The 56546-nt window shown below is 44.9% G+C and carries 59 protein-coding genes, 2 tRNA genes and 1 rRNA gene (1 of these 62 running past the window's edge); 39 read left to right on the top strand and 23 right to left on the bottom strand.

The annotated features are described in order from the left end of the window. Both MHN30_RS22220 and MHN30_RS22215 read left to right on the top strand, forming a co-directional pair. Window positions 1–160 carry the 3' end of a M20/M25/M40 family metallo-hydrolase gene (locus MHN30_RS22220; protein WP_130163265.1) on the top strand. It extends 1235 nt beyond the left edge of the window, so 160 of the gene's 1395 nt are visible here — the last part of the coding sequence; its start codon lies off the left edge, out of view; it ends in the stop codon at window positions 158–160. 89 nt (window positions 161–249) lie between these two features. Further along, window positions 250–1020 carry a tetratricopeptide repeat protein gene (locus MHN30_RS22215; protein WP_130163264.1) on the top strand — a complete coding sequence of 257 codons (771 nt, stop codon included), beginning with the start codon at window positions 250–252 and terminating at the stop codon, window positions 1018–1020. Here the strand turns inward: MHN30_RS22215 and MHN30_RS22210 are convergent. Further along, window positions 1017–3629 carry an EAL domain-containing protein gene (locus MHN30_RS22210; protein ID WP_130163263.1) on the bottom strand — a complete coding sequence of 871 codons (2613 nt, stop codon included), beginning with the start codon at window positions 3627–3629 and terminating at the stop codon, window positions 1017–1019. The genes MHN30_RS22215 and MHN30_RS22210 overlap by 4 nt on opposite strands. Before the next feature lie 316 nt (window positions 3630–3945). Between MHN30_RS22210 and ubiD the strand changes: the two genes are divergently transcribed. The 3 genes from ubiD (at window position 3946) to MHN30_RS22195 (ending at window position 6772) form a co-directional block, all read left to right on the top strand. Then, window positions 3946–5418, top strand: a complete 1473-nt coding sequence (ubiD, locus tag MHN30_RS22205) for a 4-hydroxy-3-polyprenylbenzoate decarboxylase (RefSeq protein ID WP_069022841.1) — start codon at window positions 3946–3948, stop codon at window positions 5416–5418. Between the two features lie 77 nt (window positions 5419–5495). After that, window positions 5496–6209, top strand: coding sequence for an NAD(P)H-flavin reductase (gene fre / locus MHN30_RS22200; protein ID WP_010378155.1), 714 nt, complete (start codon window positions 5496–5498; stop codon window positions 6207–6209). A 155-nt stretch (window positions 6210–6364) separates the two neighbouring features. Further along, window positions 6365–6772 (top strand): CBS domain-containing protein, encoded by a 408-nt coding sequence (locus MHN30_RS22195; RefSeq protein ID WP_039491023.1) that lies wholly within the window; start codon window positions 6365–6367, stop codon window positions 6770–6772. Between the two features lie 20 nt (window positions 6773–6792). Here the strand turns inward: MHN30_RS22195 and add are convergent, their stop codons facing one another. The 7 genes from add to cyaY form a co-directional block, all read right to left on the bottom strand. After that, window positions 6793–7788, bottom strand: coding sequence for an adenosine deaminase (gene add / locus MHN30_RS22190; protein ID WP_039491021.1), 996 nt, complete (start codon window positions 7786–7788; stop codon window positions 6793–6795). A 132-nt stretch (window positions 7789–7920) separates the two neighbouring features. Then, window positions 7921–9024 carry a heme biosynthesis HemY N-terminal domain-containing protein gene (locus MHN30_RS22185; protein ID WP_039491018.1) on the bottom strand — a complete coding sequence of 368 codons (1104 nt, stop codon included), beginning with the start codon at window positions 9022–9024 and terminating at the stop codon, window positions 7921–7923. Then, window positions 9021–10838 carry a uroporphyrinogen-III C-methyltransferase gene (locus tag MHN30_RS22180; protein ID WP_239361169.1) on the bottom strand — a complete coding sequence of 606 codons (1818 nt, stop codon included), beginning with the start codon at window positions 10836–10838 and terminating at the stop codon, window positions 9021–9023. The genes MHN30_RS22185 and MHN30_RS22180 overlap by 4 nt, the downstream gene beginning before the upstream one ends. Beyond that, the gene (gene hemC, locus MHN30_RS22175; protein ID WP_045989735.1) at window positions 10839–11777 is read right to left on the bottom strand and encodes a hydroxymethylbilane synthase; all 939 of its coding nucleotides are present in this window, start codon (window positions 11775–11777) and stop codon (window positions 10839–10841) included. 103 nt (window positions 11778–11880) lie between these two features. Next, window positions 11881–12780 (bottom strand): DUF2914 domain-containing protein, encoded by a 900-nt coding sequence (locus MHN30_RS22170; protein WP_239361168.1) that lies wholly within the window; start codon window positions 12778–12780, stop codon window positions 11881–11883. Between the two features lie 45 nt (window positions 12781–12825). Continuing rightward, window positions 12826–13482 (bottom strand): alpha/beta hydrolase, encoded by a 657-nt coding sequence (locus tag MHN30_RS22165; protein ID WP_239361166.1) that lies wholly within the window; start codon window positions 13480–13482, stop codon window positions 12826–12828. After that, window positions 13482–13802, bottom strand: a complete 321-nt coding sequence (gene cyaY / locus MHN30_RS22160) for an iron donor protein CyaY (protein ID WP_010378141.1) — start codon at window positions 13800–13802, stop codon at window positions 13482–13484. Before cyaY ends, MHN30_RS22165 begins: the two co-directional genes overlap by 1 nt. 155 nt (window positions 13803–13957) lie before the next feature. Between cyaY and MHN30_RS22155 the strand changes: the two genes are divergently transcribed. The 7 genes from MHN30_RS22155 (at window position 13958) to MHN30_RS22125 (ending at window position 20190) form a co-directional block, all read left to right on the top strand. Beyond that, window positions 13958–14134 (top strand): lipoprotein, encoded by a 177-nt coding sequence (locus MHN30_RS22155; protein WP_010604229.1) that lies wholly within the window; start codon window positions 13958–13960, stop codon window positions 14132–14134. 1 nt (window position 14135) lies between these two features. Further along, window positions 14136–15389, top strand: coding sequence for a diaminopimelate decarboxylase (lysA, locus tag MHN30_RS22150; RefSeq protein WP_239361164.1), 1254 nt, complete (start codon window positions 14136–14138; stop codon window positions 15387–15389). 127 nt (window positions 15390–15516) lie between these two features. Further along, on the top strand, window positions 15517–16347 hold the full coding sequence (dapF, locus tag MHN30_RS22145) for a diaminopimelate epimerase (RefSeq protein ID WP_039491011.1): 831 nt from the start codon (window positions 15517–15519) through the stop codon (window positions 16345–16347). After that, window positions 16344–16970 (top strand): DUF484 family protein, encoded by a 627-nt coding sequence (locus MHN30_RS22140; protein ID WP_130163258.1) that lies wholly within the window; start codon window positions 16344–16346, stop codon window positions 16968–16970. Before dapF ends, MHN30_RS22140 begins: the two co-directional genes overlap by 4 nt. Beyond that, a complete protein-coding gene (locus MHN30_RS22135) occupies window positions 16967–17890 on the top strand; it encodes a tyrosine recombinase XerC (RefSeq protein WP_130163257.1) in 924 nt (307 codons plus the stop codon). The genes MHN30_RS22140 and MHN30_RS22135 overlap by 4 nt, the downstream gene beginning before the upstream one ends. A 2-nt stretch (window positions 17891–17892) precedes the next feature. Then, on the top strand, window positions 17893–18594 hold the full coding sequence (locus MHN30_RS22130) for an HAD-IA family hydrolase (RefSeq protein ID WP_130163256.1): 702 nt from the start codon (window positions 17893–17895) through the stop codon (window positions 18592–18594). Window positions 18595–18678: 84 nt separating this feature from the next. Further along, entirely contained in the window at window positions 18679–20190 is a 1512-nt protein-coding gene (locus tag MHN30_RS22125) for a peptide MFS transporter (protein ID WP_130163255.1), read from the top strand. Between the two features lie 29 nt (window positions 20191–20219). Here the strand turns inward: MHN30_RS22125 and MHN30_RS22120 are convergent, their stop codons facing one another. Then, entirely contained in the window at window positions 20220–21560 is a 1341-nt protein-coding gene (locus MHN30_RS22120) for a hypothetical protein (protein WP_239361162.1), read from the bottom strand. A 115-nt stretch (window positions 21561–21675) separates the two neighbouring features. On the opposite strand from MHN30_RS22120, the gene MHN30_RS22115 reads away from it, so the two are divergent. Beyond that, a complete protein-coding gene (locus tag MHN30_RS22115; protein ID WP_239361160.1) occupies window positions 21676–22545 on the top strand; it encodes an SDR family oxidoreductase in 870 nt (289 codons plus the stop codon). Between the two features lie 3 nt (window positions 22546–22548). Here MHN30_RS22115 and MHN30_RS22110 read toward each other — a convergent pair whose 3' ends face one another. Then, complete coding sequence (locus tag MHN30_RS22110; RefSeq protein WP_069018884.1) at window positions 22549–22854, bottom strand: DUF6482 family protein; 306 nt, start codon at window positions 22852–22854, stop codon at window positions 22549–22551. Window positions 22855–22935: 81 nt separating this feature from the next. Between MHN30_RS22110 and MHN30_RS22105 the strand changes: the two genes are divergently transcribed. Beyond that, a complete protein-coding gene (locus tag MHN30_RS22105) occupies window positions 22936–23628 on the top strand; it encodes a pseudouridine synthase (protein ID WP_193522576.1) in 693 nt (230 codons plus the stop codon). 23 nt (window positions 23629–23651) lie between these two features. Here the strand turns inward: MHN30_RS22105 and MHN30_RS22100 are convergent, their stop codons facing one another. Further along, on the bottom strand, window positions 23652–24038 hold the full coding sequence (locus MHN30_RS22100; RefSeq protein WP_039491002.1) for an MAPEG family protein: 387 nt from the start codon (window positions 24036–24038) through the stop codon (window positions 23652–23654). 304 nt (window positions 24039–24342) lie between these two features. Here MHN30_RS22100 and MHN30_RS22095 point away from each other — a divergent pair, with 304 nt between their 5' ends. Then, window positions 24343–25212, top strand: a complete 870-nt coding sequence (locus MHN30_RS22095; RefSeq protein ID WP_130163252.1) for a DMT family transporter — start codon at window positions 24343–24345, stop codon at window positions 25210–25212. Here the strand turns inward: MHN30_RS22095 and MHN30_RS22090 are convergent. Together MHN30_RS22090 and MHN30_RS22085 are read right to left on the bottom strand one after the other, a co-directional pair. Next, the gene (locus MHN30_RS22090; RefSeq protein ID WP_010604216.1) at window positions 25199–25513 is read right to left on the bottom strand and encodes a multidrug efflux SMR transporter; all 315 of its coding nucleotides are present in this window, start codon (window positions 25511–25513) and stop codon (window positions 25199–25201) included. The genes MHN30_RS22095 and MHN30_RS22090 overlap by 14 nt on opposite strands. 1 nt (window position 25514) lies before the next feature. Further along, window positions 25515–27041 (bottom strand): bifunctional GNAT family N-acetyltransferase/carbon-nitrogen hydrolase family protein, encoded by a 1527-nt coding sequence (locus tag MHN30_RS22085; protein ID WP_010378119.1) that lies wholly within the window; start codon window positions 27039–27041, stop codon window positions 25515–25517. Between the two features lie 157 nt (window positions 27042–27198). Between MHN30_RS22085 and MHN30_RS22080 the strand changes: the two genes are divergently transcribed. Beyond that, complete coding sequence (locus MHN30_RS22080) at window positions 27199–28269, top strand: diguanylate cyclase (RefSeq protein WP_039490999.1); 1071 nt, start codon at window positions 27199–27201, stop codon at window positions 28267–28269. Between the two features lie 28 nt (window positions 28270–28297). On the opposite strand, the gene MHN30_RS22075 is transcribed toward MHN30_RS22080, so the two are convergent. Then, window positions 28298–30583 carry a penicillin acylase family protein gene (locus MHN30_RS22075; RefSeq protein WP_239361158.1) on the bottom strand — a complete coding sequence of 762 codons (2286 nt, stop codon included), beginning with the start codon at window positions 30581–30583 and terminating at the stop codon, window positions 28298–28300. Between the two features lie 195 nt (window positions 30584–30778). Here MHN30_RS22075 and MHN30_RS22070 point away from each other — a divergent pair, with 195 nt between their 5' ends. The 6 genes from MHN30_RS22070 (at window position 30779) to folX (ending at window position 37474) form a co-directional block, all read left to right on the top strand. Further along, a complete protein-coding gene (locus MHN30_RS22070; protein ID WP_239361156.1) occupies window positions 30779–34135 on the top strand; it encodes an ATP-binding protein in 3357 nt (1118 codons plus the stop codon). 95 nt (window positions 34136–34230) lie between these two features. Then, window positions 34231–34857 (top strand): DUF480 domain-containing protein, encoded by a 627-nt coding sequence (locus MHN30_RS22065; protein ID WP_069018888.1) that lies wholly within the window; start codon window positions 34231–34233, stop codon window positions 34855–34857. A gap of 60 nt (window positions 34858–34917) precedes the next feature. Beyond that, window positions 34918–35754, top strand: coding sequence for an ammonia-dependent NAD(+) synthetase (gene nadE / locus MHN30_RS22060; protein WP_039490991.1), 837 nt, complete (start codon window positions 34918–34920; stop codon window positions 35752–35754). Between the two features lie 72 nt (window positions 35755–35826). After that, window positions 35827–36543, top strand: coding sequence for a dihydromonapterin reductase (gene folM, locus MHN30_RS22055; protein ID WP_130163249.1), 717 nt, complete (start codon window positions 35827–35829; stop codon window positions 36541–36543). A 6-nt stretch (window positions 36544–36549) separates the two neighbouring features. Further along, window positions 36550–37104: a GTP cyclohydrolase I FolE gene (folE, locus tag MHN30_RS22050; RefSeq protein WP_130163248.1), complete on the top strand. Its 555-nt coding sequence runs from the start codon at window positions 36550–36552 to the stop codon at window positions 37102–37104. 7 nt (window positions 37105–37111) lie between these two features. Beyond that, a complete protein-coding gene (folX, locus tag MHN30_RS22045; RefSeq protein ID WP_010378103.1) occupies window positions 37112–37474 on the top strand; it encodes a dihydroneopterin triphosphate 2'-epimerase in 363 nt (120 codons plus the stop codon). A 44-nt stretch (window positions 37475–37518) separates the two neighbouring features. Here the strand turns inward: folX and MHN30_RS22040 are convergent, their stop codons facing one another. Next, window positions 37519–37947 carry a YqaA family protein gene (locus MHN30_RS22040; protein WP_010378101.1) on the bottom strand — a complete coding sequence of 143 codons (429 nt, stop codon included), beginning with the start codon at window positions 37945–37947 and terminating at the stop codon, window positions 37519–37521. Between the two features lie 106 nt (window positions 37948–38053). Here MHN30_RS22040 and MHN30_RS22035 point away from each other — a divergent pair, with 106 nt between their 5' ends. The 3 genes from MHN30_RS22035 (at window position 38054) to MHN30_RS22025 (ending at window position 39591) form a co-directional block, all read left to right on the top strand. Next, entirely contained in the window at window positions 38054–38566 is a 513-nt protein-coding gene (locus MHN30_RS22035; RefSeq protein ID WP_239361154.1) for a thioredoxin-like domain-containing protein, read from the top strand. 12 nt (window positions 38567–38578) lie between these two features. Next, a complete protein-coding gene (locus MHN30_RS22030) occupies window positions 38579–39043 on the top strand; it encodes a DUF2721 domain-containing protein (protein ID WP_010604205.1) in 465 nt (154 codons plus the stop codon). Between the two features lie 101 nt (window positions 39044–39144). Beyond that, window positions 39145–39591 carry a cytochrome c gene (locus tag MHN30_RS22025; RefSeq protein ID WP_010378096.1) on the top strand — a complete coding sequence of 149 codons (447 nt, stop codon included), beginning with the start codon at window positions 39145–39147 and terminating at the stop codon, window positions 39589–39591. 352 nt (window positions 39592–39943) lie between these two features. Here MHN30_RS22025 and MHN30_RS22020 read toward each other — a convergent pair whose 3' ends face one another. Continuing rightward, window positions 39944–40129: a hypothetical protein gene (locus tag MHN30_RS22020; protein ID WP_010604204.1), complete on the bottom strand. Its 186-nt coding sequence runs from the start codon at window positions 40127–40129 to the stop codon at window positions 39944–39946. 288 nt (window positions 40130–40417) lie between these two features. Between MHN30_RS22020 and MHN30_RS22015 the strand changes: the two genes are divergently transcribed. Next, complete coding sequence (locus tag MHN30_RS22015) at window positions 40418–41203, top strand: DUF2884 family protein (RefSeq protein ID WP_099031410.1); 786 nt, start codon at window positions 40418–40420, stop codon at window positions 41201–41203. Between the two features lie 38 nt (window positions 41204–41241). Here the strand turns inward: MHN30_RS22015 and MHN30_RS22010 are convergent, their stop codons facing one another. Continuing rightward, on the bottom strand, window positions 41242–42801 hold the full coding sequence (locus tag MHN30_RS22010; RefSeq protein WP_239361153.1) for a PLP-dependent aminotransferase family protein: 1560 nt from the start codon (window positions 42799–42801) through the stop codon (window positions 41242–41244). Between MHN30_RS22010 and MHN30_RS22005 the strand changes: the two genes are divergently transcribed. Further along, on the top strand, window positions 42800–43714 hold the full coding sequence (locus tag MHN30_RS22005) for a DMT family transporter (protein WP_039490974.1): 915 nt from the start codon (window positions 42800–42802) through the stop codon (window positions 43712–43714). The two genes, MHN30_RS22010 and MHN30_RS22005, sit on opposite strands and share 2 nt — an antisense overlap. A gap of 41 nt (window positions 43715–43755) precedes the next feature. Here the strand turns inward: MHN30_RS22005 and MHN30_RS22000 are convergent, their stop codons facing one another. Beyond that, window positions 43756–44598 carry a YegS/Rv2252/BmrU family lipid kinase gene (locus MHN30_RS22000; protein ID WP_239361152.1) on the bottom strand — a complete coding sequence of 281 codons (843 nt, stop codon included), beginning with the start codon at window positions 44596–44598 and terminating at the stop codon, window positions 43756–43758. Window positions 44599–44883: 285 nt separating this feature from the next. Here MHN30_RS22000 and MHN30_RS21995 point away from each other — a divergent pair, with 285 nt between their 5' ends. From MHN30_RS21995 to MHN30_RS21980, 4 genes are all read left to right on the top strand, one after another. After that, on the top strand, window positions 44884–45030 hold the full coding sequence (locus tag MHN30_RS21995; RefSeq protein ID WP_017219379.1) for a hypothetical protein: 147 nt from the start codon (window positions 44884–44886) through the stop codon (window positions 45028–45030). 224 nt (window positions 45031–45254) lie between these two features. Continuing rightward, a tRNA-Ser gene (locus MHN30_RS21990) sits at window positions 45255–45345 on the top strand. Window positions 45346–45363: 18 nt separating this feature from the next. After that, a tRNA-Ser gene (locus MHN30_RS21985) sits at window positions 45364–45456 on the top strand. A gap of 127 nt (window positions 45457–45583) precedes the next feature. After that, window positions 45584–46333: an MBL fold metallo-hydrolase gene (locus MHN30_RS21980; RefSeq protein WP_239361151.1), complete on the top strand. Its 750-nt coding sequence runs from the start codon at window positions 45584–45586 to the stop codon at window positions 46331–46333. On the opposite strand, the gene MHN30_RS21975 is transcribed toward MHN30_RS21980, so the two are convergent. Together MHN30_RS21975 and MHN30_RS21970 are read right to left on the bottom strand one after the other, a co-directional pair. Then, the gene (locus tag MHN30_RS21975) at window positions 46330–47442 is read right to left on the bottom strand and encodes an aminotransferase class V-fold PLP-dependent enzyme (RefSeq protein WP_239361150.1); all 1113 of its coding nucleotides are present in this window, start codon (window positions 47440–47442) and stop codon (window positions 46330–46332) included. The genes MHN30_RS21980 and MHN30_RS21975 overlap by 4 nt on opposite strands. Further along, entirely contained in the window at window positions 47429–48616 is a 1188-nt protein-coding gene (locus MHN30_RS21970) for a monodechloroaminopyrrolnitrin synthase PrnB family protein (protein WP_239361149.1), read from the bottom strand. Before MHN30_RS21970 ends, MHN30_RS21975 begins: the two co-directional genes overlap by 14 nt. A gap of 116 nt (window positions 48617–48732) precedes the next feature. Between MHN30_RS21970 and MHN30_RS21965 the strand changes: the two genes are divergently transcribed. The 3 genes from MHN30_RS21965 (at window position 48733) to MHN30_RS21955 (ending at window position 51661) form a co-directional block, all read left to right on the top strand. Continuing rightward, the gene (locus MHN30_RS21965) at window positions 48733–49200 is read left to right on the top strand and encodes an Lrp/AsnC family transcriptional regulator (protein ID WP_026001098.1); all 468 of its coding nucleotides are present in this window, start codon (window positions 48733–48735) and stop codon (window positions 49198–49200) included. Between the two features lie 63 nt (window positions 49201–49263). After that, window positions 49264–50538, top strand: a complete 1275-nt coding sequence (locus tag MHN30_RS21960; protein ID WP_239361147.1) for an alpha/beta fold hydrolase — start codon at window positions 49264–49266, stop codon at window positions 50536–50538. Next, window positions 50531–51661, top strand: a complete 1131-nt coding sequence (locus MHN30_RS21955; protein WP_130163238.1) for a GNAT family N-acetyltransferase — start codon at window positions 50531–50533, stop codon at window positions 51659–51661. The genes MHN30_RS21960 and MHN30_RS21955 overlap by 8 nt, the downstream gene beginning before the upstream one ends. Here the strand turns inward: MHN30_RS21955 and MHN30_RS21950 are convergent. After that, the gene (locus MHN30_RS21950) at window positions 51641–52231 is read right to left on the bottom strand and encodes a DUF938 domain-containing protein (protein ID WP_211858952.1); all 591 of its coding nucleotides are present in this window, start codon (window positions 52229–52231) and stop codon (window positions 51641–51643) included. The genes MHN30_RS21955 and MHN30_RS21950 overlap by 21 nt on opposite strands. Window positions 52232–52397: 166 nt before the next feature. On the opposite strand from MHN30_RS21950, the gene MHN30_RS21945 reads away from it, so the two are divergent. The 5 genes from MHN30_RS21945 to MHN30_RS21925 all read left to right on the top strand — a co-directional run bounded on the left by MHN30_RS21945 (window position 52398) and on the right by MHN30_RS21925 (window position 55652). After that, on the top strand, window positions 52398–52580 hold the full coding sequence (locus MHN30_RS21945; protein WP_010378070.1) for a hypothetical protein: 183 nt from the start codon (window positions 52398–52400) through the stop codon (window positions 52578–52580). Window positions 52581–52859: 279 nt separating this feature from the next. Continuing rightward, entirely contained in the window at window positions 52860–53270 is a 411-nt protein-coding gene (locus tag MHN30_RS21940) for a hypothetical protein (RefSeq protein WP_010604192.1), read from the top strand. 8 nt (window positions 53271–53278) lie between these two features. Beyond that, entirely contained in the window at window positions 53279–54655 is a 1377-nt protein-coding gene (locus MHN30_RS21935) for a class II fumarate hydratase (protein WP_239361145.1), read from the top strand. A gap of 107 nt (window positions 54656–54762) precedes the next feature. Further along, entirely contained in the window at window positions 54763–55263 is a 501-nt protein-coding gene (locus MHN30_RS21930) for a hypothetical protein (protein ID WP_239361143.1), read from the top strand. Between the two features lie 8 nt (window positions 55264–55271). Then, window positions 55272–55652, top strand: a complete 381-nt coding sequence (locus tag MHN30_RS21925; RefSeq protein ID WP_130163234.1) for a hypothetical protein — start codon at window positions 55272–55274, stop codon at window positions 55650–55652. Window positions 55653–55669: 17 nt separating this feature from the next. On the opposite strand, the gene MHN30_RS21920 is transcribed toward MHN30_RS21925, so the two are convergent. Both MHN30_RS21920 and rrf read right to left on the bottom strand, forming a co-directional pair. Next, window positions 55670–55855 (bottom strand): hypothetical protein, encoded by a 186-nt coding sequence (locus MHN30_RS21920; protein ID WP_010378060.1) that lies wholly within the window; start codon window positions 55853–55855, stop codon window positions 55670–55672. Between the two features lie 588 nt (window positions 55856–56443). Then, window positions 56444–56546 (bottom strand): 5S ribosomal RNA (gene rrf / locus MHN30_RS21915); the annotation flags it as partial.

Genomic DNA, 56546 nt, shown 5'->3' with positions numbered 1-56546 from the left:
CGCTTTACACCAAGATGGCACAGATTATTTTGATTATCACCACACAGCTGATGACACGCTTGATAAAGTCGATCCGGCAAAATTAAAGCAAAATACCGCGGCATACGCTGTATTTGCCTTAATGGCAGCCGACGCCAAAACGAAAATGGCAGGGAAATAAAATCTTACACTTATGGGGACAAGTACACTTGTCCCCTACACTCAAGTTGCCTACCTTAGACATACCCACACCTAACTAACTAATAGAATATGGAAATCAAAAGCGTATTTTTTTCCTTTTACGACACAATATTCAACTTTATCAGTAAATATAAACTTACCGTGTCGGCACTGATTGTGGTCACTATTGCACTTTACTTTTATAACCAATATCAACAACAAATCGCTAGTTATCAAACATACTTAGCATCCCCACAAATCGATGACCTGATTATTTTTGATGCTGGTAAAAACATAGGGCAAGCTTATGATCCGGCTTTTCAGGTCTTACAAATTACTGAGCTGACAGATGACAACATTGAAGTAAAGGAAAGCGCCTACACTTACCGTACGATGCGTAACATCACCCGAGATATCCGTGTCAGCATGCTAATGACCGATCACTATTTTAAACCACAAAGGCTGACGCTAGAAAAAGATAACCTATTAGACTTACTTGACGATGACACCATAGTCTCAGTCTACAGACCCGTCGGGATCCATGTGCTTGGCGGCGTTGTTAGACAACGATTTAAAAAGCCGAAGCCGCTATACAATGGACCCAAAATTTCAGCACAGAATCAAGAAGCAATTCACGCTTACAGCCAAGGAAACTTTGAAGAAGCAAAAACGGGATTTGCAGCAGCGGCTAAAACCGGCAACCCTTGGGCACAATATAACTATGGGACAATGCTTCGCGATGGTGAAGGCGGTGCAAAAGACATTAAAAAAGCGATCCACTGGCTTAAACTTGCTGCCGAGCAAGGTAATCATAAAGCACAAACGGCGCTGGCTAAGTTATGCCAAGACCACCCTTGTTAACTGTGACTTTGCTTGTGATACTGCATAGTCAAAACGTTTGCTTCAAACTCTTGTTGTGCCACAGGCTTAGAATGAAAATAGCCTTGTGTCATATCACACAGTAAATTCTTTAAAAACATGCATTGTGCAGGGGTTTCAACCCCTTCCGCAATGACCCTTAAGTTCAATTTATGCGCCATCAAGATAATCGCACTGACGAGCGCTTTATCTTCTTCATCTTCAGGTAAATCTCGAATAAAGGTTCTATCAATTTTCAATTTAGAAAGCGGGAAGCGCTTGAGGTAACTCAACGACGAATATCCAGTACCAAAGTCGTCAATCGCCAGTTCTACGCCCATTTCTCTTAATGCTTTTAGTTGTGACAATATTTTGTCTGAGTTTTCAACTAGTACCGACTCTGTGATTTCCAATGTCAGATATTTTGCTTCCAGTTTGGTATCTCTAAGTACCTTCCTTACTAGCTCGACCATATCTTGGCGTTTAAACTGGATACTAGAAACGTTAACTGCAATAAATAAGGGTCTACCGTAGTTGTCTTGCCAGGCTTTAACTTGAGAACAAGCGTGATACAGCACCCACTCTCCAATGGGTAAGATAAGGCCTAGTTCTTCGCAAACGGGAATAAACTGCTCGGGTGAAACATGGCCCAGCAACTCACTTTTCCATCTTAACAACACCTCGCAGCCAACGAGGTCGCCGCTGCCAAGCTGTGAAAAAATGGGCTGGTACACCAGTGATAATTCTCGATTAGAAAGTGCTTTATGCAAAGCACTTTCTAACACACTACGCGCTTTGGCATGTTGATGCATCGCTGAAGTATAGAATTGAAAACAGTCGCGACCATGTTCCTTGGCTTTATACATTGCACTGTCGGCATTACGGAGCAAAATTTTTCGATCGGTGCCGTCATCTGGGTAAAGCGTGATCCCCATACTACCGGATACATAAGCTTCGTGCCCTTCCAAATGAAAAGGGTTGGCTAACGCACGTAAAATCTTCGTCGCAACCAGCTCTAAATCACTGATAGAACTTATATCTTGTAGCAATAAAGCAAATTCATCCCCACCTAACCTTGCAACGGTATCAGAGCTGCGCACGCACTCATTAATACGGTTTGCTGCTTCTTTGAGTAATAGATCACCAATATGGTGCCCAAGCGTATCATTCACTGCTTTAAAGCGGTCAAGATCGATAAAACAAATAGCAAAGCGCTCTTCTAGTTGAGCTGCTCGTTTTAACGCTAAATCAAATTTAACGTGATAATGATGGCGATTTGCAAGGCCCGTCAAACTATCAAAGTTGGCTTGCTGCCACATCAACTGTTCATTACGTTTTCTCGAGGTAATATCGCTGAATAGGGCTACATACATATCAATTTCCCGAGCTTCATTAAATACTGCGGATACCTGCAGCCAACTCGGATAAATTTCACCATTTTTGCGCTTGTTCCAAATCTCTCCTTCCCAATGACCTTTATTAACCAAGTCATCATATAACGCGTTGAAAAAGCGCTCATCGTGACGTCCAGAATTCAGGATTGCAGGCGTTTCCCCAATCACTTCATCCATGCCAAAGCCTGTAATTTCGCTAAATGCGCGATTTACCATTTGGATTTGATTATGTTTGTCGGAGACCAACACACCTTCCGTGGTTGTCGAAAATACCGTACTTGCTAAGCGCTGTTCTCTTTCATTCTCAAGTTCTTCCGTAATATCCTGAATAACATAGATAAAACCAAGCTTTGCTTGTGTTTCACTGACCACAGGGGCACAAGAAACCCGAACATTGCGATAGCCAAAACGCGCATCAAGTTGGCACTCAAGCGTTCCTTCCGTTAGCAGCTTTTCACTATCAAGCACATCAAATAAGGTATAAATAGATTTTGATTTTAACGATTCTAAACTATCAAAATCCTTTAACACTGAGCCATTAGCGGCTTCAATGTGATGAGTTTCATCCGTAAACACCAGATATGCTTTAATACCATCAAAAATGGCACTAAGTTTCGCACCTTGGTCTTGTGCTCGCTGATTGGAGCGCCTTAGCCTGACCAAAACGGTCATCAACACCGCCATCGATAGAATAAGCACAGCAATTACCGCAGTTAACAAAATGACCTGTACCATATTGGCTTGCTTGATTTTTTCAGTCTGCAGCATGACCTGTTGTTCAAGATTGGCTTGGTAATGCCAAAGATCTTGCTGTAGCTTACGCTGCTCACTCATATCTTGAATGATAGAAAGTAACCTAGGTTTGCCATCGCTATCTTCAAATGGTGTCGAGTGAACACTTACTGTTTTCACACTACCGTCTGCAGTTTGATGTTGGAAGATAAAATAGTTACGGCCTTCATTTAAAGCCGCTTGACGCTCATTGGCAACCTGCTCGGCAGTAAATAAGTTGATATCTTGAATGACTTTTGATTCTAGTACCGCCTCGCTATAACCATAGAATGCGGCAGCAGCCTTATTGGCATCCAAAATTTTTCCAGACGTGGGCTCGATGATCAACATCACCGCGCTATGATTAGAAAAAGTATAATATGGTAACTCGTTAGCTGGTGCTGAAATACAAAACAGCAACAGCAGCCCCCCGAGCAATTTTGACATCAACTTCAAACTCAGACCCCTCAGGATATCGTTTTATGCAACCGCGGCGACTATAGCGCAAAGGGTATGTGAGCTACATCGAAAGTCGATTTTTGCTTGTTTCATATCAAAACAACTCAACACACACATCATTTTATAACAATTTATACACTTGCTCCGGCGTACTGACAAGCCGATAAGTTCTGAAAGTGTAGTCTATTTCGAAATACTGTAGACGCAAAAGTGAGTCACTAAACCTTTTCACCATCCCATCCGTACAGCTAGGAAAAATATGCCTAGTTGATATACTAGGCCAAACTCAACTCATAGTGCGCCGATGAAATACCAAGACTTACGAGATTTTATAGCCCAGCTTGAAAAACAAGGAGAACTTGTTCGCGTCAAGCAGCCCATTTCCACCAAACTAGAAATGACTGAAATTGCAGATCGAACGCTGCGAGCAGGTGGACCCGCTATCCTATTTGAAAACCCTGTAGGTTATGACATTCCGGTACTGGCTAACCTATTTGGCACACCAAAGCGCGTTGCAATGGGGATGGGACAAAGCGATGTCAGTGAGCTAAGAGAAGTCGGCAAGTTACTTGCTTTTTTAAAAGAACCCGATCCACCGAAGGGAATTAAAGAAGCCATCGGCCAGCTACCGGTATTCAAACAAGTGTTGAATATGCCAGCCAAGGAAGTGAAAAAAGCGCCATGCCAAGAAGTCGTATTGAGCGGTGATGAGGTCGATCTCACGACACTACCTATTCAACATTGCTGGCCTGGTGATGCCGCACCTTTAATCACATGGGGGTTAACGGTAACCAAAGGTCCTTATAAAAAGCGTCAGAACCTAGGGATTTATCGTCAGCAGCTATTGGGTAAAAACAAAATTATTATGCGCTGGCTATCACATCGCGGCGGCGCGCTTGACTTTCAAGAGTGGTGCAAAGAGCATCCGGGCGAACCGTATCCGGTATCGGTTGCACTTGGCGCTGATCCGGCGACGATTTTAGGTGCCGTAACTCCGGTTCCCGATACTTTGAGCGAATACGCATTTGCAGGTCTACTGCGTGGTAGTAAGACGCAGGTCGTTAAATCTATTTCTAACGAACTGCAAGTACCAGCGAGTGCCGAAATCGTCTTAGAAGGATATATTCAACCGGGCGAGCTCGCACCAGAAGGTCCATATGGCGATCACACAGGCTACTACAATGAAGTTGACGACTTCCCTGTAATGACTGTCACCCATATGACGCATCGCAAAGATCCAATTTATCACAGCACTTATACGGGCCGCCCGCCTGATGAGCCTGCTATTCTTGGTGTTGCCCTTAACGAAGTATTCGTACCTATTTTACAAAAGCAATTTCCGGAAATCGTCGATTTTTACCTTCCACCAGAAGGCTGCTCATACCGCATGGCGGTCGTCACCATGAAAAAGCAGTATCCGGGGCATGCTAAACGCGTGATGATGGGCGTATGGTCTTTCCTTAGACAATTTATGTACACCAAGTTTGTCATTGTTTGCGATGATGATGTAAATGCTCGCGACTGGAATGATGTGATTTGGGCGATAACAACACGTATGGACCCCGCAAGAGACACCACCTTAGTTGAAAGCACACCTATCGATTATCTCGATTTTGCTTCCCCTGTATCTGGTCTTGGTTCTAAAATGGGTATGGACGCAACTAACAAGTGGCCGGGTGAGACCGACCGTGAATGGGGCGAGCCTATCGTTATGGATCCCGAGGTTAAACAACGCGTTGACGAAATTTGGGATACCCTAGGGATCACCATCAAATGACATATATCATCTAACATTGTGCACTCAGCTATGCTAGAGTGCACAGACTTTAGCCACGTGCTTAATAAAGGTAACACATGCAAGTATTAGCAGCAGAGGTTGTCTCAATTACACCTCTTACGGAATTTGTTCACAAAGTTATATTAAAACCTGAAGAAGCGGTGCAATTCGAAGCCGGCCAGTATCTGCAATTGGTACTTGGTGAAAAAGACAAACGTGCTTTCTCGATTGCCAGCAGCCCTTCAAAAACAGAGCAGTTAGAGCTACATATCGGTGCTTCTGGCGCTGACTCTTATGCCATGCAGTCACTAGATCACCTACGTAACGCTTTTGATACAAAGCAAACCGTTGCATTAGAAGTTGGTCTTGGCGTATCTCAGATCCGTGTTGATCAAGCGCGTCCACTAGTACTCCTTGCCGGCGGTACTGGATTTTCTTATGTCAAATCTATGGCCGATCACTTGGCTGAAACGGGTTACGACCAACCAGTATTATTTTACTGGGGTGTAAAAGAAGAAGCTGCGCTATATGCAAAAGCGGAGATGGAAGCTTGGGCCGCCTCAAATAAACACTTTCAGTTTATTCCTGTGGTAGAAAATGCCAGTGAAGCATGGAAAGGCCATCGTGGTTTCGTTCATCAGGCTGTGATGAAAGATATCGTTTCTTTAGAGCCGTACAGCATTTATATGGCAGGCCGCTTTGACATGATTGGCATCGTGCGTGATGACTTTATCAATCATGGTGCTGAGCGCGACTTTATGTACGCCGACGCTTTTGCGTTTATTAAGTAACTTAAGACAAGTTATTTAATAGCAATTTATCCAATGTGTGGCAGGTCTTTAGTCACACATTGAAAAAACAGAACGAACCAATCAAAACAATCCATTTTACCAAAGCAGCCTCAATCGCTACTCTCATATTACACACAAACACCGCGAGAAGTATGATGAGTAAACTCTATGTTCGTGACATCATGTCACCTGATTTCCCACTGTTAACCGCCGAGACCGAGCTAACCGACGCGATTAGTTTGCTACAAAAGCATCATTTAATTGGTGCGCCAGTGATAGATGCACAGCGCCATCTTGTTGGATTTATTTCAGAGCAGCAGCTACTCAAGCCTTTGCTTAATTCCAGCTACTTTTGTGATGGTAAAGTACAGCTGAGAGACTTACTGGCTACGCCTGCCCTCAGCATTGAAGCTGCAACAACCGTTGTCGACCTTGCACAACGTATGCAGCAAAATAGTCCTAAGGTTTATCCCGTACTCAATGAAGGCAAAGTGATTGGAATTGTGACGCGCAGCCAAGTCGTTGCGGCGTTAAAAGAGAGTTATCTTAGCTGTGCGGGGTGATCCCACACAGCAATTTCAGCCTACGCTTTCTTTGCAAGCAACGCTTTTTTATCAGCTTCGCTTAAAAAGGCAATCTCAACCGCATTGCGCTGCGCTTTATGGATATCACTCAAATCTAAACCTGCCGCCGCAGCTGCATGGCTATACTCGTTGTCCAACTCGATACCTTGAACCGCAGGGTCATCGGTATTGATGGTTGCCAATACACCATGATCTAAAAATGCTTTCAATGGATGCGTGGTTAAACTTTCGACAGTACTTGTTTGGATATTACTGGTTAGGCAAGACTCGATCCCGATACGATTATCACGTAAATAGTCCATCAGAGCTGGGTCATGGATTGCTTTAACTCCGTGACCGATACGTGTTGCACCAAGTTCTTTAATGGCTTGCCAGATACTTACCGCGCCCTCCGCTTCACCAGCATGTACCGTCACCCCAAGGTAAGCATCGCGAACCTGTTTATAATGTTCAATAAACAGCTCGCCTGGGAAGCCCAGCTCGTCACCCGCGAGGTCAATCGCAACCAACTGCTCTTTAAAGGCAAGTAGCGCGTCTAGCTCATATTGACACTTTTCCACACCAAATGTGCGTGACATAATCCCGATCAGGTTAACCTTAATGTCTTGGCCTTTAACTGCACTTTGTACACCGTCGACTACGGCTTCAACAACGCCCTGCGGGTGTAGATTATGGGTTTTTGCCATGTAGTAAGGACTAAACCTTAGCTCTGTGTAATCAATACCTTGTGCAACTGCGTCGGCAACATTTTCAATCGCAATACGGCGACAAGCATCGTAGTCACCAAGTACCTTTACGCCCCAATCTAGTTTTTCAAGAAACGCCATTAGATTGGGTGCATTGTCCAACACTTGAACATGTGGGCGTAGACCTTCGAGATCCGTTGCCGGTAAATCCATATTAAACTGCTGGCCAAGTTCTAAAATCGTTGTAGCACGAACGTTACCATCTAAGTGGCGATGTAAATCTAATAGTGGGAGTGTGTTATTGATCATAAGAGACTCGATTTGCAGTTAAAATTTTTGGGATCATACGCACCTAAACTGAGATAGCAAGGACATATGTCAGAATTGAGTATAGCTAACTTTAATGCAAAAAAGCCTGCACATTGCTGCGCAGGCTTTTCGTTACGATTTTGCGATTAAATACGCTTTCTCGTAAGTATGCATTTTTTCGTAGGCGAGCTGAGCTTGCTTACTCCAGCGCGCTTCCCAAGGGTTTGCGCTTAAGGAATCAAAGATCTTCGCAGCAAGCTCATAATCCCCCTCAGCATTGCAAAGGCAAGCCAATGAGAACAGCAACTCCTTGTCATCTGGATGTTTTTTCAATTGCTGCTGCAGTGCTAATTTGAGTTCATTACTACTTTGCGTGCTGTGTTGCAGATAGTCCGCTAACTGGTGATATTGACCTTGTTTAAGCAGCTTCTTGAGCTCGCCCAACACTTCCGCTATGCGTCCCTGTTGCAGCTTCACTTTATTAAGGGCTGGTATTGCATGTGCTTTTACTGCCTTAGGTAGCATATTGAACAAAGTGTCTGCTTGCTCTGGGGCTATTACAAACATGCGCTCGAACACACTCTGCCACTGCGTATCACTCCAGTTGAGCTTTTTGTGCCACTTCGCGATTTGTGCAGCGGCCAGCTCGGGTTGCTTAGCCTGCAGGCAAGCTAAAATGTAACCGCTAAGCACCGCTGAAGTTGGTTTAGCCGCAGACATTTTATCATCAAGTAAAGCCAACGCCTGTTCACTATTATTTGCCTCTAGCCATAGTGCCGCGAGCTGCCCTTGGTTGTCATCCGATATAGCTTCTAGCTCAGTATTTGCTTTGACAACATCTCCTTGCTTTAACGCCGCTTTGGCTGCGATGGCACGCACATAGTCTTGGCGTTCATCCGGCTGCGGCGTTTTCGTCAACAAGGTTGCTGCTTGTTCCACTTCGCCGTTAATAAATAGCCACAAACTTTCGTTCCATGCTTGTTGCGCTTTTAGTTTACGCTTTCTGGAAAAATGACCTTTCGTATTGACAAGGCGATGCCACGACCAACGCACTACCTTACCCAACAACACTAAAGCGGTGATGACAAGCAACAACAAGATAGTGAAAGACACTATGCTGCCTTCAATCGTGGTTTGATTGAACGAGATCAACACATAGCCTTTCTCATCAATGAGCAAATGACTGGCGGCTAGCGCGATAAAGATAAGCGCGAAGGTGATGATTTTTGCCATCATTTTAGCCACCCTTTTACTGCTGCAGGGGTGGCAAGCTCAATCGACTCTTGGCGCTGAACTTCACTGCGGCTCAGCTTGTTTAAAGCCTGCTGCATCGCGCTCACAGGCGCGTGTTGCGTATCAAAATAACGCGCCAATGTGTCGGCTGCACTATCAAGCGCACTGAAGTAAATGCTCGCCTGTTGATCTATTAATGCGGTTTGTGCTTGGGTTAAATAAGCACGCAGCTGCGTGCGTATAAGCAGCTGCTCGTTTTTATCGAGCAGTGGGTCTATCACCACTTCATCATGATGACGTATGGTAATAAAGTCATCAACCAACCCCCGCCAAGAGCGCTTTAAGTTCGCTTGCCAATCATCAACCTGTTGCGATAGCGCAGCATCTTCACTCGCTGCCTTTTGCGGAATCTGCTTGGTTTTGATCGTTAGCGTATCAACTTGAGACAATAAACCATGAAGCTCAAAGTAAAGTGACTCCGTTTGTGGCTTAGGCAAGGCCTTCAAAGCGGCAATATCTGTAGCAATCGCCTGCTTAACGGCAGCCGTGTTGGACTCAGACTCTAAGCTCTCTTGCAAGCGCTGCAGAATAGCGATTGCGCCAAGATAATCTTGCTCTGCCTCGACCTTAAATGCAGCAAGGCGCTGTAAATACAATGCCTCAGAGGCCACGGCACCGCTTACTTGCTGCTGCGCCTTGGCAAGCGTCTGCGTTAGCTGGGTTTCCACATGTTGCTGCTGCTCAGCCAATCGCTTTGCGACATTGTCTTGCAACGAATCAAGCACATTTTCTACTCGCTGAAGTTGCGATTTAGCGCCACTCAGCTGTGTGTTTAGTAGCTGATTTTCAGCGTTAATCGCTTGGTTAGCTAACAACGCTTGTTGCAACTGTTGTTGCTGTTGCAAATAAACATAGCCAGCACCAGCGCCACTACCTAGTGCCACTAATAATGCAAGGAGCGCAACCTTACTCACACCAGCCTTAGCGTGATGTGGCGTTACGGTTTGCTCTGCTGCTTTTACAGCTTGCTGGGTATTTGTATTCTTTGTTTGCGATTCAGACTGAGTCATTTTGCGCCCTTGCTGCTTGGTATAGTCGATGATACTCCCTGCGATGGCACGATTATCAGGGCCATGACATACCACAATTTGAGACTGTTCGATGTTATAGGATTGCTGTACATGCTCAGCAATACGTTGGCTCACAACAAAGAAAGTGCGCTGAGCCAACCAATCTTTACTTGCTGACGACTGCGTATTAAAAATCGCATCCGCTGCACTATTACTGGTAATGACTATACCTTCAATCTGCTGGCTTCGCCAGTGGTCTAACCAGCCATCTGCATTGTCTTTTACGGCAACGCGTTCATAAACCACCAAGCTGTCAAGGATAGCACCTCGCGCTTTTAAAGTTTGCGCAATAACGGGACGCCCGCCTTTCCCTTTGACCAACAATACACGCTTGCCCTCAACAGAGGACAGCTGCGGGAGTGCAAGCAAGCCTTCGGAATCAGGTTGTTTAGGATATTTAGCCTTGATATTTAGGGTCTGCTGGATAGCATCGGCCGTGCCTTCGCCAACAGCAAAAGCTGCGCAATGTCCGGCTAATGGTACTTCTAATTGGTGAAAGTATCGCACCGCATCTGGCGAGACAAAAATAGCTAACTCGGCTTCGCTTATCATTGCTTTGGCGGTGTCACTCACTGCCACTTCGTTAAGCTGCAATACTGGGCAAATCACTGAGCTAATTTGCTGCTGTGTCAGTAACTCAGATAAAGGCTCTGATTTGCCAACGGGTCGAGTTAGCACAACTTTCATTTAAGCGTCCCTATAAACCTCAGCAAGAATTTTATCTGCACCTTGCGCAAGTAAGGATTCTGCCAATTGAATTCCAAGTTGCTCAGCCTCTGCAACCGTACCAGAGCATTCGCCGCGCAAGATTTCGCTGCCATCGACAGCACCTACTAAGCCGCGCAAGTGCACCTGATCGCCCGAGACTTCTGCATAAGCACCGATTGGAACCTGACATCCCCCTTCCAAACGGCGGTTCATTGCGCGCTCGGCAAGTACACGAATACGTGTATCAGTGTGTTCCAGTGGTGCGAGGAATGCTTTGGTTTGAGCATCATCGCTACGACATTCGATACCGACAGCGCCTTGGCCATTGGCCGGTAATGAATCTTCAGGTTCAATATAACTTGCGATTCTATCCACCATTTCTAAACGGATAAGTCCCGCCGCGGCCAAAATAATGGCATCAAACTCACCCGCATCTAGCTTGGCTAGGCGAGTATTCACATTACCGCGTAAGTCTTTAATGATTAAGTCCGGACGAGCCGCTCGAATTTGACATTGGCGACGCAGGCTTGAAGTGCCAACCACAGCGCCCTCAGGCAACTCTGCCAGTGAGGTATAAGTATTTGACACAAACGCGTCTCTTGGATCTTCACGTTCGCAAATAGTATGCAGCTCAAGCCCTTCAGGGAAATCAACAGGTACATCTTTCATTGAATGCACTGCAATATCTGCGCGCCCTTCTAACATGGCCTGCTCAAGCTCTTTGACGAACAACCCTTTACCGCCAATTTTTGCCAGTGGCGTATCTAAGATCTTGTCGCCTTTCGTCGACATCGGCACGAGCTCTACTTTTAGATTCGCATGGTGTTTTTCAAGCTCTGCCTTCACAAATTCGGCTTGCCATAGCGCTAAAGCACTTTTGCGCGTTGCAATACGTAATATGGAAACTTGTTCTGTCATGATTTGCCTTTCATTTATTGCAGCGTTATTGCCGCTGCAAATAGTTAACTATGTGGTGATGGCAGTCGGTCACATGCTGCCATACACAATACTGCGAGTAAGATTATTGCTGACTGTTATCCACAATGCGGAACGTCTTTTGGGCAAGCAGTTGTCCAGACTGCGTCACCACCTCAACACGCCAATCTCCGGTTTGACTCGGCATGACGTTCTTACTTGAATAAGTACGATAGCGCGCGGCTTGGATCGGCAGCTCCACTTCTGCCATCAACTCGTCTTGATGGAACCACAGGTGCGACACCACTTGATCTTTAAGCGCGTGTACTTCAGTGAAAAAGTAAAGCTTGTCACTAAACTGAGTGGTCGCAATCACGTCTTTCAACACGTTCGTTGGTTCGCGGTCGTCAATCATAGTAGTGAGTACAGCGCGGCTGATAAATTGCGTGTCGATTTTTGCCCCTAGCGCGACACTGGCTATGCGCGCTTCAGCATCAAATTGATTTTTAGCTTCAGCCCTTGTTTCTGTTTCTGTTTCTGTTTCTGTTTCTGTTTCTGTTTCTGTTTCTGTTTCTGTTTCTGTTTCTGTTTCTGTTTCTTCAGAAGCTTGTTGCTGTTCCTGGTCTAACGCAATGACTTGAGCGACCTCCATTGAGGTCGTCGCGGCACCAGTAGGGGTGAGTTCGGGCGTCGTTAACACGCTATCGGGTGAGGTATCCGCACTTAGCAGCCCGACTTCACGCTCTTCGTTAGAGTCTACTGATGCAGGAGAGTCATTCAGTGATGTATCGGTTTTTGCAATGGTGGCATGTATAGGTACTGCCACTTGGACATCGTCTTCGTCTGCGTTAACGTTATCCACGACACCATAAACACCCGCGGTTGCAATGCCAGCAAATGCTGCCGTTGCCATAAAAATGCGTTTCCAGTGCCATTGATAGGTCACCGCTGAGGGCTCTGAGGGTTGCTTACTCACCGACGTTTTTATGACAATCTTTTGTGACATTGCTTTGCTCCTGTATCTGTCACCAGTACCTTATACCACTTAATATTAATCGCTCAGTCTCGTAATTAACCAAGCGCGAATGGCTTTTAACTCTTCAAGACATACCTGATGCTCCATTGGGTAGTCTTGCCAGCTCACTTCATAGCCTTGCTGTTGTAACGTGTTAAATGCGTGCTCGCCTGCAAACATAGGCACGACAGGATCAGCTCTGCCATGCGCCATAAAAATAGTAAGCTCGCTTTGCTGTGCTTCTGCGCTGAGCTTTTCAGGCACACACATATAAGTTGATAGTGCCATGACACCAGCCAATTTAACAGTTAAACGCGGTGCAAGATGGAGCGCAATCACGCCCCCTTGAGAAAAGCCAGCTAAGATAATGCGGTTAGCTGGAATACCTTTATCTAACTGTGCCTGAATTAACGCTTCAACCTGAGCTGATGAGTCTCGCACACCTTGCTCATCCGCTCTTTTATCCAGATCAAATGATTTAATGTCATACCATGCACGCATCACCATACCACCATTTATAGTGACCGGCTGTTCTGGTGCATGTGGAAAAATAAAGTGTGCACCCAATTCGTCAGGCAGATTTAACTCAGATGCAATGGGTAAAAAGCCGTTACCTGAATCGCCTAAGCCATGGAGCCAAATAATACTCGCTTTATGCTGTCCTTTGGCAGGATAATCTACAAACTCCAACATTAATCGTGCTGCCACTCTATTGCGATATTTGCCTGTTTAGTCGCCGCGTCGCTCATAAATTGCCAAAACTCAGCACCAGAACGATTATCAATCCACTGATCGCCACGCAACTCAAAGTGATGACCATTAAACTTAGTCGCCACCCAGACTTGGTGCAATGGTGCTTGTTTGTTGATAACAATTTTGCTCTTGTCAGGGAAAATAATTTCTAGAATTCCCGATGCTGATTCGTAATCTAAATCAGCGTCACAATCATCGATCTGCTCTTCAATAGTCAACATTAGCGCATCGGCTAACTCATGATATTCACTTTCTGTCATCGTGATTTCCTCTTACTGACGCACTGCGGCATGGTGCCTAAGCTTAACTCGCTATTTGAGCAATTTGATGAAGACGAAATTTCAATAGCGAAAAGCTGCTTTTTTTATCAATTCTGTTACTCTGCGATTATAAAGGCACTGACACGAATTATCTAATGAAAGCGACACCTTATAAATTTAGCGTAACGGCACTTGTTTTTACTACTTTAATCGGATTATCGGGTTGCGGTCAAAGCGGTCCGCTTTATTTGCCTGAACAACAGGCTAAAAAATCAAACCAACCGAAAGCAGCACAAGCAAACCAGCCTGAAGCAGAACAACAGGAGCGTTAAAATGGATTATTTCAATTATCAAGATGGCGAACTATTCGCTGAAGATGTCGCCATAACCACAATCGCCGAGCAATATGGCACTCCTTGCTATGTCTACTCGAAGAAGACTTTAGCGCGGCATTATCACGCTTTTACGGATGCCGCAGCCGGTCATCCCCACTTAGTGTGCTACGCAGTAAAGGCGAATTCAAATATCGCCGTATTGAACGTCTTGGCTCAGCTTGGTTCTGGTTTTGATATCGTGTCGAAAGGTGAACTTGCGCGAGTGCTAAAAGCAGGGGGAGATCCTCAAAAAGTGGTTTTTTCTGGTGTTGCGAAAACGGAAGATGAAATCGAGTTTGCACTTGAGACTGGGATTAAATGCTTTAATGTTGAGTCGATTGCAGAGCTGCACCGTATCAGTGAAGTGGCAACCACACTGGATAAGATTGCGCCAATTTCATTGCGCGTAAACCCAGATATTGATGCAAAAACTCACCCCTATATTTCAACCGGGTTAAAAGAGAACAAATTTGGTATTGATATCAAAGCCGCATTTGATGTTTACCAGCTCGCTTACGCCCTACCAGGTTTAAAAGTGGTTGGGATCGACTTCCACATCGGCTCTCAGTTGGTTGAGGTTAATCCATTTTTAGCGGCGTTAGATAAAGTGCTGGCTCTAATTTCTCAACTCGAAAAGGCGGGAATTTACTTGCATCACCTCGATATCGGTGGCGGTCTTGGCGTGCCTTATGACGGTGAAAAACCGCCGCATCCGAGTGCTTACGCTGCAGAGATTAAAGCGCGATTGGCGCAGTTCAATGATCTAGAACTTATTTTTGAGCCTGGTCGAGCGATTGCTGCCAATGCTGGTGTGTTGGTGACTAAAGTCGAATTTATTAAGCCAACCGAGCATAAGCATTTTGCCATTGTTGATGCTGGCATGAACGACATGTTACGACCATCGCTTTATCAGGCTTGGCAAAATATCGTACCAGTCACACCGCGAGACGACGTTGACGCGATAAATTACGACGTGGTTGGTCCAGTATGTGAAACGGGTGACTTTCTAGGTAAAGACCGAGTACTTAAAATTAAGGCTGGCGACTTATTAGTACAGCGCAGTGCAGGCGCGTATGGCTTTACCATGAGTTCAAATTACAACTCACGCCCCCGCTGTGCAGAGATCATGGTTGATAACAATCAACACCATCTAATCCGCCAAAGAGAGCCTCTAGAATCTCTGTGGCAATTTGAGCAACTACTGCCACAATAACCCGACTTGGATACGTCCTAGGGATACAAAGCAAGGCTTAATGCCAAGCAGCTTCCCTAGTCGAGGTATCCATGGCAAAGTATTAGTAAAGTGAGGCCATGGTTTTATACCAAAAGATAACCACTCTATGTTTATAAACTTTTCAAAAATGCATGGTTTAGGCAACGACTTTGTGGTGATAGATAATGTCACCCAAAATGTGTTTTTGTCTCGAGACCAAATTAAGAAGTTAGCAGATCGCCACTTTGGAATTGGCTTTGATCAGCTGTTGATGGTTGAAGCGCCTTATTCCCCGGACTTAGATTTTCATTATCGTATTTTCAATGCCGATGGTAACGAAGTTGAGCAATGTGGTAACGGTGCTCGCTGTTTTGCTCGCTTTGTCCGCATGAAGGGCTTAACGAACAAACACAAGGTTTGCGTCTCTACAAAGGGCGGCAATATCACCCTGTATACCGAAAAAGACGGCCAAGTTACCGTGAATATGGGCAAACCGAACTTTAACCCACAAGCCATTCCGTTTCGTGCAAACAAACAAGAAAACACCTATATTTTAAGAGCCGACGAACATACGGTGTTTTGTAGCGCGGTTTCTATGGGCAATCCTCATGGCGTGATTATTGTCGATAGTGTAGAAACCGCTGAGGTAGCTACACTCGGGCCACTCCTTGAACACCATGAACGTTTCCCACAAAAGGCCAATATTGGCTTTATGGAAGTAGTTTCTCGTGAATATGTTAAGCTACGTGTTTGGGAGCGCGGCGCTGGCGAAACGCTTGCCTGTGGCACAGGAGCATGTGCCGCTGTTGTTGCTGGCATAATGCAAGGTAAGTTAGAAGAAACTGTTAGGGTCGACCTACCAGGTGGCAGTCTTCAAGTGCGTTGGGGCGGTCAAGGTCAAGTAGTGAAAATGACCGGACCGGCGGAGCATGTTTTTGATGGGCAAATCGCAATATGACCATAAAAGAAGCAAATTCGACTGAACAATTAGTCATAGAGTACCTGCGCAAGCATCCTGATTTTTTGCTCAGGCACCCTTATGTGCTATTGGATTTGCAGCTACACCACCAGCAGCAAGGGCTTCCAAACCTTGCTTTGCACCAACAGCGGATGCTCCGCGATGAAGTCAACTCACTACAGCAGCAGATCAAAGACATGGTCCATTATGCAAAAGCCAACGAGCTGGTTTTCAAGCAATTGAGTGAATGCCAATTGGCTATCATGCGTTGTACTGAGTTGAGTGCAATCAATCATACGTTAGCACAGCGCTTTGAGGACCACCCGGACATCCAAGCATGTAAACTCATCAACATCGATGATACGCTTTTGGAACTAGTGTCAGCTAAACTGAGCAGTAACAACTGCTACTTAGGACGACTCAGTCCGTCACAAGCTGAACTCTTGTTTGCCGATATTGAAGTAGGATCGGTAGCACTTTACCGCGTTGATGCGTCAGACAAAGGTCGCTTTATTCTGGCCTTTGCCAGCCGCTCACCAGAACACTTTTCGCCACAACACGACAATATGTTGATCACGGCTTTTATTCAAACATTATCGCTTAAGCTCGAAGCGCTGGCATGAGCCTAACACCACTATCGGAAGATTGGACGCAACCAGTAACCGCCTTTATGGCACACTTGCGCCACGAAAAGCACTACTCAGAACATACACTCACCCAATACAACACTCAGCTTATTCAAGCAGCGCAGTATTTTTGTGATCACGCCTCTTCTTGGCTAGAAGTCAGTGGCGAGCAAATTCGCCGCTACAGCATGAAGCTTCGCGGTCAAAATTACAGCCCAAGAACTATCAACCTTAAGCTCAGTTGTATTCGGAGCTTATATAAATTTCTCAAGCTCAAGTCACAATCGCAACAGGCTGTCGTCAATCCCGCACAAGGGATCCGAGGGCCTAAGTTTCAAAAGCCACTCCCAAAGAACCTTGATGTTGACCAAATGGGGCAACTTCTGGAAATTCAGGCAGATGATGCGCTTGCCATTCGTGATAAAGCCATGATGGAATTAATGTACTCTAGTGGTTTGCGATTAAGCGAGTTGGTTGGCGCAAACCTATTGGATGTCAAAGACGGTGAAATACGCGTGCTTGGTAAAGGCGGTAAGGAGCGCGTTGTGCCTGTCGGCGGTAAAGCGCTAAACGCACTAGCTGATTGGCTCAAAATAAGGCCGCAATTTACAACGTTGGAAGAACCAGCGCTTTTTGTGAGCAAATTAAAGCGCCGGATCAGCCCTCGCCATGTCCGCGCAAGAATGAAAGAATGGGGTCTGAAACAAGGGGTTAGTACACCTATTCATCCCCATAAACTGAGGCACTCGTTCGCCAGCCACATGCTAGAATCCAGCGGTGACTTGCGCGCGGTACAAGAGATGCTTGGACATGCCAGCTTATCAGCCACTCAGGTCTACACCCATTTAGATTTTCAACATTTAGCAAAAGTGTATGATAGCGCTCACCCAAGAGCGAAAAAGCAAAAAGACGAGTAACAATGCGATTCAATAAGCCCATTTCAGACATTGCCGCCATCAGTTTTGATTTAGACGATACGCTATACGATAACAGGCCTGTTATCATTGCGGCTGTTAACGCCATGACAGCGCACCTGAATACTATTCCCGGGTGGCAAGCGAAAGGGGGATCATTCTGGTCTCAATGTCGAAACGAAACACTCAAACAAAACAGTGCGCTTGCAGAAGATGTGACAAAGTGGCGTCAAGTGGCACTTGAGTGGGGCTTCACAGCACTGGGGTTTGATAGTGCAACAAGTAAACAGCACGCGCTACAGGCCTATCAAGCCTTTGCCGATACCCGCAGTAATATCACGGTCAGCGACGCCGTCATCAACCTGCTTGCTCAGTTACGCAGTCAATATCACATCATTGCTATCACTAATGGTAATGTCGAGATAGATAAATTTAATCTTCGCGATAGTTTTGACTTAGTGCTTCGCGCTGGAATTGATGGCCGCGCCAAACCTCACCCTGAGCTTTACCAGCTTGCCTGCCAGCATTTTAACCTTGCACCACATCAACTTCTGCATGTTGGCGATAGCTTAGATACCGATGTACAAGGAGCACACCGTGCCGGCTGCCCTAGTGTTTGGCTTCGCAATCAATTTGCGCCATACCAGTACAAAGGATTGGCTAATGTGGAAATCGATGACATACAAATGTTAAAAAAGATGATGTAATGTTTCCTTTTATGCGGTTGCATTCGGTGCTTGAATAACGTACTAATATTGACTTCCAAAAAACGATAATAATGGAAGTGAAATATGTCATCACAGGACACAACAAGTGATACAGGCTTTTTTGGTCATCCAAAAGGCCTACAGACTCTGTTTCTCACCGAGATGTGGGAACGAATGAGTTATTATGGCATGCGTGCCATGTTAGTACTTTTCATGACGGCCACCTTACAGCAAGAAGGTCTTGGCTTCACCGTTGCCTCCGCTGCCGCAATATATGGCCTCTATACTGGCTCGGTTTATTTCTTAGGTCTACCGGGAGGTTGGATAGCAGACCGTTTATTGGGTGGCCAACGCGCGGTTTGGTACGGCGGTATTATCATCATGTGCGGCCACATCATTCTTGCCATCCCAAGTCAATTTTCCTTTTTTGTTGGCCTTATCTTTGTTGCCAGTGGCACAGGTTTATTAAAACCCAATATTAGCGCTATGGTTGGCCAGCTTTATAACGATGAAGATAACCGCCGCGATAGTGGTTACGCGATTTACTATATGGGGATCAACCTAGGGTCTGTGATCGGCTATGCGGTATGTGGCTACTTTATGGAAAACGTTGGTTGGCATTGGGCCTTTGGTGCAGCCGCGGTGGGCATGGCAATCGGTTTAGTCAATTATCGCCTAACAGACAATCACATCGCTACCGTTGGCAATGCGCCAACTAACCCAATGACGGGGAGTCAAAGTGCTAAAGCTTGGGGTGCGATTGTTTTAGTCATTGCGGCTGTTGCAGCAATAACGGCAGCGGCGTTTGCAGGTGTTTTTGTGATAAACCCCGTAGAGCTCGCAAAATATGTCGCGATAGCTTTTACTGTCACTTTCTTTTTGTATTACGGTTATATCTACTTTGGCGGTAACCTTGATGCCGATGAAAAGCGCCGGATGTGGGCACTCTTTTTGGTTTGCGTTGCGTCCACTTGTTTTTGGTCTGGTTTTGAACAAGCGGGCTCTTCACTTAATTTATTTGCCCGCGATTACACCGACAGATTAATCGGCAGTTTTAGTATTCCAACCGCTTGGTTCCAATCGGCCAACGCTTTTTTCATTATCGTGTTATCCCCTTTCTTTGCTGCGCTTTGGATTAACTTGGCTAAGCGCATGATCACGCCAACCTATAGCGTGAAATGTGCGATTGGTCTTATCATCATGGCGAGCGGATTTATTGTGATGTTTTTCGCTTCCCAATTTGCAGCTCAAGGCCTACAAGTAGCACCAATGTGGTTGATCACCACTTACTTTCTGCACACCGTGGGTGAACTTTGTTTAAGCCCAGTGGCGTTGAGCGCAGTAAGTAAGTTATCTCCCAAACGTTTTGCTGGGCAAATGATGGGGGTTTTCGTACTCACTTACTCAATTGGTAATATCTTCTCGGGTCTGCTCGCTGGTAGCTTTGATCCTAATAATATCGAAGACTTACCAAATCTATACCTACAAATTGCGCTATTTACTATCGGTATTGGTGTATTTGTCGGTGTACTTGGTCTAAAAACCAAGCATTGGGAAAAGCAATCTGAAAAGCCGCTCACAGAGCAAACGGCTTAAATGAATTGAAGATGTAGGAGTGATGGCTTCTACATCTTCTCAAACTCAGCAGAAACAAGCTGGCCGTCATAAGATTTGAAGTGGCCAACCCAATCAGAGTTTACTACTTCTATCATGCCATATAGATTTTCAATCGAGCCTATTTGAGATGCGCGACTTTCAGGGTCAAGATAATTCACCCCATAGAATTGCCAAGGAGTAAGTACATTCGATATCACGCTCAATCCAGATAAATTAGCATTGCTTAACGACCAACTCTCTAGCAGCTTAACTCCTATCACTCGGCCAAATTGGCTTTGTTCAATTAACTGATTACACCCGGTGTAAAATAGCGTTTGTTTATCTATGCCACGCCATTGCATTAAGCCGCCCTGATGCTTTGTAATAAAAGCTTTGATGTCTTCTTGACCACTCCAGCATGCAGGAGCAATTGGTTTCGCAATCTCTGTTTTGCCTATGGTTAGGGCAGATAATTTGGTCTTCGGATCGGTAGTATATCTTCCCTCGACAAAAAACTTAATGTCAGGAAACTTTTCCTTAAGTGCAGAAACTGTCATCTCATCCAAGTCCCGGTTTGTAATTTGAGTTTGCTGGTGACTTAGTGGTGTAGCAAGAGCAACATCATAAATATCAATTAGATTTGCAAGACTGATAGGAAGAAGATTGAATGCATATTGGTACCCGACGAGCTTATCATGTTCAAATAAAAACGCGTTATTGCGACCAATAAATGCAAACTTTTGATAAGCATTAATAGGCCATTGCATCGTAAAACGGCCTATTTTTTCTTCCGCTTGTGAAAAAGAGTCTCCGAGCTTAATACCAAATACTTGGTCCGTAGTAACAGAAGTATCAAGTACCTCTGTTAGCTTTGGCTTGAGTCGACTTTTGTGCGGATCAATCGTTGTGTTATAAGTAATTGAATGGGTCGTTGGTTTGGATGAAAAAACAGCACCAGATATCAGCTCAGTGTTTTTTGCTGTAAGTACTTCAGTATAATGACAAGATAAAACGGGCTGAGCTACAACTTTCCCGGATACAACAGCTCTTTTCGACCACCCATCAGCCGTTCTTTTGAATGAAGCATTTTTAATAATTATACCTTTCTCAAACGCTTTAGCTTCTTCAGATAACGCGTCAAATAGTGACAATCTAACATCGTCAAACAGCGCTGTGACAACATCCGATAACTCACCATTACTCGCCTCTTGTCCCCCCAACAAACGCATTGACTTTGAGCTTTGCTTGTATATTTCAATGGGCGCTTTACTTTCATCAATGACACAATCACTATTTTTCGCAAATATTTGGGTCGCACTCACTTGCACACTCACCGCAAACAAACCAGCTAGCAAAATATTTTTTTTCATTTTATTGTCCCTTTTTTAGCCTTATCTCAACCTTAGCGTAATCCGATACAAATCTGTAGTTTTTCTTCCGACTTTGCTACTGTACTGACTCTTTTAAAAAAGGATGCTGTTTTCTATGTCTAAAGTCATGATCACTGGTGCAACGGGCTTGCTTGGCCGCGCACTTTGCCAAGAGCTAAGTAGTACCCACGAGATTTTAGGATGTGGCTTTAGCCGAGCAGCCGCGCCACTTCACAAACTTGACTTGGCTGACCACAGTTCGGTTTTAGATTTCTTAGATAATCACGGGCCAGAGATACTTATTCACGCAGCAGCAGAGCGCAGGCCAGAACAATGTGAGCGAGACCAAGCGGCAACGCTTGCGCTCAATGTTGCGGCAACCGAGTTCTTAGCCCAAACCTGCCGCGAAAGAGATATTCGATTTTTCTTTATTAGTACTGACTATGTGTTTGACGGCACCTCAGCACCTTATGTTGAAACAGATAGCACTAATCCTGTGAACTTCTACGGCCAAACCAAGCAAGCTGCGGAGCGTGCCATACTGGCAGACAGCGCATTACACACCATAGTGCGAGTGCCCGTTTTATACGGCGAGGTAAAAACGCTGGAAGAATCTGCGGTAACCATTATTGCAAAACAGCTGTTAGCCAACCCCGCTTCAAGTCACGATAATTGGGCCATTCGCTACCCCACCCATGTTAATGATATTGCGCTAACGCTCAAAGATGTTATCGCACAGCCTAGCCTTGGTGGGATTATTCATATCAGTGGCAATCAAGCATTCACTAAGTATGAAATGGCGCAGGTCATGGCGCAGGCTTTGCAACTACCGACGCAAGATCTCGTGCCGCTGAGCCAACCGAGTGACGATGCCACAAGACCACAAAATTGCGCTCTAAAAGACACTAGATTGATTAACATGGGGATCGCTCACAACCGCGATTTTGCAACCGCGGTGAGTGAAGTGCTCACAAAACACAGATAACGCTTAAAACAGGTTATTACGACCGAAGGGCACTTCTAATGTATTGTCATTGACTGACACTGGGTGCCCGACCATCTCGTCATAAGCGCTTTGATGCCTAATCACCATTTCCATGTAGCTAATATCAAGCAGGCGTTTTTGAATTTGCAGCGGGTTATGTGCTTTTAAAAACTCGCCATTTTCTTCCGTGACATAATATTCCACGTTATTAATAAGCACACTGACTTGATAAAGCGCTAAATCAATGGAATGCACTATTACCTTTTGCAGCGGCTGATGTTGTTTTAACTTTGAAAACGCAATGGCCATTGATATTCTCCATGCATAGATCCAAACAGTCTGTTGCCTTACAATACGCGCTGTTATCTCTTTTTGATCATGTGAATGTCTATGTCCTATCCGATGCGTTTGGCCAAATATCTCAGCCACTGCGGTGTTTGCTCTAGGCGACAAGCGTCTCGCTTAATTGATAGCGCAAGAGTGACCGTAAATGGCCGCTTGGCCAATCACATAGATCACATCAATTTGACCGATTGCATTATGGTCGATGGTGAACCGGTCACGCCGCCAAAAGCGAGAAGACTCTTTGTTTACCATAAACCCGTGGGTATAGACTGCAAAGTGAATCCAGATGACCCTGCGAGTATCTACCATGTGCTACCAGAGTCATGTCGTGTTTATCCAATAGGTCGGTTAGACAAAGACAGTCGAGGCTTACTACTACTCACCAATGATGGGGCACTGTGTCAGCAATTAATCCACCCTGACCATCATCAAGAGAAAGAATATGAGGTGCAAGTTGACAAGCCTCTGGACCCAGATTTTTGCCTTAAAATGGCAGCCGGCGTGCCAGTGAAGGGCCAAATAACCCTCCCCTGTACCGTTGAGCAAATCGCACATGACCGCTTTAGAATAGTGTTACGCCAAGGCCTCAATCGCCAGATCAGAAGAATGGCACATTACTGTGGTTATCGGGTTATCGACTTATACCGAGTGCGTATCGCAAACTTAGCATTGACACAGCTAGAGGTTAACTCCGCTGAAGTGAAAGAGATTTCAGCAGAGTTAATTCAGTTGACCTAAGTGTAGAGTCACGCAAAGGACGACTATAAACCACACACCACAATAATGGCGATAGCACAGCCGAGTCCTAGCGCCCAGACAATGGAGCGCAGCACGTCAATATTCGCCCAATACAGCACACAATATAATGCTCTAGCGACAATATGGCCTATCGCTAGCCATTCGACTAGAGGAGTGTAGGTTTGGGTGCCAAACGCAACGGCCAAGGCGACAGCAAACACGGCTAATGACTCAAAACAGTTTTGATGTGCGGCCAGCGCTCTTGCCCCCAGCCCAGTTAGTTTCTTTTGCTGTTCACGCGGGTGCTTGTTGTCGTAGCCCCCTTCTTTATTCATCGCCACTGCCACAGGGATTTTGGCAAAATAAGGTAGTAAGATGGCAAGAATTGCACAGATGATTAGTATACCCACAAGATACTCCTTCAACCTTTTGATTATTCAACTCAGTAGAGCAGAATAGCGTTAAAAAGAAAAGCCATAGTTGAATACGTAATCCCCTAACCTATGGCCCAATCTTGTAGCATCGACCTTAATCATATCGTGATACTGAAAATTGAACATGTGGCAAATTGTCGCAGTGCGCCAACCACAAGAATGCTTCCGTAGCACATTGAATACACATTGAATTATTTTCACTATCACGATAATTCATTTATTCAGACTCGCTCCTATCCGGTATGCTGATACACATTCGAGCATTGTAGAGTCACCTCTCATGTGGATTTTGTTCACCTTACTAGCTGCTTTTTCTCAGGCTTGGCGAAATGCTTTTCAAAGCAAATTGAGTGAAAGCGCCTCCACAGCCAGCGTCACCCTCGCAAGATTTATTTTAGCCAGCCCACTTGCGGGGCTATATCTTTGGAGCCTTTATCAGATCGCTCCTGCAGAATCGCTCGTCATTAACGATGACTTTTTAGCCTTTGTGCTGGGTGCCAGTGTCATGCAAATCATCGCGACGGGGTTAATGGTGGTGCTATTTAAGCAAAATAATTACGCCATAGGCGCTGGACTTGCGAAGAGTGAGGCACTCGTGGCGGCAATTTTGGGCGTACTCTTTTTTGGCTCAAGCTTAACTTTACTCGGTTGGTTTGGTGTCTTTATCGGTGCTATCGCGGTGTTGTTATTGAGCGGTTTTAGCCTGCGTGCTTTCAATGGTAAAACTGCACTAGTGGGACTTGCCTGTGGAACAAGCTTCGCGCTTACTTCTCTTTGGGTGCGTGAAGCCAGTATCGCATCGGGCCTACCTTTCCCCCACAGTGCAGCCTGGGTGTTATTATTAGTGCTGATTTGCCAAACTGTAATGTTGAGTATGTATTTGACGATACGCGAACTACACTCTTGGCGCGTGCTGTGGCAACGCCGCAAACTGACGCTGGCCATTAGTGTTAGCAGTTGCATCGGTTCTATAGGTTGGTTTAGCGCAATGAGCCTTGAGCATGTAGCCTACGTGAAAACCCTTGGCCAAATCGAAGTGTTTTTCACTTTGCTTATCTCATTCTTATGGCTCAAAGCACCGGTAAAGAAGCGCGATTCAATGGGACTCTTACTCATCGCAGTCGCGGCTATTTTGGTTATGCTAACTTAAGTACCACAACCCCACTGATGATAAGTAACACACCCAAGTAGCGCATAAAACTACTTGGGTCACCGTAGAAAAAGATACCCACTAAGAATGTACCTGCCGCGCCAATACCCGTCCACACCGCATACGAGGTACCCAGTGGAATTTGCTTTTGCGCCAGCCATAACATCCAGCCACTCAAGGCCATAAAACCAACGGCTATCACTATGCCTAGCCAACGAGTATCGGCTTGTTGCGCCATTTTCAGACCAACGGGCCAACCTATTTCAAACAGGCCAGCCATAATTAAATAAACCCACGCCATACTATTTTTGTTTCAACTCCACAGAATACAGGTCTTTTCTTCGGTCTCGTAAATTACGCACCGTTCCTTCACTATGCAATATTTTGAGTTTATCTAAGTCTAAGTCACTAAATAACAGCATTTCCGTATTTGGTGTTGCTTCGTTTAGCGCGGCATCATGAGGGAAAGCAAAGTCCGATGGCGTCAACACCGCTGACTGCGCGTACTGCACATCTAGGCTTTCTACCTGTGGTAGGTTACCAACGCTTCCTGCGATAACCACGTAGCATTCGTTTTCAACCGCACGGGCCTGCGCACAGTGTCTTACCCTTAAATAGCTATTTTTTGTGTCAGTCCAAAATGGTACAAACAAAATATCCAGCCCTTTTTCAGCCATGATCCGCGATAACTCTGGAAACTCCACGTCGTAGCATACTTGGATCCCTACTCGGCCCGCGTCCGTATCGAACACTTCAATTTTATCACCGCCTTTGATAACCCAATCATAGTCTTCGTGAGGGGTGATATGAATTTTACGTTGTTCATCCACTTTGCCAGAGCGATGACACAAGTAACTGACGTTATAGAGCTTGTCGCCCTCAAGTAGCGGCATAGAGCCCGTGATAATATTGGCATTGTACTCAATCGCCATTTGCGACATAGCAGCTCTAAACTGCTCGGTATACGTCGCCAATGCACGAATTGCTTCGGTCTGATTTCTATAGCTTCCGAGCCCCATTAGTGGCGCGTTAAAAAACTCAGGGAAAAGGATAAAGTCACTTTGGTAATCCGAGACCGTGTCCACAAAATACTCAACCTGCTTCATTAGCTCCTCTACCGATTCCACCCTGCGCATTTGCCACTGCACGGCCCCCACTCTGACGATGGTTTTCTTGCTTTCGATCACGGTATCGGTTGGCTCGAAGAGAATGTTATTCCACTCAAGTAGGGTCGCATAGCCTTCGGAGTCCTGATCTTCCGGCAGATATTGCTTAAGCAATCGCTTTACTTGGAAGTCGTTGGCAAGTTGGAAGCTTAGAATGGGGTCGTGTAATTCTTTATGGTCGACTTTGTTTATATACTCCATTGGCGACATACTGCCACGGAATTGCTTATAAAGCGGAATACGACCACCCGCCAAAATCGCGCGTAAGTTGTACTGACGACAAAGCTCTTTACGAGCATCATACAGCCGTCGACCAAGACGTAGACCACGATGGCTTTTGGCTATCACTACATCCAGCCCGTACAGAGCATCTGCATTACTATCACTAAAAATTCGGCTATGCGCGTCAACAATGTCTTCATAGGTATGCGGGTTAGAAAAGGTTTGATAGTCAACTTGAACACTAAGCGCGATACCGACGAGACGCTCACCGTCTTTGACACCGATCTGCCCCTCAGGAAACTGGTCAATCAACCTAAATATCGTATGACTAGGCCACGCACCACCGAGATCAGGATAGGCTTCATCCATTAATGATTTAACCTGATCGTAGTCAGACTTTTCTAGGTTACATAGCGTGATCCGCGCTTTTTCTACAGACATATCAACTCCAAAGCTTTTATTATCTACCTATCTCTCACTCTACTACAGCCAACCTTGCTGGATGCTGAGCGAATAACCTGAGCTTAGGTCAAATAGACGGCAAATCACAATAGAGCTTCTATACTTATTTTATTGTGAATACCACAAGAGCTTACGTTTGACTAAATACCACCCTTATAGCAAACCAGACCAAGTAGAAGCATTAAAATTTGCATTATTACGACGTGTGGCCGCGTATTGCATGTGGCTACACGCAGGCCTCATTGGTGTCTTTTGGCATTTAGAGGTGAACATACTTGCTTTGGTAAACGTGGGTAGTGTGCTGATGTGGTACGCTGGCATTAAACTCATTGATGCGAGTAAACCCTCGATTGCACTGCGGGTTTTCTGCCTTGAAGTCGCCATCCATGCGACGCTGGTGTGTGCCTATCTCGGCATGTCACTCGGGTTTCAGTACTATCTCTGGACAGTGTCTTGCCTCATGCTGCTAGATTACCAACTCAGGTTACGTAATGCCGTGATTTATTCCGTTGTGTTGATCACGCTATTCGCAGTCTTAGAATTATTGTTTGGTGATGTTGCCTATCAATATCGCTATCAACAGTTAATTCCCTATGTCCATTTTGCCAATGTGCTCATATGTGGTATTCCAATGATCTACACAATCAGCCACATACGTAAAATGACAGTGCAACAAAGAGACAAATTAGAAGAACTCGCTGCACACGACCCGCTCACACAAATGTTCAACCGTCGCTATGCGCGCGAGTTAATCACCCATGCTAAAGAAAACTGTATCTCTACTCACTCTCCTTTATGTTTGGTGATGGCGGATATCGACCACTTTAAAAAAATCAATGACACCTTTGGCCATGACAAAGGAGATCAAATTTTAAAAAGTGTGGCCGAAACAATCAAAGCACATATTCACCCTGCAGACATTGCAGTTCGTTGGGGTGGTGAAGAGTTTTTAATCGTGCTCGCGCCTTGCTCTAGTGGAGAAGCAATGCAGCGCATGGAAAAACTACGACGAGCCGTCGAGACCACCAGTTTTGAAAACGACATTCTTAAGGTCACCATGAGTTTTGGCGTTGCAAATTGGGATCCTAGCCAAACTTTTGAGGTCGTCATTCAACACGCGGATGCCGCACTTTACGACAGCAAACATTCAGGTCGGAACCGTGTTACCGCAGCACCGATTTTGCGTGTATCGGAGGGCGTAAGTTAACCCCCTCCGATACGTTCAGTGCAAAGCATTACTTAGGTGAAATGACTATCTGGTGAGTTAATTCACCAGGTAGCAAGGGGGTATTCTCCCCTTCGGCATAATCTGCAAATCCAGACCGATAAAACGGCGATAACGGATGTCCACTTTGGCCACCAGCAACCGTTAAAATTGCATTTTGTAAATGACCAGGTTGTGCGATAAAGCGTTGCGATGCGCCGAATGATTTACCCTGCACCGCAGGCATAAAGGTATCACCAAAAGCTTGTGCGGTTGGCATATCTAACAAACCGCTCAGCATTGGCATTTGTTTTGAGAAAGGATGCTGCACCTTGAGTGCATTAACATCCCCCCAGCGCCAAGCGGCCATATTACTGCCATATTTTTCGCTAAGTTGCTGCTTGGCAAGCTTGTAAGCAGCCAACTCTAACTCAAGCCAAGAACCATGCTCGCCCAACCAACTATTTGGCTGCTCGGTTAAGAGCTGCCAGAGTGAGGGCTCAAGATAACGCTTAACCGGCTTCATCGACAATTTTTGTGTGTTTAAGTGCTGCTCCAAGGGTGCGAAAAGAGTGTCGATCAGTGCGTTGCGGTAGGCTTTTACTAAGGTGTAACCGACTGAATCTGCACAAGCACAAGCCTGCCAGTCATTAAGGAGCGAAATATCATTTTCAAAAGATGCGGAATGTTGGTTTTGCAATAGGGATACTAAGTGCTCGTGCCACGGCGCTAAAAACTTGGCGCGATTGTCCAATTGCAGCTGATAGAAATCCGCTTCCGTAAATTGTTGCTGACCTAACAGTCCATCGCGGATCTGCACGGCACGTGCACCTAACGCATAGCCGCCATCACCAAACCTTTGATTATCTGCAACTGAAACCACGCGAGAGTTAGCCGTCCACAATTTACCGTTTTCAGGGTTTTGCACAACCGGGCGAACTTGTTCGTTGTTCTGCCACGCTTGCTCATATTGCTCTATATTCAACGCCGTGTCATGAGCCGTTTTGCGTGCAGGAATAGCCCCCATCGGCGTCCAAGCAGCTGCCCCTTTACTGTCTACCACCATCAAGTTTTGTACAGGGATCCCTACCTTTTTGGCATGTTCTGTTGCTTGCTGAACTTCGGTTAATCGTTCAAGTTGCACAAGCTCTAAGTTTACGGCATAGGGTTGATGAGCAACCCAACTCAGCGCTAGCTTCTTATCTCCAAGTTGTTTAACGGGACCAAATGTACTCATTTCCAATTTATAGGAATGGCTTTTGCCATCAGGCAATTTTATTTCTTCAGCAATGAACTGCGTCTTGGTGTCTGCGTCAAGCTCAATCCAATCGGCTGTATCTAAATAACCATTGGTGAATCCCCACGCTATGCGATTATTACTTCCAACCACAATGGCTGGAGCGCCTGGTAACGACACCCCAGTTACCTGAATTGCATGGCCCTGATCCTGATAATTAAGCTGGGCACGATACCAAATCGACGGCACATTTAAGCCAAGGTGCATATCGTCGGATAACATTGCCGATCCTGTCTTTGTAAGCGCACCAGTTACGGCCCAATTATTACTGCCGTAAAGCGGCACATCAGCAATATGTGATGGCTGAGCTTGCACGATTTGTTGCTGTAATGCAGGAATAGTAACTGGCGATGCCGTAAGTACACTGTTATCCAAAGCAGCCTGATATTGACTAGGCTGCAAGATAAAATCGAGCATATCTTGACCATATTGCTGCTTAAGCGCAATTAGGGTTTCATCGCGCTCATAAGTACCTGCTTGCAAGTCTAGATACATGCTAAAAATAGTGAGTAAGCTGTCTTCTGGCTGCCATGGTGCAGGAGTTGCACCTAGAAGCAGGTATTCAAAACTGGTGAAGCCAGATTGTACTCGCCCATCGTTCACCCCTTGTGTATAACGCTCAAGGATTTGCCTATGCGCCTCAGGTAAGGACATCACGATAAGCTTTGCCCGTTTTCTGAATTGATGGAATCGCATGCTTTCATCAAGGCCAATGGCCGCCGAGCCAAATAACTCACTCAATTCACCTGCGGCATTGCGACGCAACAGGTCCATTTGAAAAAAGCGGTCCTGACCATGTGCAAAACCCAATCCATACGACGCATCTGCTCGGGTGTCAGCCGACACCACAGCTTGCCCCATAGCATCGCGCGCTACCGTTACTGTATTATCAATCTCCGATGCACTTCCTTTACCATCCAGTGCAGGCAGGCTCAGCGCAAGCAAGCCATATATACTTGCAGTACCAAGCAATACCAGTAACAGCAGAACGACAACAATTCGTTTAATCCAAGTAAGCATGACCATCCCTTAACAATGTATCCAGTGCTAATTTATGCCTAGAAGATATAGCATGTCATTGGCTAATAAACCAATATTCTCGACTTTGTCACAGTTATAAGACAATCAAGTTAAAGCATTTTATTTTGGTTAATTAGATTTCGCTTTGCGAGGACTGAACTATAGTTAAATCATCGTCTTCAACACAGAAGCACCATGATCTCTGAACTATCGACATCACCACTTAAATTTCGCTTTGTGAAATATAGCTTCTGGCTTTTGCTAGTCGTGATCATCGCAGTGGCATGGTATGTTGATCAAGTAAACTATCGCCGCTTAATCGCGATAGAAAAGAGCCGCTCGACCGAGGAAGTGAATGTCTACCGCACTAAAATAGAAGGTATTCTGGCAAAAAATGTACAACTTGTCAGAGGACTAGGCATTGCCCTTTCTGGTCAATCCGAACTCTCTCAAGCTCGCTTCGAACAGCTCGCAAAACCCTTATTCGATAGTAGCCAAATCCTTCGAAATATCGGAGCAGCTCCAAATATGCGGCTCGACTATATTTACCCATTGAAGGGCAATGAAAAAGCCATAGGCTTAGACTACCAAACCCATCCGACGCAAAAATACGGCGCATTACTCGCCAAAGAAAGTCGCGAAATCGTGATGGCAGGTCCACTAGAGTTGCTGCAAGGAGGCACAGGGTTAATCGCAAGAGTTCCCGTTTACACTGACAAAACTCACTTCTGGGGTTTACTCTCTGTCGTGCTCGATATGGATAGTCTGTATCAACAAGCAAACTTTACCGCATTAGAAAGTCAATATCTGATCGCGATTCAAGGCGTTGATGGTAAAGGCCAAGACGGAGATTACTTTTATGGCAATAGTAATATTCATTCGCTTGCCCCCATCGCATTTAGTGTCAACGTGCCCTCAGGTGAATGGGAACTCTACGCCGTGCCTCGCATTGGTTGGCAACCAGCGGCAACTGCCGTGTGGCCTTTTCGCTTAGCTATCATCGCGCTGATTATCATCTTTATTGCCGCATTTATCTTCATCACTCGACTGCTATCGCAACTGCAACGTAATGCTTTGTCACTGACCAATATGGGCATACTCGCAGAAGTTGGTGCATGGGAAATTAACGTCAAAACACGCGATATTATTTGGTCGGACGTCACTCGTAGTATTTTCTGCGTGCCGAGACAATTTCAGCCCACTTGGATGAATACAACAGAGTTTTTCAAAGCGGGTTTGCACAGAAAGCGTTTGCAAGACTGTGTGGATGAACTTATAAAAACAGGCCATGAGTTCGAAGAAGAATTTATTATCCAAACCCAAAATCTGGACGACTTATGGGTGCTAGTGAAAGCGCGCTCTATTCGCAATGGCAAACGCACTAGCCACATTTTTGGTTCCATTCAAAACATCCATAAACGCAAAATCATGGAAATGGAACACGATAAATTCGCCAAGAATAATGAGCTCCTTGCCCATTTGAGCTCTCACGAAGCCATCTTAAATAACCATCTCAACAAAGCACTCACACTCTGTGCAGATACCTGTAGAAAAGGAGTGGAGGTTAATAAAGTGAGCATTTGGCAATTTAATGAGGATAAAAACCAGCTGATCCCAGTGTGTTTTTCAAATGCTGCGATGGATAACTTAGAGCACTTTCCTCCTTGGCGAAAAGCAATAGCGCCTGCATTCTTTAGTGAAATTGAGAGTGGTCAAATAATTGCGGCGGAACAAGCTGAAAACCACCCTGCAACCATGGCCCTCACTACAACGTACCTTGAACCTTTTGAAATTAAGGCGATGCTTTGCTGCCCCATCAGTCATAAAAACCAAACCTTAGGCGTTCTTTGTGCAGAGTACGATGTTGTAAGTCCAGGTTGGGGTCAAAGCGACCTCCGTTTAATGAAATCTATCGCCGCCATGCTAGGAAGCCTCTTTATCAATAAAGCCCATCAAAAAGCAAAAAATCAAGCCATCATTGATAAAGACTTAGCAGAACAATCCGCTAAAATGAAAGCAGAGTTTTTAGCCAGTATGAGTCATGAAATACGCACTCCACTCAATGGCGTAATGGGTATGGTTGAGCTCGTCATGCACTCACAACTCACTTCGACTCAACACCACCAGCTCTCTTTGGCACATAGTTCAGCGAAGTCCTTGCTTACCATCATTAATGACATTCTCGACTTTTCCAAAATAGAGGCTGGTAAGCTAACGATCGAATTTGTTGAGTTCGACCTTATCGAGATGTTAAGTAATATGCTGTCTGGTTTTGTGCGCGCCGCTGATGCCAACAATAATCGGCTACATATCGATTTATCAGGTATGAAAGTCCATACCGCACAAACAGATCCTAATCGCCTCAAACAAATCCTTAATAATTTGTTAAGCAATGCGATTAAGTTCACCCATGATGGTTCAGTGACTTTAAGCTGCCATACCGAACAAACGGGCGATCAAACTCGGTTATGGTGCAGTGTAGAAGATACCGGTATCGGTATTTCAAAGGAAAAGCTCAATAAAGTTTTTGATTCATTTACCCAAGCAGATTTATCAACCACTCGACAATATGGTGGTACTGGGCTTGGTCTCACCATTGCAAAGCAATTGTCTCAATTGCTCGGTGGCGATCTACAAGCATTTAGTAAAGAACACGTTGGCAGCACGTTTTCCTGTAATGTACTACTAACAGCAGCTAAACCCATTACCGTGCATGGAAAGTCTGATAACTCAACGTTATATATATTAAGCGAAATCAATGAAGACTACAGTAAACTACTGAAGCCTTGGCATATCACGTGCTTGCACGTGCAGCAACTTGATATGCTCATGACTCAACTGCAACAACCATCTTCACATCTTGCTGTTATTTTGGATGCCAAGTTACTCAATGCCACGCCGCGGAAAAAACAACAAGCACTCAAAGCGCAGCTAACACAGCAGCAGATCGTACATATGGTTGCCGTTGAAGAGCAAAGTAGCGAAACCCTCTCGCTATTTTCCTCCTGTGAGCGGGTGTACTATCCCATTACGCCATATGCAGCACTTCAGGTGTTCAACTCTAATTATCAAGACCCAGACAAGCCGACATCCGTCAAAACCGACTCACAGGTCAATGCTGAACCCCTGTTAGCACGCTCAATCTTATTGGTGGAAGATAATCGGATAAACCAAACCGTTGCGATGACGATGTTAGAGCGTTTAGGTGCGAAAGTAGTCTGCCAAGAAAATGGAGAGTTAGCACTTGCACATTTACAATCAACTAACAAACCTTACGATGTAATTCTAATGGATTGTCAAATGCCGGTGATGGACGGTTATCAGGCAGCACAGCAGATCCGCCAAGGTGTTGCCGGAAAAATCCATCAGCATAGCGTGATCGTTGCACTCACCGCCAACGCGATGCAAGGTGATAGAGAAAAATGCCTTGATGCTGGAATGGATGATTACCTCACCAAACCCATTGACTTTGATGAGCTAAAAGCCAAACTTCTGCAAATAAAACCGCAGCAAACAATGCAAGCACCTTCGTCTACGGCCCAACAAAGTTAGCTCACACACTTTGCTACAGTAAATATTGGTATTATATTGCTACTATCAAGATGATGTTATACATCTCATCAGCAACAACAAAAATAAGGAAAGTGATGCAATTAGATACTCAAGAGCAACGCGTACTGGGTAGCTTAATCGAAAAGCAAGTCACCACCCCAGAACAATACCCCATGTCACTCAACGGCCTCACCAATGCGTGTAATCAAAAGTCGAATCGCGAGCCGGTGATGGAACTCTCTCAAAATGATGTGCTAGACACACTGACTCGCCTACAAGAAAAACGCTTAATTACCTGCGACGAAGCACTCTCTGGCCGCGTCGACAAGTACAGCCAGCGCTTTTGTAACAGTGATTTTGGCCACCTAAAAGTCAACGCGAAACAAAAAGCGATTATCTGTTTGCTGTTACTGCGTGGACCACAAACTCCAGGTGAATTGCGTACTCGCAGCGGCCGCCTCGCAGAGTTCAGCTCCGTACAGGACGTTGAAGCGACATTAAGTGCGATGCAAGAACATGATTATGTAGTTAAGCTTGCCAGGGAACCTGGAAAACGAGAAAGTCGTTATCAACACTTGTTTGGTGACCAAGTCGTTGAATCAACAGCGCCTGCAGAAGCCATAACCGGCACCCAAAATGACAGCGAAATCGAAAGCTTAATTGCCGAGATTGAGCAATTAAAGCAAGAGCTCGCCACCATCAAAGCACATTTAGGGCTTTAAAAAGCGCGTCAGCACCAACATAATAGAAGTTTATCGCCCCGATAGTATTGAGGAACCAGTATGCGTGAAGCAATCATGGCCGAAATGAAAGTTCAGCCAATTATTGACCCGGAATTTGAAGTCAAACGACGTGTCTCATTTTTAAAAGCACGATTACAAGCCTCTGGCTGCTTCACCCTTGTGCTTGGCATAAGCGGAGGAGTTGATTCGTCAACTTGTGGACGTCTATGCCAGCTAGCTATCGATGAACTCAATGCTGAACATGGTACTGGGGCTTATAAATTTATTGCCATGCGCTTGCCGTATGGTGTTCAAGCTGATGAAGATGAAGCGCAACTTGCACTTGAGTTTATCCAACCGAGTCAGCGCTTAACAGTCAACATCAAGCCTGCGGCCGATGCCATGCACGAGCAAGCACTTGCTGCCATGGCGGGTGGAAGCGTGCCACTGCCTTCACAAGCCAGCGTGGATTTTATTAAAGGAAACGTAAAAGCACGCCAGCGCATGGTCGCGCAGTACGAAATAGCAGGCCTGACTCGCGGTTTAGTCGTCGGCACCGATCACAGCGCTGAAAACATCACGGGCTTTTACACCAAGTTTGGTGACGGCGCCTGCGACTTAGCGCCCTTGTTTGGCCTGTCAAAACGCCAAGTTCGCGCACTAGCGGCTTTTCTCGGGGCACCTGCGGGACTAGTACATAAAGTACCGACAGCCGATCTCGAATGCGACCGCCCAGGCCTTTCCGATGAAGAAGCGCTGGGACTAAGCTATGACAATATTGATGACTTCCTCGAAGGTAAGCCTGTTAGCAGTGAAGTAAACGACAAACTTATTGCCATTTATCAGCGCACCCAACACAAGCGTCAACCAATTCCTACGGTATACGACGAACAATAGTATTGTTGGCAGGAGATAACCAGTTATTCATCCTGCCAACCTTAATTTCTCAATTCACAAGGTGATTAACGTATGAGCCCCGCAGCTGCACCTATTTTAATTACTGGTGGCGCACAGCGCATTGGACTTGCTTTGGTGAAACACTTTCTCGCTAAACAGCAAGCCGTCATATTGACGTATCGCACCAAACATCAAGTTATCGATGAACTAGCATCGCTAGGTGCCATTTGTATCAAGGCTGATTTTGACGAGCCAGAAGCAATCACGCAACTCAACAACCAAATTCGTGCCCATACCGACGCACTCAGTGCCATCATCCACAATGCATCGAGCTGGGATTGTGAAGCCAACAACCCTGATTTTTCAGCATTATTCGACAATATGATGCGGATCCACGCTAAAGTCCCTTATTTGATCAATCATGCCTTGAGCGACTTATTGACAGCTAGCAATAATGTCAGCGATGTGATCCATATTACTGACTATGTAGTAGAAAAAGGCAGTCCAAAACACATTGCCTATGCCGCAAGTAAAGCTGCATTAGATAACTTAACTCGGTCATTTGCCGCTAAGTTTGCACCTAGCATCAAAGTGAATAGCATTGCACCTTCTCTTATCATCTTTAATCAAGACGATAGTGACGAGTACAAGGCAAAAACCTTGAAAAAGTCTATTATGGGAATTGAGCCTGGTAGCAAAGAAGTTATCAATAGTGTCGACATGATACTCTCTAGCAACTATATGACAGGACGCACGGTACAAATCGACGGTGGCCGCCATTTGAGGTAACGCATTATGCAAGACAAATTACAACATAGTTATAAAACGATTATTGAAGCCGTGGGTGAAGATGCAGACCGCGAAGGATTATTAGATACGCCAAAGCGCGCAGCGAAAGCGATGGAATATCTGACTCAGGGCTACCGTCAAACACTGGATGAAATCACCAATAACGCGGTATTCAGCTCAGATGCCGATGATATGGTGCTGGTCCAAGATATAGAGTTGTACTCTATGTGTGAGCATCACCTTCTACCTTTCGTTGGCCGTTGTCACATCGCTTATATACCTGACGGTAAAGTGCTTGGCTTGTCTAAATTTGCCCGCATTGTTGATATGTTTGCCCGACGTTTTCAAATCCAAGAGCAGCTAACTCATCAAATCGCCAAGGCCGTTGAGGAAGTCACCGGCGCAAAAGGCGTTGGCGTGATCGTTGAAGCCAAACACATGTGTATGATGATGCGTGGGGTTGAAAAACAAAACTCTAGTATGCGAACGTCTGTCATGCTTGGTAATTTCAGAAGCGACCCCAAAACCCGCAACGAATTTTTACAGTTAGTGAAAGGATAAACACGCTATGTCGAATGCCATTATTAAGGTGACGAATTTAAGGCTACGTACCTTTATTGGTTTTAATCCCGAGGAGCGGGAAAAAAAGCAAGATGTCGTGATCAATATTGAAATTCACTACCCAGCGGATACGGCATGTTTAGATCATGATAACGTGGCTCACGCGCTTAACTACAAAACGGTGACCAAAGCTGTCATCACACTGGTAGAGGAAGGGCATTTTTTGTTACTTGAGAAATTAGTGGCTGACATACTTGCTGAATGTCACCAACATCAAGACGTGACGTATGCAAAAGTCACCGTAGATAAACCGCACGCTTTACGGTTTGCTGACTCAGTGTCACTCACGCTTGATTGGTACAGAAGCTAAACTAAGCGATAAGACCCTGATATGCACTTCCTTGCCTTCTGGTATTAAGAAATCACCTGTAAGGCAAGGTAAATCACCAGTGCGTAACGGGCGCCTTTACCGAGCGCGACTAACACAAAAAACCACCCAAAAGAGGTCCGTAGAGACCCCGCTACCACAGTCAAAGGATCTCCGACTATGGGGAGCCAAGCAAATAGCAATGAAAACTTGCCGTAACGATTAAATAGTCCACAAGCCTTATCATATTGCTGTTGAGAAACCGGAAACCAGCGCTTATCCCGCCACTTAGCGATAAACCAGCCAAGATAATAGTTCACACAGCTACCAAGTAAATTACCTGTTGTCGCAGCCAACCATAACCAAACTAATTCACCCTGTTGTTTCACAACGAGCCCACTCAGCGCCAGTTCCGACGACGCAGGTAATAAGGTTGCGGCAATAAAAGCAAGCCCAAATAAAGAAAGATAAATCATATCAACGGCTATAAGAAATTGGACTTTAAGAAATCATCTAAGTGGGGCAATATACTGAAATGCGCGCAAGACTTCAAAAGCACTGACACGGAAACAAGCAATAGACATGAAAACAACAATAAAAATGTTACTACTTAGTGCCGTTCTCACCACCGGATTAAGTGGCTGTAAGGCCTCTAACGAAGCACAACCACAAGCAGACAATGGCTATCAGACCTATATCCACACTGGCGACACCTTTAAACATTTGCAATTTACGGATATCAAAAACCAAGCCGTTAGGTTCGATGCTAATCACAAAAAGTTGGTGATTTTATTCGCGACTTGGTGCTCTGATTCGCAACGTTTATTGAGTGAACTAAAACAATCTGAATTACTCACCCAGGCCGAGTTAACCATCGTTGCCATTGGCCGAGAAGAAACTAACACTACGCTTGAGCAGTTCAACGAAACCATGCAATTGCCCATCCATTTTGTTGCCGATCCCAATCGAGATATTTACAACACGTATGCCAATAAAGGCATTCCTAGAGTCATCTTGCTTGATGAACGCAACCGAGTGATGCAAACCCTCATCGGTGAGCAACCCAACACCTTATCAAAACTAAACTGGAATTAACGAGGTAACTATATGAATCCAGAAGTCGTTAGCATTCTCACGATGGCCAAAGTTATCCAAACCGCCGTTGCCCCTGTATTTTTAATTACGGGTATTGCTGCGACCTTAGGGGTACTATCAAACCGCTTAGCACGGATCACGGATAGGGCGCGTTTACTTGATCGCAAAATCAATACCACGCAAGATGAAGAGCTCAAAATGCACTTTAGCCGTGAAATGCGCGCACTATTGAAACGGTCTCGTTTTATTCACGTTGCATTTAGCATGAGTGTACTCAGTGCGTTGCTTGTGTGTGCAGTGGTTATGCTGCTGTTCATGTCACACTTGTACAGTATGCCATTGGGTATTACTTTATCGTCTTGTTTTATCGCCGCTATGGTGCTGCTTATTGGCGCGTTTATCTCTTTGCTGGGAGAAATCTTTTTAGCCACCCGCAGTATGCGCAGGGGCATGATATTCAAAGACATCGAGAGTTGATTATTTAAAACTAGTTGCCTCCGTCACAGGGCACTTATCGCAATTGTTTGATTATATTTGTAATTTACATTGAAAATAGGGAAAAATATTAGGGGTTTACTATGAAGAAACTACTTACCGTCACACTATTTAGCTGTCTTGCAGCAACAGCGCAAGCTAACACTATGTTTGAATCGGCTGAAGATGCAATTGAATACCGCCAAGCGTCTTTCCAATTGATCCGTTTCCAGATTGGCAATATGGGCGACATGCTAAAAGGCAAAGTACCATTTGATGCTGAAGTATTTAAGCAACGTGCTCACAATGCTGCACAATTATCGCAAATGCCTTGGGAAGCATTTATCGACGGTTCTGACAAAGGCAATACTGATGCCCTACCAGCCGTTTGGTCAAACAGAGCTGAGTTCGATGGTAAAGCCAAGCAATTTGCCGAGTATGCTCAAGCACTGGCTGTTGCAGCTGACTCTGGCGACAAAAAGCTGATTGCTTCTGCATTTAAAGATTGGGCAAAAGGCTGTAAAGACTGCCATAAATCTTTTAAAGATTAATACCAGTTGTATTAAGTAAATGATCTATCTTGAAGCGGGGAAATAGCTTTAGTAGCAAGGCAAGAATTTTGCTATTTAGTTGTTCTAAATGAGAAATTTTTAACGAAGCTAATATGCTATTTCACCCTTCAAATTGATTAGAGAATTAATTCAATTGGTATAATACCAATCGTATAAAAACAAAACAGCCGCATATTTGCGGCTGCTTACTATCTGAATATCTCGTCACTTGCTTGGTTATTACCAACGACATAGAAACTCAGACATCGCACCGAGTAACCCACAGCCCTGCTTAATCGCACAGCCAAATTGAATTACTGTCAGTGCTAGACTCGTAGATGACGTCTAGTGATCAATCATCAATATAGTCGAAATCATCATCGCCTAGATTTCTACGTAGGCGTTTTTGCTCTAAGTAGTCGTCTAGCTTTCTTTTGACTTTACGCTTTTGCTTGTCATGTTGGTTACGACCCAACTTTTCAAATTCATCGTCTGCAAAATCATCATCAAGCGCATCGTAAGAGAATGTCTTACCCACAACTAACTCCAAAATAAAATAGTCATTAATAAAATGAGAGCCGTCTCTCAAGATCACTATTTAGCGCTAAATTGTCATTCTGAAAAGTGAGAGTTTCTTATCCTTACAATAAAAATTTTTTATTGCCTAATTCATTTTGACAAAAACAACTATATTTTAGTCAATTTCATCACTTTTAGAGCACATTAACTTTCAACAATAAAACATAATATATTGATTTTATTTGAATTTATATTTGGCATTGTTCTTGTAACAACAATCATGCAACTGAGCCAATAAGGATCGACCATGAATAAAATTTTACTACTAACAGCAGCAACAATGATGACAACCACCGTCGCTGCACACGAAAAAAATAACATCACGTTTAGCGGTGACAATTGTGAAGTAGAATTTCAAAATGACGTTAGGATCACGCCTGATAACTTGGTGATCACAACGGCCAAAAACAAAACAGCGGAGATCAACAACCTTGGCGAACTGACACTCAATGGCGAGCGCATTGCACTTAATACACAGCAAAAAACGATGCTCACGCAATACGGTGATGAACTAAGAGGCCGCCTACCACAAGTGGCTGATATTGCTTTTGAAGGCATAAAACTAGCGGGCGTTGCCCTTAATGAAGTGGCGCAAACCTTTAATTTAACCAGTTTAGATAGCATTCATGCTGTGATCGATGACCTCGAAACAGAAGTGCAAAATACGTTTTATCAGCAAGGTGCGTTTGTGATGGGCAAGCAAACCTTTGATGAGTTTGGCCAAAATTTTGATAATCAGTTTGAAGAAAAAATCGAGACCGCAGTACAAGGTGCCATGATGCAATCGATAGGTAGCTTACTGGTTGCGATTGGCAACGAAATGTCTGATGCAAACGGTGATATGAGCAGCTTTGAACAACGTATGGAAAACTTCGCAACGCAAATCGAAACCAAAGTTGAACAACAGGCAGAATCTATTGAGAAAAAAGCCGACGCACTGTGTGGCGATTTTGAACAAATAGCGAAAAACGAAGCTATTGTCGCAAGGTCTATCCCCGCCATGTCAGAGTACCAACTGTTTAAATTTAAATAATCTGACGTTGGCATAACTTACATCTAATTAAAGATACGTTATGCCAACCCTTTCCTTTGTGCATCAGCCAGCTCCCCCAGCGTTTTAATCGCTTGCTCTACCGACGCATCCCACGGCAAACCATAACTGATCCGTATACAATTTTGATACTTTTTGCTGGCACTAAATAGCGTACCAGGCGTAATACTGATCCCGCGCTCTAAGGCTTTTTGGAACAACAAGGCACCATCAACGTGCTTGCCTAAGTCTAGCCACAGCACACAACCACCTTGCGGGCGACTGACTCTTACCTCACTACCAAACGCAACATTCACCGCTTGGATCATACGATCTCGATTCTCAATTAACCGTTTACGGACCAACTTTAAATGGCGCTCGTAGCCTCCAGAGCTGAGAAAGTCCGCCAGTGCCCATTGATTCATTAAAGAGGACGAGCAACTCAACGCACGTTTTATGCGCTTTGCTTTTGCACTAAATTGACTGGCGACCATCCAACCCACTCGATAGCTGGGCGCTGCGGTTTTTGAAAATGACGCACATGTGATCACTAAGCCCTTTTGGCTAAATGCTTGTGCTGGTATGCCACGCTGCTCGGTAAAATATAAATCGCCATACACATCGTCTTCTATCAACACCACGTCACGTTGCTCTAATAGTGCCACCAGCTGCGCACGCCTCGTATCTGGCATAAAGCTACCAAGCGGGTTACTAATACTGGTAGAAAACACACACGCTCGAATATCATGCTTTTCAAGTGCCCGTTCAAGGTCGCTCAGCCAAATGCCATCATCCGGGCAAACCGGTATTTCAATGGCCTTTAACCCTAAGTTTTCAGCCAGTTCAACAATGCCAAAATAACAGGGGGATTCAATCGCTATCACGTCTCCGGGCTTGGTCACCGCTTGTAACGCAATCGCCAATGCTTCTTGCGCGCCATTGGTGATCACCACTTCATCCATATCTATTGCTAAGCCCATATCCAAATAACGCCGCACGATTTGCTTTTTTAAACTATCTAAACCATCCATAGGACCATAATTAATGAGTTCATTCCCTGCTTCTTTCATTGCGCGGCGCATAATTTTGGCAAGCACCTGCTCGGTACCAGCAATGGCGATGGGATTGGCGATACCTAAGGGGATTGCATGTGGCTGATGGATCCCCTTATACACTTGTTCAATCAACGCCTGCTTGTTAACCACTACAGGTTTGGCGGCCAATCGTGCACGCTTCGGTGAGTCGTTGTGCGAAGCTCTGTGGCATAAAAAGTAGCCGGACTTCTCTTTGGCAATGACTTTTCCTTGATCTTCAAGTGCTTGATAGGCCTGCTTTACCGTTGGGATACTGACGTTTAAGTTTTGCGCCATAACACGCAATGAGGGAAGCTTTTCGCCCGGTAAAATGGACTCTTGTTCTGCCATCGACAAGATCATTTGGATCACCTGCTGATAGAGAAAGGCGGAATGTTGGCGTTGAATAACGGTACTCATAAGCAATAATCTGTATAGGTATAAATTAGCAAATTCTGTATATAGCTTATACAGAATAACAGCGTAAACTACAGACTTCCACTGCTGTTTGAATCTAGAGCCGATCATGAAAAATCTATTTCTTTACGCCATCACTGTGTTGATTTGGGGATCAACATGGCTTGCCATTGAATACCAACTTGGCAGCATCAACGAGTTTGTGTCGCTGTTTTACCGCTTTGGCCTCGCCGCGGTTTGTATGTGGGCGTTTGTCATCTATAAGCGTGTGCCAATGCGATTTTCTCGCCGAGATCACGGCTTTTTCATCCTCTTAGCGCTGTGTAACTTTGGTGCTAACTATCTCTTCTTATATTGGGCTCAGGCACATTTAACGTCAGCGATGGCATCAATTGCATTTTCATTATTATTGGTCGTTAACATCGTTAACACTAAGTTGTTTTTTGCCAAACCTATTGCAAAGCGAATTTACTTTGGTGCATCACTGGGCACGCTTGGGATAGTCAGCTTGTTTTGGCACGACTTGGTCGCATTTGATTTGCAAAGCGAGGCCTTCTTGGGATTATCATTAGCTCTATTAGGAACAGTGGTCGCGTCACTCGGTAATATGGTGAGCGTACGCAATTCTAATCAGCAAATTGATGTTATGGCGGGAAATGCGTGGGGTATGCTTTACAGCGCTGTCATGTTAGCAACCTATGTCGCCTTTAGTGAACATCAGTTTATCAACCAAGCGCCGGCATCATATTGGTGGTCTCTGATTTACCTCAGCGTGTTTGGCACCGTCATTGCCTTTGGTTGTTATTTCTCACTACTCAAGAATATTGGGCCTGAGAAAGCGAGTTATTTGATAGTGTTATTTCCTTTTGTTGCCGTGGCCTTGAGTACCTTATTTGAAGGCTTTGAGTGGCAGCAAAACACCTTTATTGGGTTTATTTTGGTCATCCTAGGTAATGCGATTGTACTCACGCCTTTAGATCGCATCTACGCTTGGTTGTCCATTCGGTCCCCAGTTAGAAGTTGAAGTCTTACCAATGCTTTAGCTTCTTACTTTTCAGCGCCATTTTATAATGGCGCTTTTTTTATGTTCAGAGCGCGGCGACAGCAAGTTATCGTCGCAGGCGTGCGCCCAACAATCTCACCATCAGCCTCAATGTCATACCCATCTTGTGCGATATAAAGCTCTGTAATGCGGCCGTGGTGCACATTTCTTGTGCCCATATGACGTTTAAGTAGCATATTGACAAACAATATCACCCGCTGCCAATGCGTTTGCGGTGTAAACCACAGCAGCTCCAGCTGACCGTCATCAAGGCAAGCCATAGGAGCAGGAGTTAACCCTGCCCCAAAGTGTTTGCCATTCGCAAGTAACAACATCATACCCTGCTCAGGCCACGTATTGCTGTGGTAGCGAATGAGTTTGGCAGTAAACAGCGACATTAATCCCGCATAGGTATAGCTCAGCTTTCCTAGCCGTTTGGTCTGTCCTAAGTTATTCATGACATGCGCGTTAAAGCCAATCCCAGCAACATTGACAAACCAGTGCCCATCCACTTTACCCAAATCAATACTTGAGATCTTGTCTGAAAATACAGCTGCTCGCCACTGTGCTTTGGAATAATTAAACTGCCGAGCAAAATCGTTGCCAGTCCCCGCTGGCAGCAGTGCAAGCGTGTTATCCCGTTCAGCAATGGCATTGGCGACTAGGTGTAAAGTGCCATCCCCCCCAATCACCACCACGCTCACTTCCGCCGTAGCTGCTTGAGCAATTGCGTCCCTATCTGCGACAAAGTTTCCAGTGGTATTAAACCAAGTTGCCGTCAACTGTTGTTGTTTTAATTGTTGCTTTAACCATGCAATTTGCGCTTTCCCCTCAGCACCCGCTAAAGGGTTGACTACCACCAGCATAAAAACCCTTAAATACAAAAACTCAACTTATATGAATAAAAAACCAAAACTAAAACCAAAAATCAAAAGAAAAAACCACAAACACCCATATTGATTGGGCTACAACCTAATCAAGACAATCATAATTATGCATAGCCATGCAAAAAAGCCATTAAAACAAAAATGAACAAACCATTAATTCATTAGTTATTTTTATCCGAAAACATCAATTTTTATCGTTTTAAATTTAAACAAATTGCGTGCAAAATAGCCTTGTTTTCAATCATAGCTTATTAGGAGCCAGACATGCTTAATTCAGCTGCACCTTGCAGCCCATCACAAAACACGTTTAACCAAACACAACCAACTAAACAACGTCGTATCAATTGGACGAAGTGGTTGGCAGTATGTGGTCAACACTTAGCGTTAAAAGACGTGATTATGTATAAGTAAGTCTGCACAGAGCATGGCGTCCCAACCCGCCATGCTCTCGTCAGCATTTATTTCAATAGACCATAAAAGCACCACTTCAACCAGCATTTTTGTACAAAACCTCTTCGTCAAACCGCTAATTTCTAGCACAATTTTAAAAAAACCTCACTTTTAGCACATTTTTTAAGCAAACAGTTTAAAAACGGTTTACAGCGCCTAAATCGCTAAGTATTATCTTTGCCCATGGAGAGATGGCTGAGTGGTTGAAAGCACCGGTCTTGAAAACCGGCATACGTTAATAGCGTATCTAGGGTTCAAATCCCTATCTCTCCGCCATTTTTAAAGTATTGCGCCGGAGAGGTGGCCGAGTGGCTGAAGGCGCTCCCCTGCTAAGGGAGTATAGGGTTTGTAGCCCTATCGAGGGTTCGAATCCCTCCTTCTCCGCCATCACTTATAAGAAAACCGCTTAATTGCGGTTTTTTTATGTCTGCGATTTATCACTTCCACACACAACTGGTCAGATGTCTTTAACCTATGCTATGTTGAGATCTAATTGGGGAAATGAGTGTGACTAATGAAAATCCATGTCTTAGAAGGCTATATTCAACATATTTATCTGGTTGAGCACGAAACAGATCTGCTGTTACTCGATGGTTGCTGTCGTGCCGATGTTGAGTTGGTCTGCAACTACATCCTGCAACTGCAAAAGCCACTTAGCGCACTAAAGCTGATTGTGGTCACGCATATGCACCCAGATCATGCCGGTGGCGCGCACAAACTCAAAAAACTCACGGGCGCAAAGATTGCGGCCGCAAATGCCCCCAGTCAATGGTATCGTGGTATTGATGGTGTCATGATGCACCTCTCCGATATGGCACTGGCACTTTGGGTTGCAGGGAGAAAGCGCAAGGCCAAGCGTAACCTTTGGTATCCAAGACAATTATCACCAGATTTTTTCCTAGCGGATGGTGATAGCTTGCCCTACTTTAACGAATGGCAAGCGATACACACACCCGGTCATACGGATAGAGATTTGAGCTTGTATCATCTCCCCAGTAAGCGCATCTATGTGGCGGATTTGACGGTAAAAGTGAAAGGGCAATTTGTTGCGCCTTTTCCGGTATTCTATCCACGCCTATATCGCCAATCTCTTGCCAAAGTAAAGGCTCTACAACCCCACTCCGTGATCTTGGCGCATCAAGGAGAAGTGCTTGCAGAAGAAATTGATTTTAACGCATTGATAGCGCGCGCGCCCAAGCAACCAATGACACATTGGCGCTCGGTGAAGAAGAAGACCAAAAAAGCACTAGGATTAGGAAACTAGCTTTCGTTGATAACCCGCACCAACTGCGCGATGTCCTCCTGACTATTATAAATATGTGGTGAGACACGAATACCGTAGCAACGATTATCCACAGCAATGTCTGCTTGCTTAAGCTGCTCCATCACTGCCTCATGCTGCGAGCCAAAATGCAAAATAGCGGTCCCAGAGCAAGCACTCTGTGCTGTAGGAGAGCGATAAAATTCAGGCAATGCCGCTTGTAACTCAGATAACAAAGCAAAGTTGTACGCTCTTACTTGCTCAATCCCAAGCTCGGCAAAATAGCCAAGGCTGTGCCCCGCATAGATATAAGGTGCCACACTTGGAGTACCGCCCCAAAAACGCAGCGCACTTTCACTCAGCGCAAAATGATGAATATCAAACTCGAATGGATTTTGATGCGAAAACCAGCCAACGTCTTTTGGTTCGCAATAAGGCAAGACATCCTCATTCACCCAGATGAAACCTGCGCCAGGGCCACCGCAGCTCCATTTCACACAAGAGCCGATAACGCAATCCGCGCCCCACTCGCTTAAATTTATTGGTAATACACTAAGTGACTGAGCAATATCAATAATGCTTCGACAACCATATTGGTTAGCAAGGCTAATGATGTCAGCAACAGGCGCCTGCTGACCGCTGTTCGAATAAACATGACTGACAAATACCCAGTCAATTTGCTCGTCAATATAGTGCTGCCACACACTTAAGTCGTGCATATTCATCGCTTCGGGAATATAAACAATCTCAATATTGTCCAGCGCATTTTGTAACGCAAATCCCATGCTGGGGAAGTCTTGCTCACTCATCAATACGCGTACTTTGCGAATGCCACTTTCGGGCAAACTCATCGCCCATTTCGTTAAACCACTGGAAAGGTTTGTTTGCGGACAAAACAGGCGCGCATCCGTGTGTAATAGGGAAGCTAGGGCTGAGGTAAAGCGATCAATACCGCTTAGCCACTGCTGCCAAGGCTCTTGATTTTGTTGTTGCCACGGCACCATAAATTGCTGATGGAAGTCTTCCGCTGCAGATTTCAACATACGACCAACGGAATGACTCAATAAATAGCGACCCGTAGGCAAGTGAAAATCATCCCTATATTGCTTCATGCTTAACCCCTATTGCTTGGCGTAATCGTTTTAAATCATGATACCGAGTAAAGATATCAGCGCGCTCGGCAGCGGCTCGCCTATCTCTTAAGTCTGCGAGTTCTTTGAGTAACACTTCAATCGGTGGACCACTGGCGGTCACTTTGCTTAAGTGCTGTTGCTGCATTGCTTGCGAAGGTTTGGCGATATACTTTTCGACGAGTTGATTGTGATGTTGTATGGCCGTATCTCCATGCAGCTTACACACTTGTATAAACAAGCTACAGGCAGGGCCAAACCAATCACTTTTCGGCCCTTTCACTGCACTCAGAAACGCATCCATTAAATTAGGCGTGCGCATGCATTCACGCAGTGTTGCTTGGTCTTCTGGCATCATATAGAGGAATTTTTCCACCAGCATTTGACCGTAACTAATGTCATTCGCCGGGCATAACCCCAACATCATATCGATAACATTGATACCCGCAAAATCTCCAGCGTTTGCGCCACGATAGACCTCTTTACCAACTCGGTATGGTTTGTAATAGGGTCGTACAACATAAAAGAATGCCTCGGTATCTAGTTCCTTAAATAACTCTCGATTAGACTCTATCACCTCAAGCAGCGCTTGCTTAACTTGTTTGAGTAGCACCAATGACATGGGATGAGAAATTCCCAAATGATGCATTTTCATTAACGATTCGGACGCACGTTTATAGGCAAGAATGGCCTGAGTATTATAGTCGATGAATAAGCGCTCTGCCGGATGGGAAGTAAAGCGCTTATACACGCCGTTGATTGCTCGGTTGTGTGTGGTGAGATGAGCCGTTGCGAAGCGTGGTGTAACTCCCAAAGAGGCACCAATGTGCATAGCCAGTGCCGATGCTTGTGTTAGTGGAGACACCCTTTCACGGCTTGGCTCGGTAATTTCGTGGCGTCTACATGCTGCCATAAATAGACCAACGTTACCGAGTAAGTCGAATGCTTGCTCAAAGCCTTCGTCGGTATTGCCTTCTTCTAGCAAGGCTTGGATCAGTTGATTACCTTCTTCTAATAACTGTGCTTTTAGCGTTTCACCAACGCCTTCAACGTTTGCTTTATCCTGCTGCTGCCAATAAAGATGTTCAAGCTTGTCGTTAAGGTCGACAAACGGACCTCTAATCCAAGCGTCAAATTGTACGGCTAATGGACTCATGATTACTTCTCGTGATTATTCCACAGTTAAGGCTAGCAAATCACCACGAGCATAATTTGCCAATTTTCTCTAAAAGTTTAATACTGATTAGCAAGAATCACTCTTTTATTTAGTTTATGTCGGTAAATCTAGATGCCAAGGACAAATTGCTCCTTAACGCCTTGCAACATAATGCACGTTTGAGTAATGCCTCACTCGCCGAAAAGGCAAACCTTTCCGATACTCCCTGTCTTCGACGCGTAAAACGCTTACAAGATACAGGAGTAATTTCAGGCTATCATGCGGCACTTGATAGAGCGCAAGTTGACCTAAGTATTTTGGTTTATGCATTTATAAAACTCAGTGAAAATACCGCAACTGCAGCGCATTTATTTGAACAACACGTGGAATCTGAAGATCAGGTGATTAGTTGTTCGGTGATCTCCGGAAGTCATGATTACCTCTTGGAAATCGTAGCAAAGGATTTGCCCAGCTATGAACAATTTGCCAAGCATCAATTGGGCGCCTGTAAGGTGATTAGCGGGATTGAATCAACGATTGTCCTCAAGCAAACTTTTGCAAAACGCATATTACCGATCCGCTAACCATTTTTATCGTCATCTGTTCTCGCTATACTGCATGTGATTTTATGCTCATAAGGACCGACTATGCGCCACTACCTTACCTCCACAGTATTTGCTTTTAGCCTGTTTGCCTCACCTTTGCTCATCGCACAAGACTGTGTTACCCAAGTGAGTGATATGTCGCTATTTACCAAGAGCAAAGCATCGGGATTATTCCGCGAAGCGATCGATAAAGGCCCTGTCACCATCGATATAGCGAATATAAAAAACTATAACGATTATATTCGTTCTACCAAGCAAATTATTGAAAGCCGCAATCCCCGCGCTACACTGCCGTGCCCGTTAATAACGCCCACTGCAAAAATACTCAATCTGACAAACCCCAAGGTAAGTGACTTAATCGCGCCATTTTCACTTGAGCATGACAACAAAGATCACGCCATTTTACTTATCCATGGTCTGACCGATTCTCCTTTTACTTTTCACTACCTTGCGGCAGCACTCTATGAAGCAGGATACAATGTCAGAACCATGTTACTGCCAGGCCACGCGACTGCACCAAGCGATTTAACCGAAGTTGATATTGACGATTGGCAAACCCATACGGATTATGCCATCGCACAGACGAGCCAAGATTTTAAGCATTTTTCCGTACTTGGTTATTCCACTGGTGCCGCCTTGGTGCTGAGTAGCATAGCAAAGCATAAGCCCAATAATTTAGGCTCTGTTGCACTTATCTCACCCGCCACAGAGCCACATAATAAGAACGGTTGGCTAGCCAAGTGGATTGATTACGTGCCATTTGTCAATTGGATAGATGAAGACGCAGATTTGGATTTCGCCAAATATGAATCTTTCCCATGGCATGGCGCAACGTTAGCCCATCAGGCTATGGCGCCACTCAAATCACTCACCACTTTGTCAGATGTACCGATGTTTATCAGCTATAGCGATGTCGATACCACCATAGACAATCATGCAACGGCAAAGCTGCTAGAAAAATGGCAACCTAAATCAACATTGACCCAATTTATCTACTCGGAAACGCCATCGGCTAAGCAAGGTGTGAATTATCGGAGCGTGAAAGCCGACAACATTGTCGATATGTCTCATATTGGTATTTTGCAGCCACCTGAACATATTTTTTACGGCCGCAAAGGGCCTTATCGTAATTGCACCAGTTACCACTTAGAAGACCAAGCCTTCATTAACTGCCGCACAGGTAAAACCGTCCATTTTGGCGAGCGTCACGAGAAAAGCATGACGCAATACACCGCTCTTGCGCGGATCACGTTTAACCCTGATTACAGCAACTTCGAGCAAGCACTGCTCGCATTTTTTGACGGCCACAATGACTGAGTACCAACACAGGTTTATTCATTCTCTGACTGAAGTGACAGAAGCACAGTGGGACTGTGTTTCACCATCACATGTATTTACGAGCTACGCGTGGCTGCTTGCATTAGAGTTGAGCGGCTGCACCAGCAAAGAGACTGGCTGGATACCGCATCACCTAATGATTGAACGCCAAGGCGAGTTGATTGCCATTTTGCCAGGCTATATTAAATCGCACTCTTATGGCGAGTACGTTTTTGATTGGGCTTTTGCTGAAGCCTACGAGCGCCATGGATTAGATTACTATCCGAAATGGCTGTGTGGCGTCCCCTTTACACCAACTCAAGGGCCAAGAATATTAACGAAACGTCTATCTTCTTGCTTGCTTGAATATATTGACGCTACGCTCACGAGCCTCGCCCAACTAGGCATTAGTGGAGTCCATATAAACTTTTGTCGTGAAAGCGATTTTCTCACTCAGAGTCATTTAACGATACGCCGCAATGTGCAATTTCATTGGCATAATCAAGGTTACGCCGAGTTCGCTGATTTTCTCGCACGACTCACATCAAGAAAGCGTAAAATGGTCATGAAAGAGCGCCAAGCTGTGACCGCCCAGGGTATTAACATAAGCTGGACTGTTGGCAGAGAAATAAGCACAGCACAACTTGATGCGTTTTTTCTTAGTTACCAGCTCACCTATCTTAAGCGATCGCGACACCACGGCTATCTCTCTCGCGACTTTTTTCAGCAAGTTATCACCTCGATGCCAGATAAGTTTCGTCTTTGCTGCGCCTACTTAAACCACGAAATTATTGCCACTAGTTTATATCTTGTGGATGGTGATACCTTGTATGGTCGCTATTGGGGCGCGATTGAGGATAGTTACGACTTTTTGCATTTTGAGCTGTGTTACTATCAAGGCATAGAGTACGCCATTGCTAATCAGCTTGCTGTTTTTGACGCGGGTGCTCAAGGCGAGCACAAGTTAGTGAGGGGTTTTGAGCCGGTGTGGAGGCAATCGTATCACCGCTTATTTCAACCTGACTTTCAACACGCGCTTGAGGATTTTACCAAGCGCGAAGCGGACGCACTCGGGCATTACTTTACCGAGTGCCAAGCAAAACTACCGTTTAAACACCAATAAGCGATTATTAGCCGGCATCGCATAGTCTTGCTGTAGTGTAAGTCCTTGCTCTGCCGCAAGCGCCAATACCCATTCTTGATCGCGAATGCCACTCTCTTTGTCTTGCGATTTTAAATATGCATCAAACTCTCGGTTACTCTCGCTGGTAAATTCACCTTGATAATTAAACGGCCCATAAACTATCAGGTAGCCGCTTTCTTTAAGGTGTCGTCCAACTCCTGCGATTAAGCGCTCAACGAGTGTTGATGACACAATGTGCAAGGTATTCGCGGTATAGATCACATCATAACGCTGATTAACAGGCCACCCATGGTACAAGTCTAGCGCCAATGGCGGTAAAGCATTTTCTAACTCGGCGTCATCAAGCCACGCTTGAATACCTGCGTGATTAACCTCCCTGTCCGCCGTCTGCCACGTTAAATGCGGTAACGCCGCAGCAAAGTGCACCGCATGTTGACCCGTACCAGAGCCTACCTCTAGCACTTCCAAAGGTTTATTTAGATAGGGAGTGAGCTTTTCTAATATTGGCTGTTTATTATTTTCACACGCTTGAGAGTATGGTTTTGTCATCTCGTTTGCACTATTTTGATCGATTTATGCGCCCCATTGAGGCAAGAATTTATCTCAATTGCAAGGCAAATAGCTAAAACTTCCACTAAGCAATTAAAATTAGAAAAGAAATTTATTTTGGTACAACTTCTGCTAAGTTTAAAGAGTACTAAGAGGAGAAGCGAGCATGAAAATTTCAGAGATCACCCAAATGCCAAGCCAACTTAAAAGCGAAGGACTTGTCCTGAAGAAGCGTAAAAATACCTTCACGAAAAGTCGCGCTTACCGACAAGAAGTCGCTAACCTGATGCAACTCGAAGAACAAGAGAAAGAGCATTCAGAGCAGCAATATCTCCTCGGCTATAATTAATACCAATTGTATTAGGTAAATGAGCTATTTGAAGCGGAGAAATAACTTTAGTAGCTAGGCAAAAATTTTGCTATTTAGTTGTTCTAAATGAGAAATTTTTAACGACGCTAATATGGTATTTCACCCTTCAAATTGATTGGAGACTTAGTGCAATTGGTATAAGCTCAATCACACTTTCTTAAATTCATTTCAGACTCATAGTGAGCTGCTATGGTGAATGCTAAACAAATTGTTTGGCAGTGCGAATACTAAAGCTTGAATTGCCAACCAAACGATGTAATGATAACCATTATCATTACATCGTTTGGTTTTGTATTTATGCAGCTAGCTACTTTATTACAAACTTATCGTGCGAAGCTTAATCGCCACTGCCAGCGACCACAACTCGAGGCGCCGCTCTTGGTTGCGGAATATATTTCGGCAGGCATCGGCATGGCGAAATGGTACGAACGCCATAATAACCCGCTGCTGCAAGAGCTTTATCTTAAAAATACATTGTCCGAACTGTTAGAACAGATTGCCGATCCACTCGTTGATACCGCCATACGTAAACAATGCATGGATCAATTATTTAAACCTTTGTTGGCACTAAAACGGTTTTATAAACATCACCATACTTCGTCACGGCAATTTTTGAAGCTCCAGCGAGATGCGTGCCAAACCTGCCAGCAGTTTAACCCTTTTTATTAGGAGCAACGATGACTACATTTCGTCAAGAATCCGATAGTATGGGAACATTAGATGTTCCTGAGCATGCGCTCTACAAAGCGCAAACACAACGCGCTGTGAATAACTTTCCTATTAGCGGGATCACAATGCCAAGTAGCTTTATCAAAGCATTGGCCTATATCAAACAAGCCGCAGCTGAAACCAATCAATCCCTTGGCCATCTATCAAGTGATAAAGCAAAAGCAATTGTGAGTGCCTGTCAGCAGCTAATTGATGGCAAACACTTAGATCAATTTCCGGTAGATGTCTTTCAGACTGGCTCTGGTACCAGTTCAAATATGAATGCCAACGAAGTGATCGCCACGCTGGCAACTGAATTAAGCGGCGTAGCAATTCATCCTAATGATGACGTTAACATGGGTCAAAGCTCAAACGATGTGATCCCAACAGCGATTCACGTGAGTAGTGCAATCACAGCGGTGTATGACCTTCTGCCAGCACTAAAACACTTATCTAGTAGTATTGAACAAAAAGCAGAGCAAGTAGGTCATCACGTCAAAACTGGCCGGACGCACTTGATGGATGCAATGCCAGTGACCTTTGCACAAACATTAAGTGGCTGGCAAGCGCAAGTTGATAATGCCTGTCAGGGCATTGTTCATTCCTTAGAAAAAGTCTACGAGTTAGGTCAAGGTGGAACAGCGGTAGGCACAGGTATTAATGCCGATCCTCAGTTCGCTAAATTATTTAGCCAAAACCTGAGCACTAACATCGGGATCCGCTTCAGTAAAGGCAACAACTTTTTTTATCATATCGGCTCACAAGACGCGATTGTGGGACTGTCAGGCCAACTTAAAACCTTTGCAGTAGCACAAATGAAGATAGCCAATGACTTGCGCTGGATGAATTCAGGACCGCTTGCTGGCCTAGGTGAAATCGAGCTTGAGGCGCTACAACCAGGCTCTTCAATCATGCCAGGTAAAGTAAACCCAGTTATTCCAGAAGCGGCTGCAATGGCCAGTGCTCAAGTGATAGGTAATGACGCAACGATTAGTGTTGCAGGCCAGTCTGGCAATTTTGAGCTGAATGTTATGCTGCCAGTGATTGCATTAAATATTTTGCAAAGCATTGAGATCCTCTCAAATACCGCGAGGCTACTTGCGGACAAAGCTATTTCAAGCTTTAGGGTGAATGAGCAGAATATTCAAAAGGCACTGGCTAAAAACCCGATTTTAGTTACCGCGCTAAATCCTGTGATCGGGTATGAAAAAGCAGCACAAATTGCCAAGCTTGCCTACAAAGAAGGGCGCCCAATCATAGAGGTCGCTGCTGAGCAAACCGATCTGAGTGAACACGAGCTCCAATCATTACTCGATCCGCAAAAACTCACCAAAGGCGGTCTATAGCGCTGTCCCTCACAGCCTGCAATCACATATAGTGTATGCGGGCTGCAGAGCTTGCTATTCCTTAAGGACTTGCGTAGTTTATTTAGCAAACATTAGGAGAGCATATAATGAACAAGATGATCCCCACTTTACTTGCAACCTTTTTGCTGTTTGGTTGCCAAGAAGAAGTAACTAAAGAAGAAACTGTAGAACAAAAAGCACAAGAGACCAAGCCTGTAAGCGAAAAGCACACCGAAATTAAAGAATCAAAAGAAGCAAGCTTACCTATTCAACAAGATGGTAAAAAGCTCGGTACCTCTGACATCAAAACCCATAAACAATCATTGGAAAGCGTCGTGGCCGACAAAAGCTGTGATAACGATACCCAGTGTAAAGTCATTGCCGTTGGCGATCGTGCCTGTGGTGGCCCCTCTTCTTATCTAGTGTATTCAACAAGATCAGCAGATGAGGCCCAAGTTAAGCAGTTAGCGGAGCAAATTACTACATTAGAGCGCGCCTATAATATGCAAAATCAGATGATGAGTATCTGTCAGCATTTAATTGAACCCGCAACACAATGCGTTGAAAATAAGTGTGTTAAACTAGAAAATAGTCGTCCTACATACTAGAGGCAATAATGAAGTTAGCTATTTCTCTCGCTTGCATCGGCACACTACTTGCGGCGTTATCTGGCTGTGAAATGACACCAAGCGATGCAACAAATCGCTCGAATGCTACGCATACACTCAGCGATATAAGAGCAAATATAGGATGTGATGCAAGCTATCAGTGTAAAGTAATTGGAGTAGGTGAGCGATTAACCTGTGGTGGACCAAGAGAATACCTGATCTATTCAACGAAGCATACTGATGAGCAAGATGTAGAAGCAGTCGTTAGCGCTATTACAAAGCAAGAAAAGCTGAATAACAAAGGAAAAGCGCCAGCGGTTAGTTGTGAACCTGTGATGCCAATACAAACACTATGTATTGCCCATACCTGTCAGGCTGTGCCTCTATAAACTGATGAGCACTCAGGTTATCGGATAAGCTCATTGATCACTGAGATCACCATCACTAACAGCGCACAAATACTCGCATTAATAATGTACTTCACCTCAAGCTGCTTCTTAATCCAATAGCTATACATAAAGCGAATTAAGTAAGTGGCTGAAGTACCAAACAATGCAAATATTACCAACAGTGCAATTAAATGAAATGACACGCTAAATCCCCGCTTTTTAGCCCATCATATCGTTAATTGACCCTTCCTTATAGCCCTTATTGCATAAAACCACATAGCAGCTTCTCGCTTGCAACCTATCGGCGGGTAAACCATCTCCTACCGTGTTGTACTGTGCTTATGTTGTGGTGGGAGTGGGAGCGAGTTCATCTCGCGAGGTTTTCTATATCCCAAACAGCAAACCACCTCCTACCATGTTGTACTGTGCTGATACTGTGGTGGGAGTGGGAACGAGTTTACCTCGCGAGGTTTTCTAAATCCTAGACAGCAAAAAACCCGTCGCATTGCTGCAACGGGTTTCTCTTATTTTGCCCTGGCTCGCTACGAAGTGGGATGTTCTCATTTTTTAAATAGAGAGTCACATGGGTAATCCACACTATCATTGACCGGGGCCGACCCTTCGACTGTTTTGTTTCACTTCTGAGTTTGGGTGACGAGAAACCGAAGCACCGCTTCGCAGTTCGAGGAAGTGAGCTCAAGGACGCGCGAAGGAGAGATGCTACATGGAAGTACTTTACCCCAAATAGCAAAAAACCCGTCGCATTGCTGCAACGGGTTTCTCTTATTTGGCCCTGGCGATGTTCTACTTTCACATGGGTAATCCACACTATCATCGACGCTGTTTTGTTTCACTTCTGAGTTCGGCATGGGGTCAGGTGGGTCCAAAACGCTA

Source organism: Pseudoalteromonas sp. OF7H-1 (assembly GCF_022347825.1).
GTDB lineage: Bacteria > Pseudomonadota > Gammaproteobacteria > Enterobacterales > Alteromonadaceae > Pseudoalteromonas > Pseudoalteromonas maricaloris.
This window is presented reverse-complemented; position numbering and strand designations above follow the sequence as displayed.

What these genes read in the sequence shown, in the direction of transcription:
- MHN30_RS22215 (WP_130163264.1), top strand. Translation starts at nt 250, where the DNA reads ATGGAAATCAAAAGCGTATTTTTTTCCTTTTACGACACAATATTCAAC.
- MHN30_RS22210 (WP_130163263.1), bottom strand. Translation starts at nt 3,629, where the DNA reads ATGTCAAAATTGCTCGGGGGGCTGCTGTTGCTGTTTTGTATTTCAGCA.
- ubiD (WP_069022841.1), top strand. Translation starts at nt 3,946, where the DNA reads ATGAAATACCAAGACTTACGAGATTTTATAGCCCAGCTTGAAAAACAA.
- fre (WP_010378155.1), top strand. Translation starts at nt 5,496, where the DNA reads ATGCAAGTATTAGCAGCAGAGGTTGTCTCAATTACACCTCTTACGGAA.
- MHN30_RS22195 (WP_039491023.1), top strand. Translation starts at nt 6,365, where the DNA reads ATGAGTAAACTCTATGTTCGTGACATCATGTCACCTGATTTCCCACTG.
- add (WP_039491021.1), bottom strand. Translation starts at nt 7,788, where the DNA reads ATGATCAATAACACACTCCCACTATTAGATTTACATCGCCACTTAGAT.
- MHN30_RS22185 (WP_039491018.1), bottom strand. Translation starts at nt 9,024, where the DNA reads ATGATGGCAAAAATCATCACCTTCGCGCTTATCTTTATCGCGCTAGCC.
- MHN30_RS22180 (WP_239361169.1), bottom strand. Translation starts at nt 10,838, where the DNA reads ATGAAAGTTGTGCTAACTCGACCCGTTGGCAAATCAGAGCCTTTATCT.
- hemC (WP_045989735.1), bottom strand. Translation starts at nt 11,777, where the DNA reads ATGACAGAACAAGTTTCCATATTACGTATTGCAACGCGCAAAAGTGCT.
- MHN30_RS22170 (WP_239361168.1), bottom strand. Translation starts at nt 12,780, where the DNA reads ATGTCACAAAAGATTGTCATAAAAACGTCGGTGAGTAAGCAACCCTCA.
- MHN30_RS22165 (WP_239361166.1), bottom strand. Translation starts at nt 13,482, where the DNA reads ATGTTGGAGTTTGTAGATTATCCTGCCAAAGGACAGCATAAAGCGAGT.
- cyaY (WP_010378141.1), bottom strand. Translation starts at nt 13,802, where the DNA reads ATGACAGAAAGTGAATATCATGAGTTAGCCGATGCGCTAATGTTGACT.
- MHN30_RS22155 (WP_010604229.1), top strand. Translation starts at nt 13,958, where the DNA reads ATGAAAGCGACACCTTATAAATTTAGCGTAACGGCACTTGTTTTTACT.
- lysA (WP_239361164.1), top strand. Translation starts at nt 14,136, where the DNA reads ATGGATTATTTCAATTATCAAGATGGCGAACTATTCGCTGAAGATGTC.
- dapF (WP_039491011.1), top strand. Translation starts at nt 15,517, where the DNA reads ATGTTTATAAACTTTTCAAAAATGCATGGTTTAGGCAACGACTTTGTG.
- MHN30_RS22140 (WP_130163258.1), top strand. Translation starts at nt 16,344, where the DNA reads ATGACCATAAAAGAAGCAAATTCGACTGAACAATTAGTCATAGAGTAC.
- MHN30_RS22135 (WP_130163257.1), top strand. Translation starts at nt 16,967, where the DNA reads ATGAGCCTAACACCACTATCGGAAGATTGGACGCAACCAGTAACCGCC.
- MHN30_RS22130 (WP_130163256.1), top strand. Translation starts at nt 17,893, where the DNA reads ATGCGATTCAATAAGCCCATTTCAGACATTGCCGCCATCAGTTTTGAT.
- MHN30_RS22125 (WP_130163255.1), top strand. Translation starts at nt 18,679, where the DNA reads ATGTCATCACAGGACACAACAAGTGATACAGGCTTTTTTGGTCATCCA.
- MHN30_RS22120 (WP_239361162.1), bottom strand. Translation starts at nt 21,560, where the DNA reads ATGAAAAAAAATATTTTGCTAGCTGGTTTGTTTGCGGTGAGTGTGCAA.
- MHN30_RS22115 (WP_239361160.1), top strand. Translation starts at nt 21,676, where the DNA reads ATGTCTAAAGTCATGATCACTGGTGCAACGGGCTTGCTTGGCCGCGCA.
- MHN30_RS22110 (WP_069018884.1), bottom strand. Translation starts at nt 22,854, where the DNA reads ATGGCCATTGCGTTTTCAAAGTTAAAACAACATCAGCCGCTGCAAAAG.
- MHN30_RS22105 (WP_193522576.1), top strand. Translation starts at nt 22,936, where the DNA reads ATGTCCTATCCGATGCGTTTGGCCAAATATCTCAGCCACTGCGGTGTT.
- MHN30_RS22095 (WP_130163252.1), top strand. Translation starts at nt 24,343, where the DNA reads ATGTGGATTTTGTTCACCTTACTAGCTGCTTTTTCTCAGGCTTGGCGA.
- MHN30_RS22090 (WP_010604216.1), bottom strand. Translation starts at nt 25,513, where the DNA reads ATGGCGTGGGTTTATTTAATTATGGCTGGCCTGTTTGAAATAGGTTGG.
- MHN30_RS22085 (WP_010378119.1), bottom strand. Translation starts at nt 27,041, where the DNA reads ATGTCTGTAGAAAAAGCGCGGATCACGCTATGTAACCTAGAAAAGTCT.
- MHN30_RS22075 (WP_239361158.1), bottom strand. Translation starts at nt 30,583, where the DNA reads ATGCTTACTTGGATTAAACGAATTGTTGTCGTTCTGCTGTTACTGGTA.
- MHN30_RS22070 (WP_239361156.1), top strand. Translation starts at nt 30,779, where the DNA reads ATGATCTCTGAACTATCGACATCACCACTTAAATTTCGCTTTGTGAAA.
- MHN30_RS22065 (WP_069018888.1), top strand. Translation starts at nt 34,231, where the DNA reads ATGCAATTAGATACTCAAGAGCAACGCGTACTGGGTAGCTTAATCGAA.
- nadE (WP_039490991.1), top strand. Translation starts at nt 34,918, where the DNA reads ATGCGTGAAGCAATCATGGCCGAAATGAAAGTTCAGCCAATTATTGAC.
- folM (WP_130163249.1), top strand. Translation starts at nt 35,827, where the DNA reads ATGAGCCCCGCAGCTGCACCTATTTTAATTACTGGTGGCGCACAGCGC.
- folE (WP_130163248.1), top strand. Translation starts at nt 36,550, where the DNA reads ATGCAAGACAAATTACAACATAGTTATAAAACGATTATTGAAGCCGTG.
- folX (WP_010378103.1), top strand. Translation starts at nt 37,112, where the DNA reads ATGTCGAATGCCATTATTAAGGTGACGAATTTAAGGCTACGTACCTTT.
- MHN30_RS22040 (WP_010378101.1), bottom strand. Translation starts at nt 37,947, where the DNA reads ATGATTTATCTTTCTTTATTTGGGCTTGCTTTTATTGCCGCAACCTTA.
- MHN30_RS22035 (WP_239361154.1), top strand. Translation starts at nt 38,054, where the DNA reads ATGAAAACAACAATAAAAATGTTACTACTTAGTGCCGTTCTCACCACC.
- MHN30_RS22030 (WP_010604205.1), top strand. Translation starts at nt 38,579, where the DNA reads ATGAATCCAGAAGTCGTTAGCATTCTCACGATGGCCAAAGTTATCCAA.
- MHN30_RS22025 (WP_010378096.1), top strand. Translation starts at nt 39,145, where the DNA reads ATGAAGAAACTACTTACCGTCACACTATTTAGCTGTCTTGCAGCAACA.
- MHN30_RS22015 (WP_099031410.1), top strand. Translation starts at nt 40,418, where the DNA reads ATGAATAAAATTTTACTACTAACAGCAGCAACAATGATGACAACCACC.
- MHN30_RS22005 (WP_039490974.1), top strand. Translation starts at nt 42,800, where the DNA reads ATGAAAAATCTATTTCTTTACGCCATCACTGTGTTGATTTGGGGATCA.
- MHN30_RS22010 (WP_239361153.1), bottom strand. Translation starts at nt 42,801, where the DNA reads ATGATCGGCTCTAGATTCAAACAGCAGTGGAAGTCTGTAGTTTACGCT.
- MHN30_RS22000 (WP_239361152.1), bottom strand. Translation starts at nt 44,598, where the DNA reads ATGCTGGTGGTAGTCAACCCTTTAGCGGGTGCTGAGGGGAAAGCGCAA.
- MHN30_RS21995 (WP_017219379.1), top strand. Translation starts at nt 44,884, where the DNA reads ATGCTTAATTCAGCTGCACCTTGCAGCCCATCACAAAACACGTTTAAC.
- MHN30_RS21980 (WP_239361151.1), top strand. Translation starts at nt 45,584, where the DNA reads ATGAAAATCCATGTCTTAGAAGGCTATATTCAACATATTTATCTGGTT.
- MHN30_RS21975 (WP_239361150.1), bottom strand. Translation starts at nt 47,442, where the DNA reads ATGAAGCAATATAGGGATGATTTTCACTTGCCTACGGGTCGCTATTTA.
- MHN30_RS21970 (WP_239361149.1), bottom strand. Translation starts at nt 48,616, where the DNA reads ATGAGTCCATTAGCCGTACAATTTGACGCTTGGATTAGAGGTCCGTTT.
- MHN30_RS21965 (WP_026001098.1), top strand. Translation starts at nt 48,733, where the DNA reads ATGTCGGTAAATCTAGATGCCAAGGACAAATTGCTCCTTAACGCCTTG.
- MHN30_RS21960 (WP_239361147.1), top strand. Translation starts at nt 49,264, where the DNA reads ATGCGCCACTACCTTACCTCCACAGTATTTGCTTTTAGCCTGTTTGCC.
- MHN30_RS21955 (WP_130163238.1), top strand. Translation starts at nt 50,531, where the DNA reads ATGACTGAGTACCAACACAGGTTTATTCATTCTCTGACTGAAGTGACA.
- MHN30_RS21950 (WP_211858952.1), bottom strand. Translation starts at nt 52,231, where the DNA reads ATGACAAAACCATACTCTCAAGCGTGTGAAAATAATAAACAGCCAATA.
- MHN30_RS21945 (WP_010378070.1), top strand. Translation starts at nt 52,398, where the DNA reads ATGAAAATTTCAGAGATCACCCAAATGCCAAGCCAACTTAAAAGCGAA.
- MHN30_RS21940 (WP_010604192.1), top strand. Translation starts at nt 52,860, where the DNA reads ATGATAACCATTATCATTACATCGTTTGGTTTTGTATTTATGCAGCTA.
- MHN30_RS21935 (WP_239361145.1), top strand. Translation starts at nt 53,279, where the DNA reads ATGACTACATTTCGTCAAGAATCCGATAGTATGGGAACATTAGATGTT.
- MHN30_RS21930 (WP_239361143.1), top strand. Translation starts at nt 54,763, where the DNA reads ATGAACAAGATGATCCCCACTTTACTTGCAACCTTTTTGCTGTTTGGT.
- MHN30_RS21925 (WP_130163234.1), top strand. Translation starts at nt 55,272, where the DNA reads ATGAAGTTAGCTATTTCTCTCGCTTGCATCGGCACACTACTTGCGGCG.